This is a genomic window from Heyndrickxia ginsengihumi (genome assembly GCF_011008565.1).
Lineage (GTDB): Bacteria > Bacillota > Bacilli > Bacillales > Bacillaceae_C > Weizmannia > Weizmannia ginsengihumi.
This window is the reverse complement of record NZ_JAAIWK010000027.1, coordinates 1-49,863: the sequence shown is the minus strand read 5'-3', so window position 1 is coordinate 49,863 and position 49,863 is coordinate 1. Positions and strand designations below refer to the sequence as shown.

The 49,863-nt window shown below is 35.6% G+C and carries 51 protein-coding genes, 1 tRNA gene and 1 rRNA gene; 51 read left to right on the top strand and 2 right to left on the bottom strand.

What is annotated here, in order from left to right:
- The first annotated feature begins 30 nt into the window (after window positions 1-30).
- From rrf to rsmI, 12 genes are all read left to right on the top strand, one after another.
- Window positions 31-146, top strand: a 5S ribosomal RNA gene (gene rrf / locus G4D61_RS14680).
- Between the two features lie 215 nt (window positions 147-361).
- Entirely contained in the window at window positions 362-559 is a 198-nt protein-coding gene (locus G4D61_RS14675) for a sigma factor G inhibitor Gin (protein ID WP_025730374.1), read from the top strand.
- Window positions 560-898: 339 nt separating this feature from the next.
- Window positions 899-2,323, top strand: coding sequence for an aminotransferase class I/II-fold pyridoxal phosphate-dependent enzyme (locus G4D61_RS14670; protein ID WP_163174211.1), 1,425 nt, complete (start codon window positions 899-901; stop codon window positions 2,321-2,323).
- Between the two features lie 21 nt (window positions 2,324-2,344).
- Window positions 2,345-2,986 (top strand): dTMP kinase, encoded by a 642-nt coding sequence (gene tmk, locus G4D61_RS14665; protein WP_025730371.1) that lies wholly within the window; start codon window positions 2,345-2,347, stop codon window positions 2,984-2,986.
- Between the two features lie 134 nt (window positions 2,987-3,120).
- Window positions 3,121-3,450 carry a cyclic di-AMP receptor DarA gene (gene darA, locus G4D61_RS14660; protein WP_025730369.1) on the top strand — a complete coding sequence of 110 codons (330 nt, stop codon included), beginning with the start codon at window positions 3,121-3,123 and terminating at the stop codon, window positions 3,448-3,450.
- Between the two features lie 14 nt (window positions 3,451-3,464).
- A complete protein-coding gene (locus tag G4D61_RS14655; protein WP_025730367.1) occupies window positions 3,465-3,905 on the top strand; it encodes a YaaR family protein in 441 nt (146 codons plus the stop codon).
- A 12-nt stretch (window positions 3,906-3,917) separates the two neighbouring features.
- Complete coding sequence (gene holB / locus G4D61_RS14650) at window positions 3,918-4,925, top strand: DNA polymerase III subunit delta' (RefSeq protein ID WP_025730365.1); 1,008 nt, start codon at window positions 3,918-3,920, stop codon at window positions 4,923-4,925.
- The gene (locus G4D61_RS14645; RefSeq protein WP_025730363.1) at window positions 4,918-5,745 is read left to right on the top strand and encodes a PSP1 domain-containing protein; all 828 of its coding nucleotides are present in this window, start codon (window positions 4,918-4,920) and stop codon (window positions 5,743-5,745) included. The genes holB and G4D61_RS14645 overlap by 8 nt, the downstream gene beginning before the upstream one ends.
- A gap of 15 nt (window positions 5,746-5,760) precedes the next feature.
- On the top strand, window positions 5,761-6,135 hold the full coding sequence (gene yabA / locus G4D61_RS14640; RefSeq protein WP_025730361.1) for a DNA replication initiation control protein YabA: 375 nt from the start codon (window positions 5,761-5,763) through the stop codon (window positions 6,133-6,135).
- A gap of 109 nt (window positions 6,136-6,244) precedes the next feature.
- The gene (locus G4D61_RS14635; protein WP_025730360.1) at window positions 6,245-6,997 is read left to right on the top strand and encodes a tRNA1(Val) (adenine(37)-N6)-methyltransferase; all 753 of its coding nucleotides are present in this window, start codon (window positions 6,245-6,247) and stop codon (window positions 6,995-6,997) included.
- A complete protein-coding gene (locus G4D61_RS14630) occupies window positions 6,975-7,274 on the top strand; it encodes a GIY-YIG nuclease family protein (RefSeq protein WP_025730358.1) in 300 nt (99 codons plus the stop codon). Before G4D61_RS14635 ends, G4D61_RS14630 begins: the two co-directional genes overlap by 23 nt.
- Window positions 7,246-8,124, top strand: a complete 879-nt coding sequence (gene rsmI / locus G4D61_RS14625) for a 16S rRNA (cytidine(1402)-2'-O)-methyltransferase (RefSeq protein ID WP_163174209.1) — start codon at window positions 7,246-7,248, stop codon at window positions 8,122-8,124. The genes G4D61_RS14630 and rsmI overlap by 29 nt, the downstream gene beginning before the upstream one ends.
- A 64-nt stretch (window positions 8,125-8,188) precedes the next feature.
- Here rsmI and abrB read toward each other — a convergent pair whose 3' ends face one another.
- Complete coding sequence (gene abrB, locus G4D61_RS14620) at window positions 8,189-8,476, bottom strand: transition state genes transcriptional regulator AbrB (protein ID WP_025730355.1); 288 nt, start codon at window positions 8,474-8,476, stop codon at window positions 8,189-8,191.
- 556 nt (window positions 8,477-9,032) lie between these two features.
- On the opposite strand from abrB, the gene metG reads away from it, so the two are divergent.
- The 25 genes from metG to G4D61_RS14495 all read left to right on the top strand — a co-directional run bounded on the left by metG (window position 9,033) and on the right by G4D61_RS14495 (window position 33,716).
- Complete coding sequence (gene metG, locus G4D61_RS14615; protein ID WP_025730353.1) at window positions 9,033-10,991, top strand: methionine--tRNA ligase; 1,959 nt, start codon at window positions 9,033-9,035, stop codon at window positions 10,989-10,991.
- A 168-nt stretch (window positions 10,992-11,159) separates the two neighbouring features.
- On the top strand, window positions 11,160-11,930 hold the full coding sequence (locus tag G4D61_RS14610; protein ID WP_025730351.1) for a TatD family hydrolase: 771 nt from the start codon (window positions 11,160-11,162) through the stop codon (window positions 11,928-11,930).
- Window positions 11,931-11,985: 55 nt separating this feature from the next.
- Window positions 11,986-12,537, top strand: coding sequence for a ribonuclease M5 (gene rnmV, locus G4D61_RS14605; RefSeq protein WP_035354988.1), 552 nt, complete (start codon window positions 11,986-11,988; stop codon window positions 12,535-12,537).
- A 2-nt stretch (window positions 12,538-12,539) separates the two neighbouring features.
- Entirely contained in the window at window positions 12,540-13,418 is an 879-nt protein-coding gene (gene rsmA, locus G4D61_RS14600; RefSeq protein WP_035354990.1) for a 16S rRNA (adenine(1518)-N(6)/adenine(1519)-N(6))-dimethyltransferase RsmA, read from the top strand.
- Window positions 13,419-13,739: 321 nt separating this feature from the next.
- Window positions 13,740-14,618: a sporulation peptidase YabG gene (gene yabG / locus G4D61_RS14595; protein ID WP_025730346.1), complete on the top strand. Its 879-nt coding sequence runs from the start codon at window positions 13,740-13,742 to the stop codon at window positions 14,616-14,618.
- A gap of 223 nt (window positions 14,619-14,841) precedes the next feature.
- Window positions 14,842-15,090: a biofilm formation stimulator Veg gene (gene veg, locus G4D61_RS14590; RefSeq protein WP_025730343.1), complete on the top strand. Its 249-nt coding sequence runs from the start codon at window positions 14,842-14,844 to the stop codon at window positions 15,088-15,090.
- Between the two features lie 154 nt (window positions 15,091-15,244).
- Complete coding sequence (locus G4D61_RS14585) at window positions 15,245-15,424, top strand: small, acid-soluble spore protein, alpha/beta type (RefSeq protein WP_025730342.1); 180 nt, start codon at window positions 15,245-15,247, stop codon at window positions 15,422-15,424.
- A gap of 207 nt (window positions 15,425-15,631) precedes the next feature.
- Window positions 15,632-16,504, top strand: a complete 873-nt coding sequence (gene ispE, locus G4D61_RS14580; protein ID WP_025730340.1) for a 4-(cytidine 5'-diphospho)-2-C-methyl-D-erythritol kinase — start codon at window positions 15,632-15,634, stop codon at window positions 16,502-16,504.
- 88 nt (window positions 16,505-16,592) lie between these two features.
- Window positions 16,593-17,441, top strand: coding sequence for a pur operon repressor (gene purR, locus G4D61_RS14575; RefSeq protein WP_025730338.1), 849 nt, complete (start codon window positions 16,593-16,595; stop codon window positions 17,439-17,441).
- Window positions 17,438-17,812, top strand: coding sequence for a RidA family protein (locus G4D61_RS14570; protein ID WP_025730336.1), 375 nt, complete (start codon window positions 17,438-17,440; stop codon window positions 17,810-17,812). Before purR ends, G4D61_RS14570 begins: the two co-directional genes overlap by 4 nt.
- A 464-nt stretch (window positions 17,813-18,276) precedes the next feature.
- Complete coding sequence (gene spoVG / locus G4D61_RS14565) at window positions 18,277-18,579, top strand: septation regulator SpoVG (RefSeq protein ID WP_025730333.1); 303 nt, start codon at window positions 18,277-18,279, stop codon at window positions 18,577-18,579.
- Between the two features lie 231 nt (window positions 18,580-18,810).
- Window positions 18,811-20,184 carry a bifunctional UDP-N-acetylglucosamine diphosphorylase/glucosamine-1-phosphate N-acetyltransferase GlmU gene (gene glmU, locus G4D61_RS14560; protein WP_025730331.1) on the top strand — a complete coding sequence of 458 codons (1,374 nt, stop codon included), beginning with the start codon at window positions 18,811-18,813 and terminating at the stop codon, window positions 20,182-20,184.
- Window positions 20,185-20,197: 13 nt separating this feature from the next.
- A complete protein-coding gene (locus G4D61_RS14555; RefSeq protein ID WP_025730330.1) occupies window positions 20,198-21,157 on the top strand; it encodes a ribose-phosphate diphosphokinase in 960 nt (319 codons plus the stop codon).
- 220 nt (window positions 21,158-21,377) lie between these two features.
- A complete protein-coding gene (locus tag G4D61_RS14550) occupies window positions 21,378-22,022 on the top strand; it encodes a 50S ribosomal protein L25/general stress protein Ctc (RefSeq protein ID WP_163174207.1) in 645 nt (214 codons plus the stop codon).
- 391 nt (window positions 22,023-22,413) lie between these two features.
- Window positions 22,414-22,971, top strand: coding sequence for an aminoacyl-tRNA hydrolase (pth, locus tag G4D61_RS14545; protein WP_025730329.1), 558 nt, complete (start codon window positions 22,414-22,416; stop codon window positions 22,969-22,971).
- 84 nt (window positions 22,972-23,055) lie between these two features.
- A complete protein-coding gene (fin, locus tag G4D61_RS14540) occupies window positions 23,056-23,283 on the top strand; it encodes an anti-sigma-F factor Fin (RefSeq protein WP_025730327.1) in 228 nt (75 codons plus the stop codon).
- A gap of 235 nt (window positions 23,284-23,518) precedes the next feature.
- Window positions 23,519-27,070, top strand: a complete 3,552-nt coding sequence (gene mfd, locus G4D61_RS14535; protein ID WP_025730325.1) for a transcription-repair coupling factor — start codon at window positions 23,519-23,521, stop codon at window positions 27,068-27,070.
- 386 nt (window positions 27,071-27,456) lie between these two features.
- On the top strand, window positions 27,457-27,993 hold the full coding sequence (gene spoVT, locus G4D61_RS14530) for a stage V sporulation protein T (protein WP_025730323.1): 537 nt from the start codon (window positions 27,457-27,459) through the stop codon (window positions 27,991-27,993).
- Window positions 27,994-28,172: 179 nt separating this feature from the next.
- The gene (locus tag G4D61_RS14525; protein WP_367613780.1) at window positions 28,173-29,774 is read left to right on the top strand and encodes a putative polysaccharide biosynthesis protein; all 1,602 of its coding nucleotides are present in this window, start codon (window positions 28,173-28,175) and stop codon (window positions 29,772-29,774) included.
- Entirely contained in the window at window positions 29,764-31,218 is a 1,455-nt protein-coding gene (gene yabN, locus G4D61_RS14520) for a bifunctional methyltransferase/pyrophosphohydrolase YabN (RefSeq protein ID WP_163174205.1), read from the top strand. The genes G4D61_RS14525 and yabN overlap by 11 nt, the downstream gene beginning before the upstream one ends.
- A 29-nt stretch (window positions 31,219-31,247) precedes the next feature.
- Complete coding sequence (locus tag G4D61_RS14515; RefSeq protein WP_025730317.1) at window positions 31,248-31,511, top strand: RNA-binding S4 domain-containing protein; 264 nt, start codon at window positions 31,248-31,250, stop codon at window positions 31,509-31,511.
- Between the two features lie 189 nt (window positions 31,512-31,700).
- Window positions 31,701-32,006, top strand: a complete 306-nt coding sequence (yabP, locus tag G4D61_RS14510) for a sporulation protein YabP (protein ID WP_025730316.1) — start codon at window positions 31,701-31,703, stop codon at window positions 32,004-32,006.
- Window positions 32,003-32,638: a spore cortex biosynthesis protein YabQ gene (gene yabQ, locus G4D61_RS14505; protein ID WP_025730314.1), complete on the top strand. Its 636-nt coding sequence runs from the start codon at window positions 32,003-32,005 to the stop codon at window positions 32,636-32,638. Before yabP ends, yabQ begins: the two co-directional genes overlap by 4 nt.
- Before the next feature lie 178 nt (window positions 32,639-32,816).
- Window positions 32,817-33,215 carry an FtsB family cell division protein gene (locus tag G4D61_RS14500; protein WP_231473090.1) on the top strand — a complete coding sequence of 133 codons (399 nt, stop codon included), beginning with the start codon at window positions 32,817-32,819 and terminating at the stop codon, window positions 33,213-33,215.
- 72 nt (window positions 33,216-33,287) lie between these two features.
- Complete coding sequence (locus tag G4D61_RS14495) at window positions 33,288-33,716, top strand: S1 domain-containing RNA-binding protein (protein WP_025730310.1); 429 nt, start codon at window positions 33,288-33,290, stop codon at window positions 33,714-33,716.
- Window positions 33,717-33,868: 152 nt separating this feature from the next.
- Here G4D61_RS14495 and G4D61_RS14490 read toward each other — a convergent pair.
- Window positions 33,869-33,942: transfer RNA gene (locus G4D61_RS14490), tRNA-Met, on the bottom strand.
- A 205-nt stretch (window positions 33,943-34,147) separates the two neighbouring features.
- Here G4D61_RS14490 and spoIIE point away from each other — a divergent pair.
- From spoIIE to lysS, 14 genes are all read left to right on the top strand, one after another.
- Window positions 34,148-36,628 carry a stage II sporulation protein E gene (gene spoIIE / locus G4D61_RS14485; protein ID WP_025730308.1) on the top strand — a complete coding sequence of 827 codons (2,481 nt, stop codon included), beginning with the start codon at window positions 34,148-34,150 and terminating at the stop codon, window positions 36,626-36,628.
- Window positions 36,629-36,727: 99 nt separating this feature from the next.
- Window positions 36,728-37,465 (top strand): vWA domain-containing protein, encoded by a 738-nt coding sequence (locus G4D61_RS14480; RefSeq protein ID WP_025730305.1) that lies wholly within the window; start codon window positions 36,728-36,730, stop codon window positions 37,463-37,465.
- Window positions 37,434-38,423 carry a serine/threonine protein kinase PrkT gene (prkT, locus tag G4D61_RS14475; RefSeq protein ID WP_025730303.1) on the top strand — a complete coding sequence of 330 codons (990 nt, stop codon included), beginning with the start codon at window positions 37,434-37,436 and terminating at the stop codon, window positions 38,421-38,423. Before G4D61_RS14480 ends, prkT begins: the two co-directional genes overlap by 32 nt.
- 86 nt (window positions 38,424-38,509) lie before the next feature.
- On the top strand, window positions 38,510-39,946 hold the full coding sequence (gene tilS / locus G4D61_RS14470; protein ID WP_035355001.1) for a tRNA lysidine(34) synthetase TilS: 1,437 nt from the start codon (window positions 38,510-38,512) through the stop codon (window positions 39,944-39,946).
- Window positions 39,930-40,475, top strand: a complete 546-nt coding sequence (gene hpt / locus G4D61_RS14465) for a hypoxanthine phosphoribosyltransferase (protein WP_163174203.1) — start codon at window positions 39,930-39,932, stop codon at window positions 40,473-40,475. Before tilS ends, hpt begins: the two co-directional genes overlap by 17 nt.
- Before the next feature lie 154 nt (window positions 40,476-40,629).
- Window positions 40,630-42,633 (top strand): ATP-dependent zinc metalloprotease FtsH, encoded by a 2,004-nt coding sequence (ftsH, locus tag G4D61_RS14460; protein ID WP_025730297.1) that lies wholly within the window; start codon window positions 40,630-40,632, stop codon window positions 42,631-42,633.
- Between the two features lie 189 nt (window positions 42,634-42,822).
- Window positions 42,823-43,587 (top strand): type III pantothenate kinase, encoded by a 765-nt coding sequence (locus G4D61_RS14455; protein ID WP_025730295.1) that lies wholly within the window; start codon window positions 42,823-42,825, stop codon window positions 43,585-43,587.
- A gap of 19 nt (window positions 43,588-43,606) precedes the next feature.
- Complete coding sequence (hslO, locus tag G4D61_RS14450; RefSeq protein ID WP_025730293.1) at window positions 43,607-44,488, top strand: Hsp33 family molecular chaperone HslO; 882 nt, start codon at window positions 43,607-43,609, stop codon at window positions 44,486-44,488.
- Window positions 44,489-44,615: 127 nt separating this feature from the next.
- Entirely contained in the window at window positions 44,616-45,539 is a 924-nt protein-coding gene (cysK, locus tag G4D61_RS14445; protein ID WP_163174201.1) for a cysteine synthase A, read from the top strand.
- A 233-nt stretch (window positions 45,540-45,772) separates the two neighbouring features.
- On the top strand, window positions 45,773-46,552 hold the full coding sequence (gene folP, locus G4D61_RS14440; protein ID WP_051476300.1) for a dihydropteroate synthase: 780 nt from the start codon (window positions 45,773-45,775) through the stop codon (window positions 46,550-46,552).
- Entirely contained in the window at window positions 46,545-46,913 is a 369-nt protein-coding gene (gene folB / locus G4D61_RS14435; protein ID WP_025730287.1) for a dihydroneopterin aldolase, read from the top strand. Before folP ends, folB begins: the two co-directional genes overlap by 8 nt.
- Window positions 46,906-47,433, top strand: a complete 528-nt coding sequence (folK, locus tag G4D61_RS14430; protein WP_025730286.1) for a 2-amino-4-hydroxy-6-hydroxymethyldihydropteridine diphosphokinase — start codon at window positions 46,906-46,908, stop codon at window positions 47,431-47,433. Before folB ends, folK begins: the two co-directional genes overlap by 8 nt.
- On the top strand, window positions 47,385-47,594 hold the full coding sequence (locus tag G4D61_RS14425) for a helix-turn-helix domain-containing protein (protein WP_025730285.1): 210 nt from the start codon (window positions 47,385-47,387) through the stop codon (window positions 47,592-47,594). Before folK ends, G4D61_RS14425 begins: the two co-directional genes overlap by 49 nt.
- Before the next feature lie 270 nt (window positions 47,595-47,864).
- On the top strand, window positions 47,865-49,355 hold the full coding sequence (gene lysS, locus G4D61_RS14420) for a lysine--tRNA ligase (protein ID WP_163174199.1): 1,491 nt from the start codon (window positions 47,865-47,867) through the stop codon (window positions 49,353-49,355).
- Window positions 49,356-49,863: the final 508 nt, after the last annotated feature.

Sequence of the window (49,863 nt, the reverse complement as noted above, 5' to 3'; positions counted from 1 at the left end):
GAGAGAACATTTTCTCAATAATTTAATAGGTCCGGTAATTATAGCGAGAAGGTCACACCCGTTCCCATCCCGAACACGGAAGTTAAGCTTCTCAGCGCCGATGGTAGTTGGGGGTTTCCCCCTGTGAGAGTAGGACGTTGCCGGGCAAAATAAAAAACCACAGAGAAATCTCTGTGGTTTCTTTGTCGTTAACATAAACGATGATTTGTCGGCTAGTGTTTATTTCTAATATTAGGAGTACAAACACTTTGAGTTAGGCGCATACATATGATGTGTTAAACTTTAAATCTTTTATAACTTGTTTATTTTAGTATATAAAAAGATTAAAATGGGAAATCTGAATATAAGGGGGTGGATTTAGATGGGTATGTATGTTGGTAAAAAAACTGAAATATGTTCGATTTGTAATCAGGAAAAATCGAGAGGAATACACCTATATACCACATTTATTTGCGAGGAGTGTGAACATGAGATGGTTCACACTGAAACAAATGATCCAAGATACTCTTTTTTTATTAATCAATTAAAAACAGCAATTAAGTCTAAAATGTATCGATGAGGCTGGGACAAAGCTTAAAAGTGGTTAGCTAAAGACGAACATTGCACAAATCAGTTCTGGAAATATACGTAGACTCCTGTAGGAGGATAGGCATCGGTGAAACTCTGAGTGCATGAGCACGAGGAAGCTCACCAACCGCCAACGGCAGGCAAAGTATATTTCCGGAGCAGGAGTGGAGCGCAATATTCGGTTTTTCTTTAGTTAATATACTTTTGTCCTAGCCTCTTTTCTATGTTTGATAGTATATAAAAGGAGATTCTAATTACCAAATATAATAGATTTCTTTTTGCTATGATTATAGTAAAATGAAGAAAGTAATAATAGCGAGGTTCGATTTAAATGAATCAGATAAATATGCCTTTATATACAGCATTAGAGGAATTTAAGCAGAAAAATCCAATTTCCTTTCATGTTCCTGGTCATAAAAATGGTCTCCTGATGGAAGCTTTTAATCAAAATATTGTATCATCTTTACAGTATGATGTGACTGAGCTATCAGGTTTAGATGATTTACATCACGCAGAGGGTGTTATTTCTGAAGCTCAGCAACTGCTTTCTCATTATTATCACAGTGTAAAGAGTTATTTTCTTGTGAATGGGACTACAGTTGGAAACTTGGCAATGATTCTTTCTGTATGTAAAGCAGGGGACTATGTTTTAGTGGATCGAAATTGCCATAAATCTGTATTAAATGCTTTAAGAATTGCAAATGTAAAACCAATTTTTGTATTTCCAACCATCGATTCAGATATAAAAGTGGGCAACGGATTCCAACGGTCTCTAGTTGAACAAGCATTTCAACAATACAAACATATAAAAGCATGTATTTTTACATATCCTAATTATTATGGAATGACATATGATTTGCAGTCTATTATCGATTGTGCTCATAAGCATGGAAGTATTGTATTAGTAGATGAAGCACATGGTCCGCATTTTGCGCTAGGTTTCCCATTTCCATCTCCGGCTGCTGAATGTGGGGCAGATATGGTCGTTCACTCTGCCCATAAAATGCTACCAGCAATGACAATGGGTTCATATTTGCATGTCTATAACGAATCTATTCCAATTGAAAAAGTAGAGTACTATTTATCTGTATTACAATCAAGCAGTCCATCATATCCAATTATGATGTCGCTTGATTATGCAAGGTGGTATGTGGCAAATTTTACAAAGGAAGATATATCTTATACGCTTAAACAAAGAGAATCTTTTATAAAGGCATTGAGAAACATAGGCATTCGTGTTGTAGAAACACCGGGGCAAGATCCATTAAAGTTATTAATTTCTAAAGATGAGGTTTCTGGTTTTGATCTTCAGAAGGGATTAGAGCATGTCGGCCTATTTTCGGAAATGGCGGATTTTTATCGTGTCGTGTTCGTATTACCATTACTAAAAAAAGACGTGGAATATCCATATCAAGAAGCTATTGATCGGATGAATTCGGCAGAATTAGAAACATTACCGACTATAAAAGGGGAGCTTAAAACGATTAAATTCCCTGAGGTTATAACTGAGCCTGTTCTTTCGTATGATGAAATGGAAAGATGCACAATAGAATGGGTCTCTATCAAGCAAGCAAAAAATTGTATAGCTGCTAAAATGATTATTCCATATCCACCGGGAATTCCATTACTATTCCCTGGAGAAGTTATTACAGATGTCCATATTCAAGCGATACAGCAATTGCGTATGTATCGTGCGTCATTACAAGGTGAACACAAGTTGGATGAGGACAAATTAGCAGTTTTTAAATTGAATTAAGAAGATTGGCGGGTTTTATAAATGAACGGGATTTTTATTACAGTAGAAGGACCAGAAGGTGCCGGAAAAACATCAGTTTTGCAAAAAATTGGTCAAGAACTAATACGTCAAGGATTAAATATTGTATTAACTCGTGAACCTGGGGGGATTCGAATTGCCGAGCAAATTCGCGAAGTTATATTAAATAAAGAAAATACTGAAATGGATGAGCGTACAGAAGCACTGTTATATGCAGCGAGCCGCAGACAGCATTTAGTGGAAAAGGTTATTCCCGCTCTTGAAAAAGGAGATATTGTTCTTTGTGATCGCTTTGTTGATAGCTCATTAGCTTACCAAGGCTATGGCAGAAACATTGGCATGGATGAAGTATGGTCTATCAATCAATTTGCAACGAATGGAATTATGCCTGATATGACGATTTATTTTGACGTTGATATAGAACGGGGATTAAATAGAATTGCTAAAAATGATCAGAGGGAAGTAAACCGTCTTGATTTAGAGACATTAGATTTTCATAAAAGGGTTCAAGAGGGTTTTGACCTTTTATTGAAAAAATTCCCTGATCGCTTTGTTAAAATTGATGCAAATGAAGATTTTGAGAAAGTATATGAGCATGCATTGGAACTTATAAAAAAATTGTTATTGGAACGTGGAGCAATATAAATTGCTTTTTATAGTTTTTTAGATCATTTTCCAAGGGATTTTATAAGTTCAGCAAGAATTACGTATATAACAAAAAATATTCAATGATATAATGTAAATAGATTAGTACGGAAAAGTATTGGGAGGGATAGAAGATGAAACTGATTGTAGCAGTTGTTCAAGATCAAGATAGCAACAGGTTAATGAAAGCAATGGTTGAACATAATTTCCGAGTAACGAAACTTGCTTCGACTGGTGGATTTTTGAAATCTGGTAATACGACATTTTTAATTGGGACGGAAGAATATAGAGTGAATAAAGCTCTACAAGTTATTAAGGATAACTGCCAATCTAGAGATCAACTTATTACTCCTGTATCCCCAATGGGGGGAAATGCAGATTCATATATTCCTTATCCTGTGGAAATTGAAGTGGGTGGTGCGACAGTGTTTGTCCTACCAGTAGACGAATTCCATCAGTTCTGATAGGAGGCATGTAGGTGAAAATCAATCAAGATTTAAGAATTGGTATGGATAAGACATCAGTAGAGCAAAAAACATCAATGACTAATAGCTCCAATTTTGGATCAATCGTTCAAAAGAGCGGAGAAAAACTACATGTTGATGAACTAAATAAATTGCTCTCACAAATCGAGGATGCTGGAAATCGCCTGGAACGGTCCCGTACATTTAAAGATTTAGCTAAATATAAAACACTTGTAAAGCAGTTTGTTCAACAAGCGGTTTCTTATAGTATGAAGATGAAGCAATCACAAACATGGAATCAATATGGAGAAAATCGAAAATTGAATCTTGTTGAGACAATTGATAAAAAACTTGCTGACATGACAGAGGAATATATTCAAAAAGAGCAACCTTCAATTGATATTTTAGGGAAAATTGGTGAAATTAAAGGATTATTAATTAATTTATATACGTAAGAGAGTGATAGAATGGCCGTTATATGGGATGAACTGGAAAAAGTTCAACCAATTGCAGCAACATTGTTAAGAAATAGTATAAAAAGAGATAGAATTGCTCATGCTTATTTATTTGAAGGAAGTCGTGGCACTGGGAAAAGAGATGCTGGTTTGTTATTTGCAAAGACATTATTTTGTTTAAATATTTCTACTGAAGGAATACCATGTGAGCAATGTTCCAATTGTATAAGAATTAATCATGGAACACATCCGGATGTTCATATAGTAGAACCAGATGGTCTTTCAATTAAAAAAGAGCAAATTAAGCAATTGCAGCAAGAATTTACGAAAACAGCTGTTGAGTCGAAAAGAAAGTTGTACATGATTGTCCATGCAGATAAAATGTCTGTTAGTGCTGCTAATAGTTTACTGAAATTTTTGGAAGAACCAAATGCTGAAACAACAGCCATTTTGTTAACCGAACAAATACAGCAAATTTTACCAACAATTCTTTCACGTTGCCAAGTTGTGTCATTTAAACCATATCCAGTTACATTATTGCAAGAAAAGTTATTAGAAAATGGCGTTTCAGCGCATGTTTCCTTATTATTAGCGCATTTGACACAAAATGTGGAGGAGGCACTTTCTTTATACCAAGATGAGTGGTTTGCACAAGCGAGAAAATTAGTGTTAAAATTATATGAGTCCCTAAAGAAATCTTCTTCTTATGCAATGGTCATGTTGCAGGAGGATTGGTTTCAACATTTTAAAGAGAAACAACAGATGGATCTAGGGCTAGATCTATTGTTATTTATTTATAAAGATCTTCTTTCTGTTCAATTAGGAAAAGAAGATACATTGTTTTATCCTGATCAGCAATCCCATTTTTATACTGACACTCTTTCATTATCTCCACGTTCTCTAGCTGAAAAGATAACCATTATTTTAGAAGCAAAAAGAAAGTTAAGTGCAAATATGAATCCACAGTTATTAATGGAGCAGCTAGTGTTAAATTTGCAGGGGGGATCGGCCTTTGTTTAATGTTGTAGGAGTTAGATTTAAAAAAGCGGGAAAAGTCTATTACTTTGATCCAGGTGAGCTTACAGTTCAAAAAAACGATTCAGTTATTGTTGAGACTATACGGGGAATTGAATATGGTCTCGTAGTAACAAATCCAAAGGTTGTGGGTGAACATGATGTCGTATTGCCATTAAAAAAGGTGATCCGTATTGCTGATCAAAAAGATCATATGACCGTTGATGAGAATAAAATTGCAGCTAAAGAAGCCTATGAAGTTTGTACAAGCAAAATTATTGAACATCAACTTGATATGAAACTCGTGGATGTTGAATATACATTTGATCGAAATAAAATTATTTTTTATTTTACAGCAGATGGGCGTGTTGATTTTAGAGAGCTTGTCAAAGATTTGGCAGCCATTTTTCGCACAAGAATCGAATTGCGCCAAATTGGTGTACGGGATGAGGCAAAAATGCTTGGAGGAATTGGACCTTGTGGAAGAATGCTCTGCTGTTCAACTTTCTTAGGTGATTTCGAGCCTGTTTCAATCAAGATGGCAAAGGATCAAAATCTTTCTTTAAATCCTACTAAGATTTCCGGTTTATGTGGCCGACTAATGTGTTGCTTAAAATATGAAAATGATGAGTATGAAACGGTAAAAGAGGCTCTTCCTGACATAGGTGAAAAAGTTCATACACCTCATGGCTTAGGGAAAGTTACAGGGCTGAATATCTTGGAGAGAGTTCTACAGGTAGAGCTCCAAGACCAAGGACGGATTATTGAATATACAATGGACGAAATTCTAAATGAAGAAATCGTTTCAATTCAATCCACAGACTAATGAGGTGGAGAGTTTATGGATAGGAAGGAACTTTTTGAGTCAGTAAATAATATGGAAGAGCAGATCGGGAATCTTCATCATAAATTAGGTGAATTGAAGCAATATTTAACAGAGGTAATTGAGGAAAATAATGCGTTGAGAATTGAAAACGACTATTTACGTCGCAGACTTAGGTTAGAAGAAACTGATAAACATGATTCTCATCAAGAAGCCTCTCTTAATACAAAAGATTCACCTCATTCAATTCAAAAGGAAATTGATATTGGTGAGGGATATGACAATCTTGCGCGATTATATCAAGAGGGATTTCATATTTGCAATGTGCATTTTGGTAGTCCGCGTAAAGACGAGGATTGCCTCTTCTGCTTATCTTTTCTGAATAAAAAATAATTGTTTTATACAATTGACCTAAATTGGGTTGTCTTTCGAGGCAGCCCCATTTTTATGATATCATGATAGAATTGAACTGGTTTAAAAGGTACTAACGGAGGATTTATCAATGGTAAAATTAGTAGAAGATGAACGTTTAGATTATTTGCTTGCAGAAAATTTGCGGATTATTCAGAGCCCGTCTGTTTTTTCTTTTTCTATTGATGCTGTTCTGTTGGCTAAGTTTGCGTATATGCCGATTCAAAAGGGAAATGTAATTGATTTATGTACTGGAAATGGTGTAATTCCGCTTTTATTAAGTACGCGTTCTAAGGCACAAATCGTAGGTGTCGAGATTCAAAAAAGACTTTATGATATGGCGGTCCGTAGTGTAGAGTACAATCAATTAGAAGAACAAATTAAAATGATCCATGGCGATATTAAAGAAATGCCTCAGCAATTAGGTTACGGGAAATATGATGTCGTAACTTGTAATCCTCCTTATTTTATTACGCCAAAACAGGAAATGATAAACGAAAATGAACATTTAGCTATTGCCCGCCATGAAATTTATTGTACGCTGGAAGATGCAATTAAAGTGAGTAGCCAATTACTCCGTCAAGGTGGAAAGGCAGCATTTGTCCATAGACCGGGCAGGCTTATGGATATATTAACTTTAATGAAACAATATAATCTTGAACCAAAACGATTGAGATTTGTCTATCCTAAACCTGGCAAGGAAGCAAATACTATTTTAATTGAGGGAATTAAATATGGTAAGCCTGATTTAAAAATTTTACCGCCATTAGTTGTATATGATCATGCAAATGAGTATACAAAAGAAGTGGAAGAGATATTATATGGAAAAAAGGATAAAGACTAGTCAATATTTTTATGTGTTACTTTGCTGTGACGGAAGCTTTTATGGGGGATATACGGTTGATATTGACAGGCGATTAAATGAGCATAATAGGGGGATTGGAGCTAAGTATACCCGTACGCGTACGCCAGTTAAACTATTATATTATTGTGAATATGAAACAAAAAAGGAAGCAATGCAGGCAGAATATTCATTTAAACAACTAACAAGAAAAAAGAAAGAGGCTTTTTTAAGAGAGGTGGGTGTTGATTATGAAGCAGCAAGCAAGTTTTCAGAATGAGAATCAAAAAGGTATATTGTATTTAGTACCTACCCCAATTGGTAATTTAGAAGATATGACTTTCCGGGCAATACGTATTTTGAAGACAGCTGATTTGATTGCAGCAGAGGATACGAGGAACAGTAAGAAACTATGTAATTATTTTGAGATACATACCCCTATTGTAAGTCATCATGAACATAATAAAGAATCAAGTGCACGTGAATTAATTCAAAAGTTAAAAGCTGGGGAAAAAATAGCCTTAATTAGTGATGCTGGTATGCCCTGTATCTCTGATCCTGGACATGAACTTGTTTTAAAAGCGATAGATGAGGATATCGCGGTTGTTCCACTCCCTGGTGCAAATGCTGCTCTTACAGCGCTGATCGCATCAGGGATTACGCCGCAGCCGTTTTACTTTTATGGCTTTCTCCCAAGAGGCAAGAAGGAAAAAAAAGAGGAACTTGAAAAATTACATAAACTTACCTCAACATTTATTTTATACGAGGCTCCACATCGTTTAAAAGAAACATTAAAAGCTATGGCAGATGTATTAGGTGAAAGGAATATTGTCATTAGCCGTGAGCTCACAAAAAAATTTGAGGAATTTATTCGAGGTACAATTAGTGAAGTCATTAATTGGTGTGAATCGAGTGAAATCAGAGGAGAGTTTTGTTTAATTGTTCAAGGGAATGACGATGGAGACAATCAATATGATGAAGAGGTATGGTGGTCATCATTATCTGTAGTGAATCATGTCAATGCCTATATGGAAAAAGAAGGAATATCTTCAAAGGAAGCGATTAAACAAGTCGCAAAGGACAGAAACTTGCCAAAACGTGATATTTATAGTGAATATCATGATTTATAGTAAATAAAAGAGCCAGACATCACAGTTAGTAATCTTTAGAATGCGATGTCTGGCCTATTAAGATTTATTTATCGTTAATATGAAACTTATTTGTAATTTCTTGTATTAATTGTTCCGCACCTTCACGGCTCAAAATAATTTTCCCGCCCGCTAGTTGAATATTATCATCAGAAACTTCTCCAGTAATTTGGCAAGTCATACTAGGTTTATATTTTTTTAATATGATTTTGTCATCGTCCACATAAATTTCTAGTGCATCTTTTTCAGCTATACCAAGGTTACGTCTTAATTCAATAGGAATGACTACTCTTCCTAATTCATCAACTTTGCGAACAATACCTGTAGATTTCATAACTTTTCCTCCCTGAAATTAGTCGACTTGTCCCATAACCCTGTTTTACCAACTATCGTACTTCTGTCTATTTATGTTAAATCATGAAATCCCCTTTTATTGTTAAACACTATTAAAATATTAAACAGTGATGATTATATTATAGGAGATAAATTGGAATTTACAAACATATTTGTTTAAAATTTTTTTTGGCAGTAGAAAAATATAAAGATTATGTTAGAAGATCTTACAATATCTTACAATATTTTCATCTTGTTGAAGTCATAATAAAATTGCCAAGATCTTACACATAAAGTTGAAAATTAGGGGAATTTTATGTATATTTTGAAGTTGTAATAGGGAAAGATTATGCTGAAGTATAATAGAAACATTTAATTAGTATTATATTGTATTTTAAATCGGACCACTAATGATTATTTACGCGGAAAACCTAACGTATAAAGGATTTTTTGCTAATTTGGCCGAAAAGTTTTATACTTATCATTTAAGAGACCATTGAATTCATAAAGTTAACTTCACTACATAATAATAGTTCAATTGAAAGGTGGGGACCGGAATGGAAGAAAAATTAAAAACTTTTTATCTTACTACTCCTATATATTATCCTAGCGGCAATTTACATATTGGACACGCTTATACGACAGTTGCAGGGGATGCAATGGCTCGTTATAAAAGAATGCGTGGATATGATGTCATGTTTTTGACAGGTACGGATGAACATGGGCAAAAAATTCAACGAAAAGCAGCCGAAAAAGGAGTAACACCGCAACAATATGTTGATGAGATTGTTGATGGCATTCAACAGTTATGGAAAAAACTAGATATATCAAATGATGATTTTATTCGGACAACTCAGGATCGCCATAAAATTGCAGTTGAAAAGATTTTTAAAACATTACTTGATAAAGGTGATATATATTTAGATCAGTATGAAGGTTGGTATTGTACACCATGTGAATCCTTTTTTACGGAACGCCAATTGGTAGATGGGAAATGCCCTGACTGTGGACGTCCAGTAGAAAAAGTTAAAGAAGAGTCCTATTTCTTTAGAATGGGAAAATATGTTGATCGTTTATTACAGTTTTACGAAGATAATCCAGATTTCATCCAACCGGAAAGTCGGAAAAATGAGATGATCAATAACTTTATTAAACCTGGGCTTGAAGATTTAGCGGTCTCAAGAACAACATTTGATTGGGGCATTAAAGTACCTGGCGACCCTAAACATGTGATTTATGTATGGATTGATGCACTAAGCAATTATATTACAGCACTTGGATACGGTAGTGAGGATGATTCAAAATATCTAAAATACTGGCCTGCTGATGTACATTTAGTAGGTAAAGAAATTGTTCGTTTCCATACGATTTATTGGCCAATTATGTTAATGGCATTAGATTTGCCGCTGCCAAAGAAAGTTTTTGCACATGGTTGGTTATTAATGAAAGACGGAAAAATGTCCAAATCAAAAGGAAACGTTATAGATCCAGTGACATTAATTGATCGCTATGGTTTAGATGCACTCCGTTATTATTTATTGCGCGAGGTTCCATTTGGCTCAGACGGTATATTTACACCAGAAGGATTTGTGGAAAGAATTAATTTTGATCTTGCGAATGATTTAGGAAATTTATTGAACCGTACTGTTGCAATGATTAATCAATATTTTGATGGAGTCATTCCAAGTTTTAAAGGATCAAATAATGTTTATTCTGGACAGTTAGCAGAAGTTGCAAAAGAAACTATAAAGAAATATGAAGATGCTATGGAAAATATGCAATTTTCAGTAGCATTAGCAAGTATATGGGAATTTGTTAGCAGAACGAATAAATATATTGATGAAACAACACCTTGGGCATTAGCAAAAGATGATTCAAAACGCGAGGAATTAGCAGAAGTAATGGCCCATTTAGCGGAGTCGCTTCGTCAAGTTTCCATTTTATTAAAGCCGTTTTTAACAAGTACACCGAAAAAAATCTTTGAACAATTAAATCTTCAAGATGAGTTGCTCCAAACTTGGGAAAGCTTAGAAGAGTTTGGAAAGATTCCTGAAGGTACAAAAGTTGTTGAAAAGGGAGAACCAATTTTCCCGAGACTTGATCACGATAAAGAAGTTGATTTTATTAAAAATCAAATGCAAGGATCTGCACCAAAAGAAGCTGAATCTAAAAAAGAAGTAGAAGAATCAACTAAGGAAATTACTATTGATGATTTTATGAAAGTAGAGCTTCGAGTGGCAGAAGTTATAAATGCGGAACCAGTCAAAAAAGCAGACAAGCTGTTAAAATTACAATTAGATTTAGGGTATGAAAAACGTCAAGTCGTTTCTGGCATTGCGCAATTTTATAAGCCAGAGGATCTCGTTGGCAGAAAAGTGATTGTTGTTGCAAATTTAAAACCAGTGAAGTTACGCGGTGAATTGTCACAAGGAATGATTTTAGCTGGTGAAAAGGATGGAGTACTGTCATTGGCGGCAGTTGATCAAAGCCTTGCTAATGGTGCTCTAGTTAAATAAAGAGTATAAGCATGATAAACATATAAAGTTTCTTTTTTAGAAGCTCGAAAGATAACATAGAGATGTTTCACGTGGAACAAATTTCGACGTAGACCTCTATGTTTTTCTATGTATAGGGAATTCTTTTAGTTTAATAAATCGATATGTGGAGAAAGGTGGACGCGAAATATGTTGTTTGATACACATGTTCATTTAAATGATGAGGCTTTTAAAGAAGATTTAGAAGAAGTGATTAAACGTGCTCAATCTGTAGGTGTAAAAAATATGGTTGTCGTTGGTTTTGACAGACCTACAATTAAGAGAGCGATGGAACTAATTGATCAGTATGAATTCCTTTATGCAAGTATTGGGTGGCACCCCGTTGATGCAGTGGATATGGAGGACGAGGATTTAGTATGGATAGAGCAGCTAACGGAGCATCCAAAAGTTGTTGCAATTGGTGAAATAGGATTAGATTATCATTGGGATAAGTCACCAAAAGATATTCAACAAACGGTTTTTAGAAAGCAAATTCAATTAGCAAAAAAACTTTCATTGCCTATTATTATTCATAATCGTGAAGCAACAGAAGATTGTATACAAATATTAAAAGAAGAAGGTGCGGAGAAAGTAGGAGGGATCATGCATTGTTTTAGTGGAAGTCCTGAAACAGCTAAAGAATGTTTAGATATGAATTTTTATATCTCTTTAGGTGGTCCAGTTACTTTTAAAAATGCAAAAAAACCAAAAGAGGTTGCGGCAGAAGTTCCTCTTGAACGATTGTTAATTGAAACAGATTGCCCTTACCTAGCACCACATCCGCATCGTGGAAAGAGAAATGAACCATCATATGTTAAACTTGTAGCAGAGCAAATTGCAGAGATTAAAGGAATTTCGTATGATGAAGTAGCAAAACAGACTTTATTAAATGCGAAACATTTATTCCATATTAGTGATTAAACATGGAAAAATAGATACAATATGAACAAAGGATATTTTATATCGTGGAGGCAATATGAGAATAAAAGAAATTATTGTAGTCGAGGGTAAGGATGATACGACTGCTATAAAGAGAGCACTTGACGCGGATACTATTGAGACAAATGGATCGGCTGTATCCAGTGAGACAATCGAAAAGATTCGGCTTGCTCAGGAGAAAAGAGGAGTTATCATTTTCACCGACCCTGATTTCCCCGGGGAAAAAATTCGTAAAAAAGTATCAGAAGAAGTACCAGGATGTAAACATGCCTTTATTACAAAGAAAGATGCTCGTCCAGTTTCTGGAAAAGGAATTGGCGTTGAACATGCGAGTCCAGAATCTATTCGTGAAGCTCTCCGGGAGGCTCATACGATGGAGAATGAGATCGAAGAAGTTATTACACAGGAAGATCTATTGACAGCGGGGCTTATTGCTGGACCGCGTGCAAAAGCGAGAAGAGAGCGATTAGGGGAGATATTAAAAATTGGATACACCAATGGAAAGCAGCTCCATAAAAGATTGCGGATGTTTCAAATTGATAAAGAATCGTTCGCAAAAGCATTAGCACAAGTAGTACAGGAGGAATGACTTTGCATAAAGATATTGCGACACCAATTCGCACAAAAGATATTTTGAACAAATATGGATTTTCCTTTAAAAAGAGTTTAGGGCAAAATTTCCTAATCGATCCAAACATTTTACGTAACATCACAGAGTATGCCAATCTCACAAAGGAATCTGGGGTAATTGAAATTGGCCCAGGGATTGGGGCTTTAACGGAGCATTTAGCCAGATCTAGCGGTAAGGTTGTCGCATTTGAAATTGACCAAAGATTGATGCCCATTTTAAAAGATACACTATCTCCGTATGATAATGTGAAAATTGTCAATGAAGACATTTTAAAAGCGGATGTAAAAAAAATCATAAATGAGGAATTTTCACATATAGATAAATTAATGGTTGTTGCAAATTTACCTTATTATGTTACAACACCAATTATATTGAAATTAATTACTGAAGCACTGCCTATCCAGGGCATTGTTGTCATGCTTCAAAAGGAAGTAGCTGAAAGGATTTCAGCGAAGCCAGGTACGAAGCATTATGGTTCACTTTCTATCGCAATTCAATATTATATGACAGCAGAAGTGGTTATGATTGTACCAAAAACAGTATTCATGCCGCAACCAAATGTAGATTCCGCTGTCATTAGATTAATGAAAAGACCGAAGCCAAAAGTAGATGTTGTTGATGAAAAATTTTTCTTCGAAGTAACACGTGCTTCTTTTGCCCAAAGAAGGAAAACACTTATCAATAACTTAACAAGCCAACTACTAGAGGGTAAGGCTAAAAAGGCTGAGATTATTGAAGTATTGCATTCTTTAAATATCGATCCAACACGCCGCGGAGAAACATTGAGCCTAGAGGAATTTGCAAGCTTATGCAATGCGCTCTATCCCATTATAAAATAAGTGTTGTTTTTGTGTATATATAGCAATTAAGCGGCTTGATGCGTATGATACAGAATCCTGTAGGAACTTGCGACGAGGAGGCCCGCTGACTGTTCTTGGAAAGTGATCCCTGTAGCGGAAGTTAACCCTCCTATTAAAGAAAATCAACAAAGTTTATGAAGATAAGACTGGTCATTTTAGGATTACATTAAATGTTTAAGCCTATTGATCAGTTTTTTTATTTTGGATACATAATATTTTTCATCACCAATCATTTATCGACCGCATAGCCTATTTTAGACGTATCACTTAAATGGTATAAAACTATTGGAGTTGAATGGGATGGACGTACAAGTCAATTCAATTGTCGGTCGAAGGTCATATCGCTGTGACGTTTTATTTAGAGTAATTGATATTCAGGAAAAAGATAATGAACAAATCGCAATTCTTTACGGTGAAGACTATCGCTTAATAGCAGATGCTCCATTTCAGGATCTCGTGCAAATTAATCAAGAGGAACGATCTAAAATTACAAAAGAAGTGGAGTCGCTTGAAGAGCAATCTTATGAATTATTCCAGCAAGACATTCATTTGCTGAGGGAACAATTAGATTATGAGGCAACAAATGGCTATAGCGAAGATGTTAGCTATTTTCAAGTGCCAGGTCGAGTATTGCATTTAGACGGTGACCCAGTTTATTTAAAAAAATGTTTAGATCTATATGAAAAGATTGGTATAAGCGTATACGGTGTACACTGTCAGGAAAAAGAAATGCCTTATCGAATTGGATCGTTAATAGAGAAGTATCAGCCGGATATTTTAGTTGTCACAGGCCATGATGCATACTCAAAAATGAAAGGGAAGAAGGCAGATTTAAATGCTTATCGGCATTCTAAATCATTTGTTAAAACAGTGAGAGAAGCACGAAAAAAAGTGCCTAATTTAGATCAATTAGTTATTTTCGCGGGAGCTTGTCAATCCCATTTTGAATCACTTATTCAGGCGGGGGCAAATTTTGCAAGTTCACCATTAAGAGTGAATATCCATGCTCTTGATCCAGTTTATATTGTCGCAAAAATTTGTTATACATCGTTTATGAATCAAGTAAATGTATGGGATGTATTGAAAAATACTTTAACAGGCGAAAAAGGGTTAGGCGGAGTTGAAACAAAAGGAGTTTTGCGAATAGGAATGCCATATAAGCCAATAAATGATCAGTAAAGGGCTGATTTTATCAGTCCTCCGTCCCTATTCGATAAAAAACGAGTAATTACGATATTTATACATATCATTTTTTAGCTTGGGCAATATATAAATGTAAAATAAAAGGATAAATTAGGGAGGAAAAATAATTGACAGAGAGGCTATTCATTGATAAAATAAATGTTTTGTTTGACAATTTATACATACTGTGTTAAACTAATGCATAGTGAGGTGGAGCGAAATGCCAAAAACATTAATTGACATTAAGAAATCTCTAGACTCAAATTTAGGAAAGAGATTAATGTTAAAAGCTAATGGTGGACGAAAGAAAACAATTGAACGTTCTGGTGTTTTGGCAGAAACTTATCCATCAGTTTTTGTCGTCGAATTAGATCAAGAGGAAAATTCCTTTGAAAGAGTTTCCTACAGCTATGCAGATGTACTAACAGAAACAGTCGAATTAGTATTCATGGAAGGCCTAGAAGGTTAAACCATGAAATGAGTTGCAGCAGACTTTATGTCTGCTGTTTTATTTTTAAATATATTCTATACCTGATAAATATTTAATCTGGATGATATTCCCGAATATGAAAATGAGTATTTTTACATAAGATAAGTTTGGACATGAAAAAGGGGGAAATAGAGTGAGCAGAAGAAGAAGTATTATGTCTGAACAATTTAAAGAAGAGTTAGCCAAGGATTTAGGCTTTTACGATGTCGTTCAAAAAGAAGGATGGGGCGGCATTAAGGCCCGTGATGCAGGGAACATGGTAAAACGTGCAATTGAACTTGCGGAACAACATTTAGCTAACCAAAAACAATAACAAAATAGACACATACTCATCGCTCATATAAAAATGACATGTCCTGAAAATAAAGTATATAATCCGGTAAGAATTTATTTTCTTGCCGGATTTTTTGTATATCTTGGGAGTCTTTGAACAAAATTATGTAAATATTTGTCGAGCATTATGATAGAATAAGAAAAATGAGAGAACTGCGGTTAATTGGATTAGAAGTAGGTGAACAGGTTGAAAATATTAGTAAAAGCTCCGGCGAAGATTAATTTATCACTGGATGTTTTACATAAAAGAAATGATGGTTATCATGAAGTAGAAATGGTTATGACGACGATTGATTTGGCAGATCATATAGAGCTTTCTGATATCCGAGATAATGAAATACAAATTGTTTCGCAAAACCGTTTTGTACCTGATGATGGGAGAAATTTAGCCTATCAAGCAGCGCAACTTTTAAAAGATCGTTACCATATTCAAAAAGGTGTATCCATCGCAATCGATAAAGTTATTCCAGTTGCTGCTGGATTAGCCGGAGGTAGCAGTGATGCAGCGGCTACATTACGCGGATTGAATCAATTATGGGGGTTAGGCTTATCTGTAGATGAGTTAGCGGATCTTGGTGCAGAGATTGGATCTGATGTATCTTTCTGTGTGTATGGAGGAACAGCCATTGCTAGGGGAAGAGGAGAGAAGATTACGCATCTTCAAGCGCCGCCAAATTGCTGGGTAATTTTAGCAAAACCATCTATTGGAGTTTCAACTGCGGAGGTATATCGGAATTTAGATTTAAATCATGTTGATCATCCAGATATTCAGGCAATGATCGCAGCAATTGAGCGGCAAAACTTTCAGCAAATTTGTAATGTTGCTGGTAATGTTCTAGAAAATGTTACGTTGAAATCGTACCCCCAAGTAAAACATATTAAGGATCAAATGAAGCGATTTGGAGCAGATCTTGTTTTAATGAGCGGAAGTGGCCCGACTGTTTTTGGATTAGTACAACACGATTCGAGATTGCAACGGATTTATAATGGTTTACGAGGTTTTTGTGACCAAGTGTTTGCTGTAAGAATGTTAGGAGAACGCGAACGATTTTTGTATTAATTTTTTGATTGTACGGATTTTTCTTGCAAAAAAATAAATATGTTGTATATTTAATTTAAAGCATTCGGTTTTAACGGAGGTTTTTTATGTGAAGTTTAGACGGAGTGAACGGCTAGTTGATATGACCCATTATTTGTTAGAGCGCCCTCGTGTTCTTGTGCCGCTTAGTTTTTTTGCTGAACGTTATAATTCTGCAAAATCATCTATAAGTGAAGATTTAACTATTGTAAAGCAAACTTTTGAAAATCGAGGGATCGGTACACTACAAACAATTCCAGGGGCTGCCGGCGGAGTAAAATTTATTTCTATGGTTAATAAGAACGAGGCAAAAAGCATTATACAGAATCTTTGCAGCTTAATGGAGAATCCCGAACGCTTATTGCCTGGTGGGTACTTATATATGACCGATTTCATTGGAAATCCCCAAATTGTCAATGAAGTAGGCAGGCTATTAGCGGCAGCCTTTGCAGATCGGGAAATTGATACGATTATGACTGTTGCAACAAAAGGGATTCCGATTGCTTTAGCAACAGCGACGTATTTAAATGTACCAGTCGTTATTGTTAGAAACGATAGTAAAGTAACGGAAGGCCCTACTGTAAGTATTAATTATGTATCTGGCTCACAAAAGCGGATACAGACAATGGTATTGTCAAAGAAAAGTTTGCGAGAAGGGGCAAAAGTCCTGATTGTAGACGATTTTATGAAAGCTGGCGGCACAATTAATGGAATGGTCAATCTTCTAAAAGAGTTTAATGCAATTGTTGCAGGAATTGGCGTATTAGTTGAATCAGAACATAGTCAGGAACGTCTAGTAGATGATTATGTGTCATTGGTGAAATTAATTGATGTTGATGTTAAAGAACAACAAATTAAAGTCATTGAAGGAAATTATTTTTCTAAAGTAACTCAATTTTTGGAGGAGGAAACGGTATGAGAATGATTTCTACAAATAATGCACCACAGGCAATTGGTCCATATTCCCAAGCAGTAGTCATCGGAGATTTATTATTTACATCAGGGCAAATTCCATTGAAAGCAGATGGCACTCTTGTTCAAGGTGATATTACTGCACAAACTCATCAAGTATTTCAAAATTTAAAGGCTGTTTTACAGGAAGCTGGGGCATCTCTTGATACAGTAGTAAAAACCACTGTATTTATTAAGAATATGGATGACTTTGCAGCAGTAAATGATGTATATGGTTCTTATTTTTCCACACATAAACCTGCGCGGTCTTGTGTGGAAGTAGCTCGTTTACCGAAAGATGTCTTAATTGAGATTGAATTGATTGCACAAATAAAATAGGCACTACGTGAGAAATGAAGCTCACCGTTTAAATACGTTCAACATAGTTGACGAAATCGTATACTCTCCCTTAAATAACAAAAATCTGTTTATTTAAGAGGGAGTTTTTTGTTTACTTAGAAGTTGATTAGATTTCTGATGCAGAGGTCTACTTCAATCAAAATAGAATGAGGTTGTTCTGAGCTCTTTCTTTTGAAAACTTGAATCAAGCATTTTACAGTCATTTCTATTTTTTATCCAAAAATTTTGAAGATGTTTTCTTTTTCATAATGAATTTGATTGGTGTGAAAATCATTTCTGCTAGAAACTTCTGTCTAAAAAACAGAGTAAGAAAAGTTCGATAGAGTTAGTAATATAATTCTATTAAATAAAAACTTTTATAATTTTTTTATTTAAAAGAAGGAATATTTTAAAATCCGTTGAATATTTAAACTAGATTTAACTATTTAAAAGGTGGTGAAGAAATGGAGGTCACAGACGTAAGATTACGCCGTGTTCATACTGATGGTAGGATGAGAGCGATTGCATCTATTACGATAGATAACGAATTCGTTATTCATGACATTCGTGTGATTGATGGCAATAACGGTTTATTTGTAGCAATGCCAAGTAAGCGTACGCCTGATGGCGAATTTAGAGATATTGCACATCCAATTAACTCAAATACTCGTAGTAAGATCCATGATGCTGTTTTAACAGAATATCATCGCCTAGGCGATGTAGAAGAAGTTCAAGAAGTTGAGTTTGAAGAAGCTGGCGCGTCATAATAGAATACTTGCAACAGGAGCCTACCTCAAAAGTAAGGCTCTTTTTTTCGCTTCGTTAACATGGCTGATCAATTTTTTTATAAAATCCCCATTTCTCCTCAGTATCTCTCCGAGCATTAAATTCTATGAAAATGTTTTGTTAATAAATGTAATTTTCATCGTGTCCTTGAAATAAATGTATATTTAGGATATATTTTTTTATGGATAAAAAGGTTTATTGGAGGATCGTAAATGACAAATAGATTCGCTGTTATCTTAGCTGCTGGTCAAGGAACACGAATGAAATCTAACCTATATAAAGTGCTTCATCCTGTATGTGGGAAGCCAATGGTAGAGCATGTTGTAGATCAAGTTACACAGTTAAACATGAATAAATTAGTTACTGTCGTGGGGCATGGGGCAGATCAAGTACAATCTTCCCTAGCAGGTAAAACAGATTTTGTTTTACAAGAAAAACAACTAGGTACTGGACATGCTGTATTACAAGCTGAAGGTGTATTAGGTCAAGAACAGGGTATTACACTTGTTGTATGTGGAGATACACCACTTATCCAGTCAAGAACGTTAGAAGCTCTAATTCAAGAACATGAACAAAAACAAGCAAAGGTTACTATTTTAACTGCACGGGCAACTGATCCAACTGGTTATGGCCGAATTGTTCGGAACTCCTCGGGATTTGTTGAAAAAATTGTCGAACATAAAGATGCAACCGAAGAAGAACGTGAAATAAAAGAAATTAATACTGGCGTATATTGCTTTGATAATCAAGCACTATTTCATGCCTTAAAACAAGTTTCAAATAATAATGCGCAAGGTGAATATTATTTGCCAGATGTAATTGGCATATTAAAATCACAAAATGAAGTAGTGGTTGCTTATCAAACGGATAACTTTGAAGAAACACTAGGTGTCAATGATCGTGTGCAGCTTTCAGAGGCAGAGCGGATCATGAGAAGAAGAATTAATGAGTTACATATGCGCAATGGTGTAACAATTATAAATCCAGAGCAAACTTATATAGATACGGATGCTATTATTGGTCGTGATACAATTATTGAGCCGGGAACAAAAATTTCTGGAAAAACAGTTATTGCTGAGAACTGTGTTATCGGGCCTCATAGTGAAATAACAAATTGCCAAATTGGAAATGGCACTGTTATTCGTCAGTCAGTCGCGGAGAAAAGTGAAATCGGTTCAGATGTTCAAGTTGGTCCATTTGCACACATTCGCCCAGATTCTTCAATTTCTGACGAGGTAAAAATCGGGAATTTTGTTGAAGTAAAAAAATCAACTGTCGGTAAGGGAAGTAAAGCTTCACATTTAACATATATCGGTGATGCTGAAGTAGGTTCAGGAGTTAATATAGGTTGTGGAACAATTACTGTCAACTACGATGGTAAAAATAAATTTTTAACAAAAATTGAAGATGGTGTTTTTGTTGGCTGTAATTCTAACTTAATTGCTCCAGTAACAATAGGGAAAAACGCTTATATTGCTGCTGGTTCAACGATAACAGAGGATGTCCCAGGAGAAGCTTTATCGATAGCAAGGGCTCGTCAAGTTAATAAAGAAAACTACGTTCAAAAATTAAAACATAACAAATAATTGGAGGTCCATCATGTCTAACCAGTATTTAGATCCGAACTTGAAAATTTTTACTTTGAATTCGAACAAAAAATTAGCAGAAGAGATTGCAAAGGTAGTTGGAGTAGAGCTTGGGAAATGTTCTGTAACTCAATTTAGTGATGGTGAGATTCAAATCAATATTGAAGAAAGTATACGTGGATGCGATGTCTATGTCATTCAATCCACTAGTTTCCCAGTAAATGAACGTTTGATGGAACTCCTAATTATGGTTGATGCTTTAAAAAGAGCTTCAGCACGGACAATTAACATCGTAATTCCATACTATGGCTACGCTAGACAAGATCGGAAAGCCCGTGCGCGTGAGCCGATTACAGCTAAACTTGTAGCGAATTTATTAGAGACTGCTGGTGCAACTAGAATTATTACTTTAGACTTGCATGCACCGCAAATTCAAGGCTTCTTCGATATTCCAATTGACCACTTAATGGGTGTACCTATTTTGGCAAGCTATTTCCAAGGAAAGAATTTCACAGATGATATCGTAATTGTTTCACCTGACCATGGTGGTGTGACGAGAGCTCGTAAGTTAGCTGAACGTTTGAAAGCTCCGATTGCGATTATTGATAAACGTCGTCCACGTCCTAATGTAGCAGAAGTAATGAATATTGTTGGGAATGTTGAAGGCAAGATTGCGATTTTGATCGATGATATTATTGATACTGCTGGTACCATTACGCTTGCAGCAAATGCTTTAGTGGAAAATGGGGCGAGAGAAGTATATGCTAGCTGTACTCACCCAGTTCTATCTGGACCGGCAATTGATCGTATTAACCATTCGGTTATTAAGGAGCTAGTTGTTACAAATTCTATCTGTCTTCCAGAGGAAAAGAGAATCGACAAACTTGTAGAACTTTCTGTTGCTCCTTTATTAGGAGAAGCAATTATCCGTGTCCATGAAGACCAATCAGTAAGCCCGCTTTTTGATATTTAAACATATAGTGCATTTCGTCGTCCTTCTTTCATTAAACCGGAAGAAGGATTTTTTTGTCTATAAAGAACTACGCAATGAGTGTTGTTTTTACTGATACAATAAAAAATGTAGAAAAGAAACAATCTAATAATTTTTAAAAAATCATTTATAATGTTTTAAATGATGGTCGTTCGGGTATATATATATTTGATGCTTTCCTAATTTTAAGGAGGTCAAAATTATGTCAAAAGTACTCGAAGCAAAAACAAGAAATGTCAAAAGTCATTCTGAAGTAAACAGGCTTAGAAGAAGTGGTTACATACCTGGTGTCATTTATGGGTATAAGGTTGATAATATCCCTGTATATGTAAACGATGCTGAACTGCTGAAAATGATTCGTGAATCAGGAAGAAATGGAGTACTCATGCTTGACATTGATGGTAAAAAACAAAATGTAGTATTACATGATATTCAAACAGATCGCTTAAAGAATCAAGTCATTCATATCGATTTCTTTGCGGTAGATATGTCACAGGATATTGAATCAAGTGTGCGGGTAAACTTACCGGAAGATTGTGCAGGTGTAAAAGACGGTGGAGTATTACAACAGTCTTTACATGAACTATCTGTCACAGCAAAACCAGACCAAATTCCTGATTCTATTACGATTGATATCACTAATCTACAAGTTGGAGAAACGGTAACAGTCGGGGATATTCGTAATCAATATCCATTCACGATTAACCATGAGGATTCTGAAACAATCGCTTCCGTCTTACCACCTCGTCAAGAAGAAGAAATTAGCACAGGTGAGCAACAAGAATCAGGTATACCTGATAATCTTGAAGGAAGAGAGATATCTGAAGCAAACAATGAAGAGGAATAGGGTGAATAGGCTTATCTTTAACATAAAGGATCTGACATTACTGTCAGATCCTTTTATTTGCACAGGACAACAATTTTTATAGAGATAACACAATCAACCGACTTGCCCTTTTATGATCAATTGTGGATAATCTATATATAATGAAATTCTCTCCCTCTAATAAATAATTGCATCTGTTACACTTATTTGTTTTGGCTTTTCCATGTTTCCGTTTAATCATTAAAGGACGGGTAAAGCAGTATGATATTCGAAGTTTTTCCGATAATATTGTTTAACGGAGCTAAACAAATAGAAAAAATTAATATAGATATGTAATGGTAAATATGAATTTTTCTAGTTGTTCTGTAAAGAAATGATGGATCATATGATATATTTAAATTGAGGTGTCAAAATGAAGTTAATTGTTGGACTGGGTAATCCAGGTTCTCAATATAATCGAACAAGGCATAATATAGGTTTTGAAGTGATAGATCTGCTTTCAGATAGATTTCAATCACCATTAAATCAAACAAAATTTAAAGGTTTATACACAATTGCACATGTAGACGGAGAAAAGGTGTTATTATTAAAGCCGCTCACTTATATGAATTTATCGGGTGAAAGTATCCGACCTATAATGGATTATTATGATATTGCGGTTGAAGATTTACTTATTGTGTATGATGATCTTGATTTACCTGTTGGGAAAATACGCTTGCGTCAAAAGGGAAGTGCAGGCGGACACAATGGCATTAAATCAACAATTGCTCATGTGGGCACACAACAATTTAATCGAATAAGAATCGGAATTGGACGTCCAGTAAATGGGATGTCTGTGCCAGATTATGTCCTAGGTAAGTTTTCTAAGGAAGAATGGGGCTCTTTACAACCAGCGCTAGAGGCTAGTGTAAATGCCTGTGAAGAATGGATGAAGAAACCGTTCCTAGAAGTGATGAATGAATTTAATTAAAAAGATTGTAAAAATGAATACCTTCTTATCATTTCGTTCATAATAATAAAAAGAGATCTTTTTTATGATAAGGAGGCCCGCAATATGGCAATCCATTACTATTGTCGACATTGTGGAACAAAAATTGGTCGTATTGATGGAGGCATTCATGCTGAAAAGATGGGAATCAATCTTTTATCAAATGAAGAGCGGCAAGAGATGATTTCTTATTTACCTAATGGGGATATTCATATAAAAGCTATTTGTGACGATTGTCATGAGGCATTAGAGCGTTTCCCTCATTTTCATGAATGTGATTATTTAATCCAATAAATCGCTTTGGAAGTAAACTCCAAAGCATTTTTCTGTTTCGCTTTGTTATGTGGGCTTGTCGTTTTAGTCGATGAATTGTGCCTTTCAGTTATTTAATACAATGGCATTAACAAAGCGAGCAGCTAAATATTTGAACTTAACCATTATTATAAAAAAATATTTTCCCAATTTTCAATTTTTTAAAATAATGTAATAATAGAAAGATCTTGTTTCGACGCAGAGAGGAGTGGCATGGTTGAACAAACTACAGGATATCATTATAAAACAAGATGAAATTGAATCGGTTGTTACAGGACTGCGTGAAGGATTTAAGGAGCAGCTTGTAGCAGGATTATCAGGTTCAGCTAGAGCCTTGTTTATATCGTCTATTTATGACCAACTGAATCATTCTACTATCGTATTAACTTATAATTTATTGCAAGCTCAAAAAATGTATGATGATTTATCACAATTAATGGAGGAAGATTCTCTTTACCTTTTTCCAGCAAATGAACTGATAGCCGCTGAGTTAGGGGTAGCCAGTCCGGAACTTAAAGCACAAAGAATTGAAGCATTAAACGCTTTAACAAGGAATGAAAAATGTGTCATTATTGTACCAATGGCCGGACTCAGAAAAATGCTGCCACCAAAATCAGTTTGGAGCAAGTATCAACTTCACTTTAAAGTAGGGAAAGATATTTCCTTAGATGATGTTTTACAAAAATTAATTATAATGGGATACAATCGAGTAGATATGGTTGCAACTCCAGGCGATTTTAGCATGCGTGGAGGTATTTTGGATGTATATCCGATTACCGAGGCAGACCCTATTCGGATAGAACTATTTGATACGGAAGTAGATTCAATACGTACGTTTTCAGCTGATGATCAGCGTTCACGGGAGAAATTAAACGAAGTAAATATTGGCCCTGCAACTGAAATATTAGTTGATCGCTCATCTTTGCAAAAAGCAGTGAAAACTGTTGAAAGCCAATTATCACAGACAATTGCCAAGGTAAAAAATCAGAAAACAAAAGAACGATTGGCCCAAAATATTGGATTTGATTTAGAAAAGTTACGTAATGGACAAAGGCCGGAACAATTATATAAATATTTATCTGTCATTTATGAGCAGCCAAGTAGTTTACTAGATTACATTGATACAAGAGGTATCTTCCTATTAGATGAATATAGCCGTGTTCTTGAAATTCATGAACGATTAGAGAAAGAAGAAGCTGAGTGGTATACTGCGATGGTTGAAGAAGGGCAGATGATTTATGATCTAGAAGTCTCACATTCATTACCAGACTTGCTTGCGAGCACTACTCTTAGGAAAATTTATTTATCCTTATTTTTACGCCATCTGCCAAATACAAATCCACAAAATATTTTAAATATATCATGTAAACCAATGCAGAATTTCCATGGACAAATGCATGTACTAAAAACCGAGATGGAACGGTGGAAAAAAGGGCAATTTACGGTTGTCTTTATTGGCACGGATCAAGAAAGAGTGAAAAAGCTCCAAAATGTTTTAGAAGATTATGATATACAAGTGGATATTATGAGTGATAGTTCGTCGCTTATTTTACATCATCCACAAATTGTTGAGGGGAATTTAAACACTGGCTTTGAGCTGCCTATGTTTAAATTAGCCGTTATTACAGAAGAGGAGCTCTTTAATAAAAAAGTAAAGAAATCTTCTCACCGTATGAAACTCTCTAATGCTGAAAGAATTAAAAACTATTCAGAGCTCAATGTTGGAGATTATGTTGTTCACGTTAACCATGGGATTGGTAAATATTTAGGGATAGAAACGCTTGTTATTAACGGAGTGCATAAAGATTATCTCCACTTAAAATATCAGGGTTCAGATAAGCTATACGTGCCTGTAGAGCAAATTGACCTTGTACAAAAATATGTTGCTTCAGAAGGTAAAGAGCCGAAAATTTATAAATTAGGCGGCAGTGAATGGAAGCGCGTTAAAAGGAAAGTACAGTCTTCAGTTCAAGATATTGCAGATGATTTAGTGAAACTTTATGCAGAGAGAGAGTCCTCTGTTGGCTTTGCCTTTTCGCCGGATGGTGATATGCAACGGGAGTTTGAGGCAGCTTTCCCATATAAAGAAACAGATGATCAATTACGTTCAATTCAAGAAATTAAACGGGATATGGAAAAATCGCGACCAATGGATCGCTTATTATGCGGTGATGTTGGATATGGGAAAACAGAGGTAGCCATTCGTGCTGCTTTTAAAGCAATTATGGATGGAAAACAAGTAGCTATTCTTGTACCAACAACGATTTTGGCACAACAACATTATGAAACGATTAAGGAGAGATTCCAAGACTATCCAATTAAAATTGGATTACTTAGTAGATTTAGATCTAGAAAAGAACAGAATGAAGTAATCAAAGGATTAAAAAATGGAACCGTTGATCTCGTGATTGGTACGCATCGTCTTCTTTCAAAGGATATCATATATCATGATTTAGGACTTTTAGTCATTGATGAGGAACAGCGCTTTGGTGTAAGCCATAAAGAAAAGATCAAGAGAATCAAAACGAATGTAGATGTATTAACATTGACAGCAACACCAATCCCTCGTACTTTGCATATGTCTATGTTAGGGGTTAGGGATTTGTCTATTCTTGAGACGCCACCTGAAAATCGTTTCCCTGTTCAAACTTATGTGATGGAGTATAATCCAAGTTTGATTAGTGAAGCGGTTGAGCGGGAACTTGCACGAGACGGACAAGTATATTATCTATACAATCGGATTGAAGATATCGAGCGGAGAGCTGAGGAAATTGCCATGCTCGTCCCAGATGCCCGAGTTACGTATGCTCATGGGCAAATGACAGAGGCACAATTAGAGTCTGTTATTTTGAGTTTCTTAGAAGGCGAATATGATGTTCTTGTTACAACAACGATCATTGAAACGGGTGTTGATATCCCAAATGTAAATACTTTAATTGTTACTGATGCTGATCGGATGGGTCTTTCGCAGTTATATCAATTGCGTGGACGTGTAGGCCGTTCTAACCGTGTTGCGTATGCTTATTTTACGTATCGAAAAGATAAGGTACTGGCAGAAGCAGCAGAAAAGAGACTTCAGGCGATAAAGGAATTTACAGAGCTTGGATCTGGATTCAAAATTGCCATGCGAGATCTGTCTATTCGTGGTGCCGGGAATTTATTAGGTGCCCAGCAGCATGGATTTATTGACTCAGTTGGTTTTGATTTATATTCGCAAATGTTAAAAGAAGCAATAGAAGAAAGAAAGGGAACCGATCCAAATCAAGTTAAAAAGCCTAATTTTGAGGTTGAATTAGAAATTGATGCTTACATTCCTGATAGTTATATTGCTGATGGTTATCAGAAGATCGAAATGTACAAACGTTTTAGAGGAATCGATTCGATAGAAGATATTCATGAGCTGAAAGATGAAATGATAGACCGTTTTGGTGATTATCCAAAACAAGTGGATTATTTATTTACAATTGCAACAATGAAAGTTCATGCACAAGAAGCATTGCTAGAATCTATTAAGCAAACAAAACAATTAATCACCATTCTAGTTTCTGAAGAGGGAACTTCACAAATAGATGGAGCAAAAGTAATCGACATCGTTAATAAATTTGGCCGATCTGTTGGTTTTGGAATGGAAGGAAGTCAGTTTAAAATCACATTAAAAATTAATGGTATGGAAGAGGAACAATGGTTAGAGACTTGTTCTGAAATGATTAAGGCATTAAAGAATATTAAAAAGCAAAGAACTGATACTTCGTTAGTTAGCGGAAAATAAGTAAAAATATATGAAAGAGCTAAGCGCAGCATTTTTCGTGCTATTGTATGCAATAGCAGTGCTGTAGCTGGCTCTTTCTTTATTTATGCAATGATGTCCGTCTCCTGCGTTGTAATGGCTGATTCATTTTTCCTGATCGTTCGCTATTAGTGCAAGTTAGCTCAACGGATTTGATTAAATGACGTTTGTTTAGATAGAAAATCGGGAAACGGATAGTACAGTTAACAATTGGTAATAAATACATTTGCTAGTAATAACAGAAAAATAAAACTTAATGTATAGAACTTTCTAGATGAAAGATACTAATGTCAACGAAGGTAAAAGATTGATGTTTTTTATGTGGATGAATGATTAAAAATCATTTAATGAAAGTGAGGCAACATAAGATGAAAGCAACTGGTATTGTTCGCCGTATTGATGACTTAGGAAGAGTAGTTATTCCAAAGGAGATCCGAAGAACTCTTCGAATTAGAGAAGGAGATCCATTAGAAATATTTGTTGATCGTGATGGGGAAGTCATTCTTAAGAAATATTCACCAATTAGTGAGTTAAGTGATTTTGCAAAAGAATATGCAGAGGCATTATATGACAGTTTATCAAGCCCAGTGTTGATTTGTGACCGGGACTCCGTCATTGCCATTAGCGGCGGATCTAAAAAAGATTATTTAAATAAAAATAATAGCGAAGTAGTTGAAAAGGTAATGGAGGAAAGAACATCTGTTCTTGTTACCGAAAAAGGGCAACTTGCATTAGTCGACGGCTATGAGGATGAATTAGCCTCATATACAATAGCGCCTATTGTTGCAAGTGGAGATCCGATTGGGGCTGTTGTGATTTTTTCAAAAGATCGAGTGCTTGGTGAAGTTGAACACAAAGCAGCGGAAACAGCTTCTGGGTTTTTAGCAAGGCAGATGGAACAGTAACAGATCTTATATATTGATAATGATTAACGAGTATTCCATAGTGAATACTCGTTTTATATTTTCAAATGAAGAAATGATTCAATTTATGCTATAATACAAAAGATTTTAGTATAGGGAACGTTTAGTTAAAAAGATTAATCGAGTGATTCAATGTACCATGAAAGGGTAGAAAAAATATTGTGAAACAAGAAGATTCGGCAATCTTTATGAAAGGCATAGTGATTCTAACTATTTCCTCAATCATTACAAAAATTTTAAGCGCGATCTATCGAGTGCCTTTCCAAAATATTGTTGGGGATATTGGTTTTTATATTTATCAGCAAGTATATCCTTTATATGGAATTGTTATTGCACTTGCGACCTCGGGGTTTCCTGTTGTGATTTCAAGACTTGTCGCTGAAAGAAGAGCATCCGGTGAAAAAGACTATAGAAGCTTAATGAAGATGATATTTATAGTGTTATTGAGTATTGCACTCTTTTTATTTTTTTTAATTTATATCGGGGCGCATGAAATCGCCCAATCAATGGGTGACAAAAGATTGAGTCCATTAATCCAGACGGTTGCTTTCTCTTTTTTGTTTCTCCCTATCATTTCAACTGTCAGAGGATTTTTTCAAGGTCACGGAGAAATGATTCCTACAGCATTTTCGCAAGTTTTAGAACAAACGGTACGTGTAGCAGGGATCTTACTATTTTCTTTCTTTATGGTAAAGGGAGGTTTTTCCTTATATACAACCGGTAAAGCAGCCATCATTGGTTCTGTATGCGGCGGGTTGGTATCATGCATTGTTCTAATCACTTTTTTTTATAAAACAAATAAGTATAATCATTTAAGCAATGCGATCGAGTGGAGAGAACTGCTTCGAATTAGCAGAATTCTTTTGTTCGAAGGAACTGCCATTTGCATAAGCGCGATTTTATTAGTGCTATTTCAACTTATTGATTCTCTTAACTTACTTTCTTTGTTAAGGGAATCTGGAATAAGTTCTAATGATGCTAAAACAATTAAAGGAATTTATGATAGAGGACAACCATTTCTGCAATTGGGAACCGTCGTTGCCACATCATTTGCTTTAACATTAGTCCCGATTATTACAGATGAATATAAGCGTGGGCAACGGATCTTATTGGAGGAAAAAGTGCAATTAGCACTAAAGGTAAGCACAATAGTGGGGGCTGGTGCTACAATAGGTTTAATTAATCTAATTGAACCGGCAAATACGATGTTATTTGAAAATAAAAGCGGATCATCAGTTTTAGCTGTTTTTTCTCTTTCCATTTTGTTTAGTACAGCCATTTTAACAATGACAGGTATTTTCCAAGGATTTGGGTATGTCTATTTTCCGGCCATTTATGTCGGCATTGGGGGAATATTGAAGTATTTTACAAATGAATGGTTTGTTCCGCATTTTGGAACAATGGGGGCATCGATATCCACAGTCCTGTCATTATTTGTTATAACCGTTCTTTTCCTTATGAAGTTAAGAAAACTTAAATTTCATGCAATCTCATTTCCATTTTACGGAAAAGTGATTGTTGGGCTTGGACTCATGACGCTTGTTTTAAGAGGATGGCTATACATATTTACTAGCTGCGGTGTTGTTTCTAGAAAACTCAGCATTATAGAGGCGCTTGGCGGTGTCCTTTTCGGCGGGATTGTGTACTTGCTGACCATTTTATATTTAAACGTATTAACAGAAAACGAGTGGAATCTAATACCATTTGGAAGGAAACTATTCGCTATTAGAAAGAAAATATGGAGGGATAAATATGGGACATAGCATAACTGTGCTCGGTTTAGGAGCAGGAGATATTAATCAATTGCCTCTGGGCATTTATAAGCAGTTAATATCGAATAAACGTGTGTTTTTACGGACGAAGGAGCATCCAGTTGTTGATGCTTTACAGCTGGAGGGTATGGAATTTAAATCATTTGATTATATTTATGAGCAACATGATCAGTTTGAAGAAGTGTATGAAGAAATCACAAGTATATTATTTCAAGAAAGTAAACTTGGTGATCTTATCTATGCTGTGCCCGGTCATCCGCTAGTAGCAGAAAAAACGGTTCAATTATTACTGCAACATGCAGCAGATCAGAATGTGAATGTGAAAATTGGTGGGGGACAAAGTTTCATCGATGCCTTGTTTACAGCCGTCGAAGTAGATCCAATTGAAGGATTTCAGCTTTTAGATGGTACGGATTTAGAGAAAGATGATATTCGAACAAATCAACATGTTATTATTGGCCAAGTGTACGATGCTTTTATCGCTTCTGATGTAAAACTTACATTAATGGAGAAATATCCTGATGAGCATAAAGTAGCAATTGTTGTAGCGGCTGGCAGTAGTGAGGAGACAGTTACATATGTTCCGCTTTATGAATTAGACAGGCAATTTTCTTTAAATAATTTAACAAGTTTATATGTCCCTCCTTTGGCTGAAGAAGATTTACGGGAATTTTCAACGCTGCGAAAAATTATTAAAGATTTACGAGGACCAAATGGATGTCCATGGGATAAAGAGCAAACTGCTGTGTCTTTAAAAAAATATGTTATAGAAGAATGCTATGAACTATTGGCGGCAATTGATGAAGATGATATTGATCACATGATTGAGGAGCTTGGTGATGTTCTTTTACAAGTGATGCTTCAAGCGCAAATTGGCGAGGATGATGGAATGTTTGCTATAGAGGATGTAATCCAGACAATTTCTGAAAAGATGATTCGGAGACATCCACACGTTTTTGGTGATGCTCAAGTTTCAAATGCCGATGAAGTAATGGTTAATTGGCAAAAGATTAAAGCGACTGAACGAACGAATGAGCAACATGTTTCATTATTGGAGGGAGTTGGAAAAGGCTACCCTGCATTAATACGGGCATATGAACTGCAAAAGAAGGCGGCTAAAGTTGGTTTTGATTGGGCAGATGCCAAGGATGCATGGTCGAAAGTCCAAGAGGAAATACGGGAGTTTGAAATTGAGATGGAAAATCACCATCGTGAAAAACAATTGGATGAATTTGGAGATATGATGTTCGCCCTAATTAATGTAGGGCGGTTACTTAAAATTTATCCCGAAGAAGCTTTAACGAGGACAAATGAAAAGTTTATTCGACGGTTTCAATATATAGAAAAACGAGTAAACGAAAGTGGACAGCCGTTTGAACATTTTACTTTAGAAGAGCTTGATCAATTCTGGACTGAAGCAAAAGATCGAGAATAAATATGAGGTGATAAATTATGACAGTTGCAATGCGTTTAGATAAATTTTTGAAAGTCTCTAGGCTAATTAAACGGAGAACATTGGCGAAAGAAGTTGCTGACCAAGGGAGAATTCAAATTAATGGTATTCAGGCAAAGGCCAGCTCGAATGTAAAAGTTGGCGATGAGCTTACAATTCGTTTTGGACAAAAAGTAGTTACCGCTAAAGTTGTCCATCTAAAGGAAACGACACGGAAAGATGAAGCTGCTGATATGTATACAATTATCAGTGAAAAACGTGTGAATGAGGATTAATGTATTAGTTTATAACAGATTGGCCTTTAAAAGAGGTCAATCTATTTTTTTCTCCGCAAAATAGGGTTGATTGATTATATGAATTGGGTTCATCATTCAAATTCGGCTTTTCTATTTTGGGCTTGTTCTTTTTTGCTGTTGGTGGGCATACATATATAACAAGTTTGGACAAGGAAAGCGGGGATCAGAATGAGTGATTTTTATAATGTTCCGTCCAATAGCAAATCGGACTTTCAAGAGCATGATGTCATTATGCGGGGGAGAAAGCTTTTAGACATTACAGGAGTTAAACAAGTTGAAAGCTTTGATAATGAGGAATTTTTATTAGAAACAGTAATGGGATTTTTAGCGATTCGCGGACAAAATCTGCAAATGAAGAACTTAGATGTTGATAAAGGTGTGGTGTCCATCAAAGGGAAAATATTTGATCTTATTTACTTAGACGAACATCACGGGGAGAAAGCTAAAGGGCTCTTTAGCAAATTGTTTCGATGAGCCTTACAACGCAATTTTATACAATGCTTGCCATGATTGCTATGGGAAGCTTTTTTGGTGGAACACTCGATACGTATAATCGTTTTTTAAAAAGAAAAAAAAGAAAGAGATGGATCGTTTTTATACATGATTTATTCTTTTGGATTTTCCAAGGACTCGTTCTCTTTTATGTCTTGTTTATGATAAATTTTGGTGAAGTCCGTTTTTATATTTTTGTTGCGATTTTGTGCGGTTTTGCTGCATATCAGGCATTGATGCGAGAAATCTATTTAAAGTTATTAGAGTCCTTTATATTTATTATTAAAACAATGATCCATTTTCTTGCAAATCTTGTTCGCACCCTTATATATCAACCAATTAAAGGATTGATACTACTTTTTATTTCGTTGCTGACAGGGTCAGTTAAGCTCCTTTATACTATTGTAAAAACTGTGATGAAAATGCTAATATGGGTAATAAAGATAATCTTTAAACCGTTGCTTTGGCTTTTTGCTGCACTAAGTTATTTAATGCCTAAAGGGATGAAGCGATGGATTGAAAATGTTTTTGTTAGTTTTGCAGGAAAACTGCGCTGGTTAAAGAATATTAATGTATATATAAAAGAATGGATACAGCGCATATTTCATAAATAAACTTTGTTAAATATAAAGATAAAATTGATGAACAAATTACGTGATTTGTGGAGATCTCGATGTCACAAATCACGTAACATTAACAGAGTTATTTAACGGCGCCAATAAAATCTATCAATATCTATTTAATATTTACACTATGCATTTGTTTGTTATCAATAAGGAAGGAGGTTTTATATTGAAACGTAACATTGCCTCGATGGAAAATGCATATATCCAAAACCAAAAAGTAAAAGAAAAAGTTATTGCAAAAAGACGCAAACTGCTTTTTCGTCGCTTGGCATTGTTTACTGTCATAGCGGGTGTGATTACATACATCATGATTTCAACTTACATTACCCGAAATCATCAATTAGAGGCAAAAAAGGCTGAAAAGGAAAAACTTGATCATACTGTTGCAGCAATCAATAAACAACAAGCGCTTTTAAAAAACCAAATTGTGAAATTAAATGATAATGATTATATTGCAAAGCTCGCTAGAAGTGAGTATTTCCTTTCAGAAAAAGGGGAAATAATATTTAATATTCCGGATTCAAATTCCAAAAAGAAAAATAAGCAAGAAGACGTGTCTTATTGACACTCTTTTTTGATGTTCGTTATAATATATAAAAGGTCGATTTTTTATCTTTTAAGGAGGAAAAATTTTTTTATGTCAATCGAAGTAGGCAGCAAGTTACAAGGGAAAGTAACAGGCATCACTCATTTTGGGGCGTTTGTCGAATTGCCAGATGGCTCAACAGGACTTGTGCATATTAGTGAGGTTGCTGATAATTATGTAAAGGACATCAACGAGCATTTAAAAGTTGGTGATGCTGTAGAGGTTAAAGTCCTTAATGTTGAGAAAGATGGAAAAATTGGTTTATCCATTCGTAAGGCGAAGGAACAAACTCAGCAACAAAGTAATCAAAATCACCAAAATCACCGTCCACAAAGAAATAATCGTACAAATAATCACCGTGTAAAAGAAGATTTCGAACAAAAAATGGCGCGTTTCTTGAAAGATAGTGAAGATCGCTTATCTTCATTAAAACGCAATACAGAATCTAAACGCGGTGGCCGTGGTGCTAGAAGAGGTTAACTTGCTGTCTATTCATATATATAGCAGGTTGCGACATTAAAAGAGTCAATCCGATAGACATTGATTGTTATCGGATTGACTCTTTTTTTATTACAGGATGTATTTTTTCGGTATAAAAATAAAAAAACTGGTATAAACCAGTTTTTGAATGATAGCGGCGGAGGGGATCGAACCCACGACCTCACGGGTATGAACCGTACGCTCTAGCCAGCTGAGCTACGCCGCCATAATATTAAAAGCACATGTTCTATATTACACATTTTATTATTTATTGTCAACATAATCTTTTGAAGAAATTTGTAAAATCACCTTTTTATTGCGAAAAAAGAAGTCGAACTTTTCTTTTAATTTTATCTGCTATTTTGACAAACTTCTAAACTTGTCCAGTTTATAATACGGTTTAACAAACAAAGTGAGGGAGTGTATTGATAATGGAGAAAGTAGAAAATAGTTTGATTGAACCAGGTAGTAGTGTGGATTTAAGAGAGACAAAGATGGAAGTAAGTAAAGGATTCAGACAACTTCAAGCACAACTTGAGCATATCTTTCTCCACAAGGGCATCAGCTTATTAATTGTTGGATTTCTACTCGGTAGAGCGCTCATCCTATCTCATTTAACACCATTTTCTTTACCATTTTTTGCTTCCGTTTATGTTATGAAAAGAAATCATTCCCCGATGGCATTATTAGGCTTAGTAGTTGGAGCATTAACCATTTCTATCAGTAACGGGGTTTATACTTTTGCATCTATTTTTATCTTTTTAATCGTATTCCGGCTATTTTCAAGATTCCATAAAGATGAGTTAAAAGTTTTACCACATTACGTGTTAGCTGTATCGTTCTTGTCGAAGTGTACCTATACCTATATTGAACAATCCTTCCATTTTACATTATATGATGGTTTAATGACTGCTGTTGAGGCAGGTTTAACATTTGTTCTTGCTCTTATATTTATGCAAAGCATTCCGATTTTAGCACAAACAAAACGAAAAAGAACATTTAAAACCGAGGAAGTTATTAGTCTTATCATTATGCTTGCGTCTGTACTTACTGGTACAATCGGTTGGTCGCTATACGATCTTTCTGTGGAACATATTTTATCAAGATACTTAGTGTTAATTTTTGCGTTTGTTGGTGGGGCGACTGTAGGATCGACCGTAGGCGTTGTGACAGGGCTGATATTTAGCTTGGCGAATGTAACAAGTTTTTATCAAATGAGCTTACTTGCTTTTGCGGGCTTATTAAGTGGACTCTTAAAAGAAGGGAAGCGGTTTGGAGCCGCCATCGGTCTGTTTATTGCGACAGTATTAATTGGAATGTATGGGGAAACAAATACCCCGCTATCTACTAATATTTATGAAACATGTATTAGTATTTTGCTGTTATTTTTAACACCAAATCGCATTGTAACGAAATTAGCGAAACATATTCCAGGGACAGCTGAGTATACTCAAGAACAACAACAATATATGAAGAAAATTCGTGATGCTACAGTGCAAAGGGTAGAGCAATTCTCCTCTGTTTTTCATGCACTTTCAACTAGTTTCCAACAGTATGATCAATTAAACGTTGAAGAAGATGAAGATCGTGAATTGGACTACTTTTTCAGCAATATTACAGAAAAAACTTGTCAGACTTGTTTCAAAAAAGAACAATGTTGGGCTAAAAACTTCAATCAAACATATGACTTAATGAAAGAGACTATGCATGATTTAGAGGAAGGAAATGGTACTGTCTCACATCGAGTTCATATGAATTTAGAGAAACATTGCGTAAGGGCGAAGAAAGTAGAGGACGCAATTTTGCATGAACTTACTTTGTTTCAAGCAAATCAGAAACTAAAAAAACAAATTAAGGAAAGCAGAAAGCTTGTAGCTGAGCAACTTCAAGGTGTGTCAGAAGTAATGGGGGATTTTGCAAAAGAAATTCAACGAGAAAGAGAAAATCATCAAAAACAGGAGGAAATGATTTTAGAGGCTTTACAAGATTTTGGATTGGAAATTGATCAGGTCGAAATATACAATCTTGAGGATGGGAATGTTGATATAGATATTGCCTTATCCCAGTATAGTGGATATGGAGAATGTGAAAAAATCATCGCACCAATGTTATCAGATATATTAGAAGAAACAATTGTCGTTCAAAAACAAGACTTCAGTTCTTATCCGGAAGGACTTGGTTATGTAAACTTTAGGTCTGCAAAAGCTTTTGTGGTAGAAACGGGAGTGGCTCATGCCGCTAAAGGAGGAGGATTTATTTCGGGAGATAGCTATTCGATGATTGAATTAGGGTCACGTAAGTATGCGGTTGCGATTAGTGATGGTATGGGGAATGGTGAACGTGCCCATTACGAAAGCAATGAAACACTCCGCTTATTACAGCAAATTTTACAATCAGGAATTGAGGAAGAAGTGGCCATTAAATCAGTGAATTCTGTTTTAGCATTACGTACACAGGAAGAAGTATTTTCTACATTAGATCTTGCTATCATTGATTTACAAGATGCAAGCAGCAAGTTTTTGAAAATAGGTTCAACGCCGAGCTTTATTAAAAGAGGGGATAAAGTGTTGAAAATTGAATCTGGTAATTTACCAATGGGTGTGTTGCAGGAATTAGATGTTGATGTTGTGTCTCAACAGTTAAAAGCAGGGGATATATTAATTATGATGAGTGATGGTATATTCGAAGGGCCAAAATTTGTTGAAAATAATGAAGTATGGATAAAAAGGAAAATTCGCGAATTGGAAACCGAAGATCCTCAAGAAATTGCCGATTTAATTATGGAAGAAGTTATTCGAACAAGATCTGGTTTAATTGAAGATGATATGACAGTCGTTGTTACTAAAATACAGCATAATACACCAAAATGGGCGGCCATACCCGTGAGCAAAGGAAAAAAACTGATTTCTTAGGATGCTAATGTAAAGTAAGGAATAGATAAGTATAAATTCTCCTTCTTTTGTCGATGATGGTAACAATATCATTATGGATGAAACGAGGAGGAAATCCGAATGAAAACAGGTACTTTGAAGCAAATATTGTTAATTACCGATGGTTGTTCGAATCAAGGGGAAGATCCCATTGCTATGGCAGCGTTAGCACAAGAAGAGGGTATTACGGTTAATGTTATAGGTGTAATGGAAAATGACGTGATTGATGAGAAAGGCATGAAAGAAATTGAAGGTATTGCAATGTCAGGTGGTGGAGTTAGCCAAATTGTATATGCCCAAAGTTTATCGCAAACTGTGCAAATGGTAACTAAAAAAGCAATGACTCAGACGCTTCAAGGTGTTGTCAATCGTGAATTAAAGCAAATATTAGGTGATTCGGCAGCAATAGAAGAATTACCTCCAGAAAAACGCGGGGAAGTGTTGGAAGTTGTCGATGAATTAGGAGAAACCGTCGATTTGGACGTGCTTATTTTAGTAGATACTAGTGCAAGCATGAAGCAAAAACTACCGACTGTTAAGGAGGCATTACTGGATCTATCATTGAGCTTAAATGCAAGGATGGGGAATAATCAGTTTTCCTTATTTGTATTTCCCGGGAAAAAGAAGGAAGTTGAAAAACTGTTAGATTGGACGCCAAAATTAGAATCATTAACTTCTGTCTTTTCTAAGCTCCAAGTAGGGGGGATTACACCAACGGGTCCGGCAATTAGTGAAGCAATCCAATATTTCCATAAAAAAAGATCTTTAAGGGGATTATTGTCACGAGATGATGAACAATACTTTGAAGAATCATTATAATTTCCAACCAGGTACAAACGTTACTGGAAAATGGCACCAAAACCGCTATACTCTAATTAAAAAACTAGGGACTGGAGCAAACGGCATTGTTTACTTAGCAGAACACAATGGCGGTCATGTTGCTTTGAAAATGAGTGATAGTACCGTTTCAGTAACATCAGAAGTTAATGTACTCAAAGCATTTGCTAAGGTCCAAGGGTCTTCCCTCGGGCCTTCTTTACTTGACATTGATGATTGGGTTACACTGCAGGAAAAAATTCCTTTTTATGTGATGGAATATATTAATGGTCCTGATTTGCTATCTTTTATTAAACATAAAGGATTTTCGTGGACGGGCGTGTTAATGGTGCAGCTGCTAAGTGATTTGCATAGACTTCATCAGGCAGGATGGGTCTTTGGAGATCTTAAGCCTGAAAATTTAATTGTTTCTGGTCCACCTACAAAAATTCGCTGTATTGACGTTGGTGGTACAACAATACAAGGGAGGGCCATTAAAGAGTTTACAGAGTTTTTCGATAGAGGATATTGGGGATTAGGTTCAAGAAAGGCAGAACCGACGTATGACTTATTCGCAACGGCCATGATCATGATTAATCTGGCTTATCCGCAAAGATTTTCAAAAAATGGTGAAAGTGGATTGGTACAATTGCAATCAGCAATTAAAAAGAAACCTGAACTTGCAAAATTTGAACATATTTTATTAAAGGCATTGAATGGAAATTATGTAACGGCTATTGAGATGCGGGATGATTTAGTGGTGATATTAACAAAGCAGCAAAAAAGCTTTCGTCAGCGCAAAGTAAATCGAGCGACTCATACTTCCACAAAGAATGTTCAAGTAAGGTCCAGCAGACATAAGCAGAGGAAATTGAAAAGGACGTTTATATTTTTAGAAACATTGATGATTATTGCGATCGTTTCAACGCTCTACTTTATTTATGTGTATACACAGTTATAATAAATTATTACGTAATAATTTTAGAAATTTATTTGCTGTCATGATAAAATATTTAAAGTATATATTATTAGAAGGAAAGAGTGATCATGTTACCATTCGAGGTAAAAGTAAAACGTTTTATTCGCAAGCATGATTTAATCAAGCGAAATGATCGACTTCTAGTAGCAGTTTCAGGTGGGCCTGATTCACTTGCTTTACTTCATTATCTCGTCAAAAAAAGAGAGGATTATGGAATTGAAGTCATAGCTGCCCATTTGGATCATATGATAAGAGGCGAAGAATCTTATCAGGATCTATTATTTGTTGAAACATTTTGCAAGCAGTTACAAGTTAACTGTATTTCTAAACGTATCCCAATATTGGAAAAACTGAAGGACTCTAGCCTAGGCATTGAAGGAACAGCAAGGGATTATCGATACTCCTTTTTAAAAGAAGTGATGGAAGAAACAAATGCAAATAGAGTTGCTTTTGGTCATCATGGTGATGATCAAATTGAGACAGTTTTAATGAGATTGACAAGGGGTACAAGTGAAAAGGGGAGAGCAGGGATCCCGCTTCGACGTCCTTTTTTTCAAGGGGAGATTATTCGCCCTCTTCTTTGTTTAGAAAAGAGGGAAATTGAAGAATATTGTCATTTCTACCGTCTACAACCAAGAATTGACGAAAGCAATTTTTCTTTAGAATACACAAGAAATCGTTTCCGCTCTATAGTAGTCCCTTTTTTAAAAGAAGAGAATCCCCATGCGCACGATCATTTCCAAAGGTTTAGTGAAGAATTGTTAGAGGATGAAGCATTTTTACAAGGTCTTACAGAAACAGCTGTTAAGGAAGTAATAAAAAAAGAGACAGATAAAGTCATAATGGAACTTTCTAAATTTGAAAATATGCCTTTACCTTTACAAAGAAGAGGGATTCATCTAATATTAAATTATCTATACAATGAAAGTTCCTCCTATATAAATTCAGAACATACGGATGCTATTTTCCGCTTAATCTCCAGCAGCCATCCTTCTGGAGAAATTGATTTACCATTAGGACTAAAGGTATATAAAACATACAATAAATGTGTGTTTACTTTTAAACCTAAAAAGATTGTTGATACATATGAGTTTGAATTGCGTGAAAACATGGAAGTGAATCTACCGAATGGTTATAGGATGAAGCTAGAAAAAAAGGAATTTTCATATTCATTCACTAAACAGAATATGCTATTATTACACGTAAAAGATGTACACATGCCCCTCATTATTCGGAATCGAAAACCAGGGGATCGCATGAAGGTTAAAGGACTAAATGGTTCAAAAAAGGTAAAAGATATATTTATTGATGAAAAAATCCCGAAGCATGAAAGGGATACTTGGCCGATCGTAGTGGATCAAACAGGTAACATTTTATGGCTTCCAAATTTGAAAAGATCAATTTATGAACCTGCAGAAGCAATACCGAGTGAAACCTACTATATTTTAGAATATTGTAAGCAAACATCTTCTAGGGGGCAATTACGTAATGAATCAAGATATTGAAAGAGTATTAATAACGGAAGAAGAACTTCAAGAAAAGATCAAAAATTTGGGAGTTCAGTTAACAAAAGAGTATGATGGTAGGTTCCCATTAGCAATTGGTGTTTTAAAAGGGGCTATGCTTTTTATGGCCGATTTAGTAAAACATATAGATACATATTTGGAAATGGATTTCATGGATGTATCTAGTTATGGAAACTCTACAGTGTCTTCAGGTGAAGTGAAAATTTTAAAAGACCTTGACACATCAGTGGAAGGTAGGGATATTCTCATTATAGAAGATATTATTGATAGTGGGAAAACATTGAGTTATCTTGTAGAACTTTTCCGTTATCGCAAGGCAAAATCAATTAAAATTGTCACTTTATTAGACAAACCTACTGGACGTAAAGCTGATATTGAAGCAGACTACGTCGGGTTTATTGTTCCAGATGCTTTTGTTGTCGGTTATGGTCTAGATTACGCTGAGAAATATCGCAATTTACCATACATTGGTGTGTTAAAGCCAGCCGTGTACAGCAAAGGTGAGTAAGCAATCGCTTTTCCACCACTTAAATTAGCTGCTAAATGAAATGAAAACGGTCATATGAAAAAATCATGAACAATGAATGCAAATCGTTGTAAAATTTGAAATTACTATAGTACTATTTACTATAGCTTTTTAAGACCGTGGGAGGAGGTAAGGAATGAATCGAGTTTTTAGAAATACAATCTTTTATGTACTGTTATTTCTCGTCCTTATTGGAATCGTAAGTTATTTCAATAATAGTAGTGAAGGGACGAAGAGTATATCATACGATCAATTTGTTTCTTATTTAGATAAAGGTGAAGTACAAAGTATTACGAGTCAGCCCTCTAGAGGCGTTTACGAAATAAGAGGGCAATTGAAAAATAGTAGCCAAAAATTTGTGACCTATGTGATGGATGATCAAACGATGTTAAATCGTATTGATAAGGCTGCGAAAGATACAAAGGTTGATATCTTGCCTGCGAAGGAAACGAATGGATGGGTATCATTTCTTACATCGATTATTCCATTTGTGATAATCTTTATTTTGTTCTTCTTCTTAATGAATCAAGCTCAAGGCGGCGGAGGCCGTGTTATGAATTTTGGCAAGAGCAAAGCAAAGCTTTACAACGATGATAAGAAAAAAGTTCGTTTTAGAGATGTTGCTGGGGCAGATGAAGAAAAACAAGAACTTGTAGAAGTTGTAGAATTTTTAAAAGATCCACGCAAGTTTTCTGAACTTGGTGCCCGTATTCCAAAAGGGGTTTTATTAGTAGGACCTCCGGGAACAGGTAAAACATTATTAGCAAGAGCAGTTGCTGGTGAAGCAGGGGTTCCTTTCTTCTCCATTAGTGGTTCTGACTTCGTTGAAATGTTCGTTGGGGTCGGTGCTAGCCGTGTCCGCGACTTATTTGAAAATGCTAAAAAGAATGCTCCATGTATCATTTTTATCGATGAAATTGATGCGGTAGGTCGTCAGCGTGGTGCAGGTCTTGGCGGCGGTCATGACGAACGTGAGCAAACATTGAACCAATTGCTTGTTGAAATGGATGGTTTTGGAGCAAATGAAGGAATTATTATCATTGCTGCAACAAACAGACCAGATATTCTTGACCCAGCGTTATTACGACCAGGTCGTTTTGATAGACAAATTACAGTTGACCGTCCAGATGTAAATGGACGTGAAGCAGTTCTACGTGTTCATGCGCGAAATAAACCATTAGATAGTACAGTTGATTTAAAAGCAATTGCACAAAGAACACCAGGATTTTCCGGTGCAGATTTGGAGAATTTGCTAAATGAGGCTGCATTGGTAGCTGCTAGGGCAGATAAGAAGAAAATTGGTATGGTCGAAATTGATGAAGCAACTGACCGTGTTATTGCTGGTCCTGCCAAGAAAAGCCGTGTTATATCTGAAAAAGAACGTAATATTGTGGCTTACCATGAAAGCGGACATACCGTTATTGGCCTTGTATTAGATGAGGCTGAAATGGTTCATAAAGTAACAATCGTACCGCGTGGTCAAGCGGGTGGATATGCCGTAATGCTTCCTAAAGAGGATCGCTACTTTATGACTAAACCTGAACTACTTGATAAAATTACAGGATTATTAGGGGGCCGAGTTGCTGAAGATATCATCTTTGGTGAAGTTTCAACAGGTGCTTCAAATGACTTTGAACGTGCGACGAGTATCGCAAGAAGAATGGTAACAGAGTTCGGGATGAGTGATAAACTCGGTCCATTACAATTTGGTCAATCTCAAGGAGGTCAGGTTTTCCTTGGTAGAGATATTAATAATGAACAGAATTACTCTGATAAGATTGCTTTTGAAATCGATACGGAAATTCAATCCATTATTAAGAAATGTTACGAACGTGCGAAAAAAATCTTGTTGGAAAACAAGGATAAGCTAGAATTAATTGCAAAAACCTTGCTTGAAATCGAAACATTGGATGCAAAGCAAATTAGACATTTATTTGATTACGGTACTTTACCAGATGGACCTGTTGCTTCTAAGGATGACAAAAATGATGCAACGGAACCGCGTGTTACTTTACAGCCGAAACAAGATGGCATTCATGAAGTAACAGATGATTTACATCCAACAAATCCAGTGGAAAAACGTCCAGAAAAATTTGGCCCAACTAAAACACCGGATGACAATGAAAATAAAGATCTTTAGTATTTAGGAGACACCGTATGTTCAGCGGTGTCTCCTTTGTTTTAGGGTGAACTGACTACATTATTGGTGAAGCGTTTCCTTAATAAAAAATTTCTTTGGAAAGGCAGGTTCTCATTGTTTTTCTTGTCTATGAAAATTATGGTATGATGTTTTCGTGTCACAATAATGATGGAATAAAGTGGTGATGATATGTTACTTGTTATAGACGTTGGTAATACAAATATCGTATTAGGTGTATACAATAAAGATCATTTAGAGCATCATTGGCGTATTCAAACAAACCGTGATAAAACAGATGACGAGTACGCAATGATTATGAAAGATTTATTTCGACACGAAGATATAGATTTTAAAGATATTAATGGGATTATTATCTCTTCTGTTGTACCTCCTATTATGTATGCATTGGAGAGAATGTGCAGTAAGTACTTTCATGTAACCCCGATGATTGTTGGTCCCGGGATTAAAACAGGATTAGATATTAAATACGATAATCCACGTGAAGTTGGTGCGGATCGAATTGTTAATGCGGTCGCAGGAATTCATGAATATGGCAGCCCGCTAATCATTGTTGATTTTGGCACTGCTACAACTTATTGCTATATTAATGAGGCAAGGCAATATATGGGTGGAGCCATTGCCCCAGGTATCGGTATTTCGGCAGAGGCTTTGTATTCTAAAGCGGCAAAGCTTCCTAGAATTGAAATCACAAGTACTGATGATGTTATAGGGAAAAATACGGTTGCTGCCATGCAAGCAGGGATTGTTTTTGGTTATGTTGGACAAGTAGAAGGTATTGTAAAGCGCATGCAAGCAAAAAGTAAGGAGAGACCGACTGTTATTGCAACTGGTGGACATGCCCCATTAATTGCAAAGGAATCAAAAGTAATTGATGTTGTTGATCAATTTTTAACTTTAAAAGGTTTGCACCTTATTTATAACAGAAATATATAATTTAGGAAGGAGAATATCATTGACAAAAGATTATTTAATAAAGGCTTTGGCATATGACGGCCAAGTACGTGCCTATGCAACAGATACAACGGAGACGGTAGGCGAGGCACAACGGAGACACTATACTTGGCCAACAGCATCTGCCGCACTTGGGAGAACGATGACAGCTGGCGTCATGATGGGGGCCATGTTAAAGGGTGAAGAAAAGATCACAGTTAAGGTAGAAGGCGGCGGTCCAATTGGTGCGATTATCGTGGACAGTAACGCAAAAGGGAAAGTTAGAGGGTATGTCACTAATCCTCAGACCCACTTTGATTTAAATGAAAAAGGGAAATTGGATGTCCGTCGTGCAGTTGGAACAAATGGTACACTAACAGTTGTAAAAGATTTAGGACTCCGTGAGCATTTTTCTGGACAAGTACCTATTGTTTCAGGTGAGCTTGGGGAAGACTTTACTTATTATTTTGCTTCTTCAGAACAGGTTCCTTCATCTGTAGGTGTAGGAGTACTTGTAAATCCTGATAACAGTATTTTAGCAGCTGGTGGGTTTATTATTCAGCTGATGCCAGGGACGAGTGAAGAAGTCGTTGCAAAGCTTGAAAAGCAGATTGAACAAACACCACCTATTTCGAAATTAATTCAACAAGGACTTACACCGGAAGAGATACTAGAAAGTTTATTAGGGAAAGAAAACCTTCGAATTTTAGATAAAATGCCCGTAGAGTTTGAATGTAATTGTTCAAAGGAAAGATTTAGTGCAGCAATTATTAGTTTAGGTAAACAGGAAATAAAGGAAATGATCGAGGAAGATGGGAAAGCAGAAGCTGTTTGCCATTTTTGCCGAGAAGCATATCATTTTTCTCGTGAAGAATTAGAGCAATTATTAGCTGAATCCAACTAAATATTTTTAGTCTAAAGGATATAGGGACCTATATCCTTTTTTCTTGACAATTCTAAATATAAGTGATAGTTTTAAATTATTAGATTATTAAACCAATATAAATACTCGGAAATATGAGGTGGAGACGATGGCACAATTGGTAAACTCAGTTGCAGAATTAGTAGGAAATACTCCTGTTGTAAAATTAAATCGTTTAGTTGACGAAAATGCTGCAGAAGTTTATTTGAAATTAGAATATTTTAACCCGGGAAGCAGTGTGAAAGATCGGATTGCACTCGCCATGGTTGAAAAGGCAGAACAGGAAGGAAAGATTAAGCCAGGTGATACACTTGTTGAACCAACAAGTGGAAATACAGGAATTGGATTAGCTATGATTGCTGCTGCTAAAGGTTATAAAGCTGTAATCGTAATGCCCGAAACTATGAGTTTAGAACGTCGAAGCTTACTTCGTGCATATGGTGCACAGCTTGTTCTAACTCCAGGCTCTGAAGGGATTAAAGGGTCTGTAAAAAAAGCAGAAGAGCTTGTAAATGAAAATGGTTATTTCATGCCTCAACAATTCCAAAATCCGGCAAATCCTGAAATACATCGTTTAACCACAGGTAAGGAAATTATTGAACAAGTAGGCGAATTAGACGCCTTTGTAGCTGGTGTAGGTACTGGTGGTACAATTACTGGTGTTGGTCAAGCCTTAAAAGAGGCATATCCAAATGTTAAAATTTATGCTGTAGAGCCAGATGATTCCCCTCTTTTATCAGAAGGAAAACCAGGTCCGCATAAAATCCAAGGTATCGGCACAAACTTTGTTCCAGATACATTAGATAAGGAAATTTATGATGAAATTATTCGTGTAAAAACAGATGAAGCGTTTGGTGCGGCAAGACAGGCTGCTAGAGAAGAGGGTATTTTAGGTGGAATTTCTGGCGGTGCTGCAATTTGTGCTGCTTTAGAAGTTGCGAAAAAATTAGGAGAAGGTAAAAAAGTAGTTGCAATTGTTCCAGATAATGGAGAACGTTATTTGAGTACCCCATTATACCAATTCGAAGATTAAACAAACATGTGGCATATTACGGGTCCCCTAAATGGGGGCTTTTTTCTGTTGGTTAGTTCTTTATTAACTATGTTTAATGTATGTTGTTTTTGTTTTATGATAAAGATGTTTTTAAAGTGTTAGTGCATTAAATTTTAAATAAATTATGTTAGACTATAGATAATTGTGTTCGGGAAAGGAGAAGTTGAACGTTGGAATTTGGGTCATTTAAATTAGACTTTAGTAAGAAAACAATGATTATGGGAATTTTAAATGTGACACCAGATTCTTTTTCGGATGGCGGTAATTTTTTTGATCCTGATAAAGCTGTTGATCACGCACATCAAATGGTAGCTGATGGTGCAGATATCTTGGATATTGGTGGAGAATCAACGAGACCAGGACATACCCCCGTTTCTGCTGAAGAAGAGCTAAAGAGAATTTTGCCAGTGATTGAGGCGGTTTCAAAAGAAATTTCAGTTCCTGTTTCAATTGATACATACAAGGCAAATACGGCCGAAAAGGCAATTCGCGCTGGTGCACATATCATTAACGATATTTGGGGAGCTAAAAAAGACCCTGAAATTGCTGAAGTAGCAGCCCGGTATCAAGTACCTATTATTTTAATGCATAATCGTGATAATCAACACTATCAACATTTTATGAGAGATGCATTGAATGATATTTATGAAAGTATTACCATTGCGAAAAAAGCTGGAGTAGATGATGATAAAATCATACTAGATCCTGGAATTGGTTTTGCAAAAGGATTTGAAGAAGATATAGAGATGATGAGAAATTTAGACAAGCTTGTTGCGCTTGGATACCCTGTGCTGCTTGCAACCTCTAAAAAGCGGATGATTGGGCGTGTGCTAGACTTACCTGTGACAGAGAGAACAGAAGGTACAGCAGCAACTGTATGCTATGGTATTAGCAAAGGATGCCATATGGTGCGTGTTCATGATGTGAAAGAAATTAGCCGAATTGCTAAAATGATGGATGCACTCGTCGGAAAAGGTGATTTAGATGGATAAAATCTATTTAAATGAGCTGGAGTTTTATGGATTTCATGGTGTTTTACCTGAGGAAACAAAATTAGGTCAACGATTTCGTGTCTCTATGACTCTTTATTTAGATTTAAAAGAAGCTGGTGAGACCGATAATTTAGAGTTGACCGTCAGTTATGCTGATGTATATCAAATGGTAAAAGAAATTGTGGAAGGAAAGCCGTACAAATTGATTGAAGCTGTTGCCGAAAAGCTAGCTTCATCGATTTTAGAGGCATTTCCTACGATTACAATGATTAGTGTAAAAGTCATAAAACCTGATCCGCCGATTCAAGGTCATTACCAATCTGTTGCAGTTGAAATTTTAAGGAGTAGAAATGATGACTAATACTGCTTATTTATCTTTAGGTTCAAACATTGAGCCGCGTTTATCTTATTTGCATAAAGCAATCAAGGCTTTACAACAATCTCCTAAAATAGAAGTTGCGGCAATTTCCTCTATATATGAAACAGATCCCGTAGGATTTACAGAACAAGATCAATTTTTAAATCTAGTTGTGCAGATCCGCACGACATTTTCTGCTATTGAATTGTTAGATGTGTGTTTGGCAATTGAGAGAGAGCTAGGAAGAGAGAGGAAAATTCGCTGGGGTCCACGTACGATAGATCTTGACATTTTATTATATAATCACGAAAATATTGAGACAGAGAAATTAATTCTTCCACACCCGCGTATGCATGAGAGGGCATTTGTTTTAGTACCGCTTATTGAATTAGATAAGAAGCTTATTCATCCTATAAAAAAAGCTCCGTTTACACAAATTTTAAATGATCTTTCAGATAAAGAAGGAGTTCGATTATGGAAACAGATCGATGGGGAAGACGTATACGTGCTTTTCGAAAATTAAAAGGATATACTCAAGAAGGTTTTGCGAAGGAGCTAGGAATCTCCGTTTCTGTACTTGGTGAAGTAGAAAGAGGTTCTCGTTTACCAACAGAACAGCTTTTAAAGAAAATCTCTGACCGCTTAGATGTACCTTTAGAAGAATTGACACCTTTTAGTCATTAAGATGAAGAAGAAACAGAAGTAAAAGAAGAGAACGTTGTATCATTTAATGCACTGGCAGTTGTGCTGATGTTTATATTTATGAAAAAATTAACTAAAATGATGTCTGAGTGGACAAGATTGTGTAAAATAATAAAGGAAACTAGCAACGATAAGCTTAATCCCTGTTTGTCTGCAAAAAATATTATATGAAGTATTACTCAGTTACGATTATTGTTCGGCGTGTGAAAATACATCAAGACTGAAAGTGATAGATTGGAGGAAATAGGTAAAATGAGTGGCGAAAATATAAATGAACAATTTTTAGTTCGTAAGGAAAAAATGGAAGCACTCCGTGAAAAGGGAATAGATCCATTTGGTAAACGTTTTGAAAGAAATTTCAATTCACAGGAAATTAAAGAACAATTTGGTGAATGGACTGAAGAGGACCTTGAAGAAAAAGAAGTGTCAGTGTCTATCGCTGGACGAATTATGACAAAACGTAGAAAAGGTAAGGCGGGCTTTGCTCATATACAAGATTTGAAAGGTCAAATACAATTCTATATTCGCCAAGATAATGTTGGAGAAGAACAATATGAGTTATTTAAAACAGCTGACTTAGGTGATATTGTAGGTCTAGAAGGCACAGTTTTCCGTACAAAGGTTGGGGAACTTTCTATAAAAGTAAAACAATTTACTCTACTAACAAAATCCCTCCGTCCATTACCTGATAAATTCCATGGATTAAAAGATGTAGAGCAACGTTATCGTCAACGTTATTTAGATTTGATCACAAGTGAAGAAAGTAAAAACACGTTTATTACGAGAAGTTTGATCATTCAAGAAATCCGTAAATATTTAGATAACCATGGCTACTTAGAGGTTGAAACACCATTATTGCATGCTATTGCAGGTGGTGCTGCGGCGCGTCCGTTCATTACACATCATAATGCGCTAGATATGCCTTTATATTTACGTATTGCTATAGAACTTCACTTAAAACGATTGATCGTTGGTGGATTAGAAAAAGTATACGAAATTGGACGTGTCTTCCGTAATGAGGGAGTTTCTACAAGACATAATCCTGAGTTCACGTTACTTGAACTTTATGAAGCATATGCTGATTTCAAGGATATTATGAGCTTAACAGAAAATCTTATTTCTCATGTTGCAAAGAAAGTGCTTGGAACTACAACTATCCAGTATGATGAATATGAAGTTAATCTTGAACCACAATGGCGTCGTCTCCACATGGTAGATGCCATTAAAGAATATACGGGTGTAGATTTCTGGAAGCAAATGAGCGTGGAGGAAGCGCGGCAATTAGCTAAAGAAAATGGCATCGAAATTACTGAACATATGGAATTTGGTCATATTGTAAATGAATTCTTTGAGCAAAGAGTAGAAGATAAACTTATTCAACCAACATTTATTTATGGACATCCAGTTGAAATTTCACCTCTTGCTAAGAAAAATGAAGAAGATCCACGGTTTACAGATCGTTTTGAATTATTTATAGTAGGACGCGAGCATGCCAATGCCTTCACTGAATTAAATGATCCAATCGATCAACGTGAACGCTTCTTGAATCAATTAAAAGAGCGGGAACAAGGAAATGATGAGGCACATATGATGGATGAAGACTTTGTGGAGGCGTTAGAATATGGAATGCCACCAACAGGCGGGTTAGGAATTGGTATTGACCGTCTTATTATGCTATTAACTAATTCACCTTCAATTCGTGATGTGTTATTATTCCCGCTTATGAAGCATAAAGAGCAATAATCCTGTTTCGTTTAAATAGATTTTTAAAGTTGCTCAAGTTCCATATTCAATATGAAACTTGAGCAACTTTTTTTATTCATTATTAGACTACATATAATTTCCAAAATTATTATGCCAGTATACTTGTTTGACTGGATATGCAAATGTAGTTATGTCATCATACAGTTTGTTTGTAGAAAAAAATATAGAGATGATAAATGAAATAAAGAATTTTAGAGAATAGAAATAGGATCTTAAAGCTATATACTAGAAAAAATCCAAAAAAACTATTGCATTATATTTTTAAAAATGATATATTTATATGCGTTGACCGATTAAATGATGACAACAAAAAAAGAAATTATAAAAGTTGTTGACATCAAAAGTGGTTGCTGATATAATATAAAAGTCGTCGTTAAGATGACTGGGTATTGATCTTTGAAAACTGAACGAAACGAAACGTCAATTTTTTATGAGCTTATATCAAACATCTTTTTGGAGAGTTTGATCCTGGCTCAGGACGAACGCT

Coding starts and splice junctions, on each gene's coding strand:
- yabN (WP_163174205.1), top strand. CDS start 29,764: ATGGGACATAGCATAACTGTGCTCGGTTTAGGAGCAGGAGATATTAAT.
- G4D61_RS14550 (WP_163174207.1), top strand. CDS start 21,378: ATGTCAAAAGTACTCGAAGCAAAAACAAGAAATGTCAAAAGTCATTCT.
- G4D61_RS14670 (WP_163174211.1), top strand. CDS start 899: ATGAATCAGATAAATATGCCTTTATATACAGCATTAGAGGAATTTAAG.
- prkT (WP_025730303.1), top strand. CDS start 37,434: ATGATGAACAATACTTTGAAGAATCATTATAATTTCCAACCAGGTACA.
- tilS (WP_035355001.1), top strand. CDS start 38,510: ATGTTACCATTCGAGGTAAAAGTAAAACGTTTTATTCGCAAGCATGAT.
- G4D61_RS14675 (WP_025730374.1), top strand. CDS start 362: ATGGGTATGTATGTTGGTAAAAAAACTGAAATATGTTCGATTTGTAAT.
- lysS (WP_163174199.1), top strand. CDS start 47,865: ATGAGTGGCGAAAATATAAATGAACAATTTTTAGTTCGTAAGGAAAAA.
- G4D61_RS14480 (WP_025730305.1), top strand. CDS start 36,728: ATGAAAACAGGTACTTTGAAGCAAATATTGTTAATTACCGATGGTTGT.
- yabP (WP_025730316.1), top strand. CDS start 31,701: ATGAGTGATTTTTATAATGTTCCGTCCAATAGCAAATCGGACTTTCAA.
- darA (WP_025730369.1), top strand. CDS start 3,121: ATGAAACTGATTGTAGCAGTTGTTCAAGATCAAGATAGCAACAGGTTA.
- hpt (WP_163174203.1), top strand. CDS start 39,930: ATGAATCAAGATATTGAAAGAGTATTAATAACGGAAGAAGAACTTCAA.
- G4D61_RS14515 (WP_025730317.1), top strand. CDS start 31,248: ATGCGTTTAGATAAATTTTTGAAAGTCTCTAGGCTAATTAAACGGAGA.
- G4D61_RS14610 (WP_025730351.1), top strand. CDS start 11,160: ATGTTGTTTGATACACATGTTCATTTAAATGATGAGGCTTTTAAAGAA.
- abrB (WP_025730355.1), bottom strand. CDS start 8,476: ATGAAATCTACAGGTATTGTTCGCAAAGTTGATGAATTAGGAAGAGTA.
- rsmI (WP_163174209.1), top strand. CDS start 7,246: ATGAAGCAGCAAGCAAGTTTTCAGAATGAGAATCAAAAAGGTATATTG.
- fin (WP_025730327.1), top strand. CDS start 23,056: ATGGCAATCCATTACTATTGTCGACATTGTGGAACAAAAATTGGTCGT.
- metG (WP_025730353.1), top strand. CDS start 9,033: ATGGAAGAAAAATTAAAAACTTTTTATCTTACTACTCCTATATATTAT.
- tmk (WP_025730371.1), top strand. CDS start 2,345: ATGAACGGGATTTTTATTACAGTAGAAGGACCAGAAGGTGCCGGAAAA.
- folP (WP_051476300.1), top strand. CDS start 45,773: ATGATTATGGGAATTTTAAATGTGACACCAGATTCTTTTTCGGATGGC.
- holB (WP_025730365.1), top strand. CDS start 3,918: ATGGCCGTTATATGGGATGAACTGGAAAAAGTTCAACCAATTGCAGCA.
- spoIIE (WP_025730308.1), top strand. CDS start 34,148: ATGGAGAAAGTAGAAAATAGTTTGATTGAACCAGGTAGTAGTGTGGAT.
- folK (WP_025730286.1), top strand. CDS start 46,906: ATGACTAATACTGCTTATTTATCTTTAGGTTCAAACATTGAGCCGCGT.
- G4D61_RS14455 (WP_025730295.1), top strand. CDS start 42,823: ATGTTACTTGTTATAGACGTTGGTAATACAAATATCGTATTAGGTGTA.
- spoVT (WP_025730323.1), top strand. CDS start 27,457: ATGAAAGCAACTGGTATTGTTCGCCGTATTGATGACTTAGGAAGAGTA.
- G4D61_RS14570 (WP_025730336.1), top strand. CDS start 17,438: ATGAGAATGATTTCTACAAATAATGCACCACAGGCAATTGGTCCATAT.
- folB (WP_025730287.1), top strand. CDS start 46,545: ATGGATAAAATCTATTTAAATGAGCTGGAGTTTTATGGATTTCATGGT.
- yabG (WP_025730346.1), top strand. CDS start 13,740: ATGGACGTACAAGTCAATTCAATTGTCGGTCGAAGGTCATATCGCTGT.
- G4D61_RS14630 (WP_025730358.1), top strand. CDS start 6,975: ATGGAAAAAAGGATAAAGACTAGTCAATATTTTTATGTGTTACTTTGC.
- cysK (WP_163174201.1), top strand. CDS start 44,616: ATGGCACAATTGGTAAACTCAGTTGCAGAATTAGTAGGAAATACTCCT.
- spoVG (WP_025730333.1), top strand. CDS start 18,277: ATGGAGGTCACAGACGTAAGATTACGCCGTGTTCATACTGATGGTAGG.
- glmU (WP_025730331.1), top strand. CDS start 18,811: ATGACAAATAGATTCGCTGTTATCTTAGCTGCTGGTCAAGGAACACGA.
- veg (WP_025730343.1), top strand. CDS start 14,842: ATGCCAAAAACATTAATTGACATTAAGAAATCTCTAGACTCAAATTTA.
- rnmV (WP_035354988.1), top strand. CDS start 11,986: ATGAGAATAAAAGAAATTATTGTAGTCGAGGGTAAGGATGATACGACT.
- yabA (WP_025730361.1), top strand. CDS start 5,761: ATGGATAGGAAGGAACTTTTTGAGTCAGTAAATAATATGGAAGAGCAG.
- yabQ (WP_025730314.1), top strand. CDS start 32,003: ATGAGCCTTACAACGCAATTTTATACAATGCTTGCCATGATTGCTATG.
- G4D61_RS14425 (WP_025730285.1), top strand. CDS start 47,385: ATGGAAACAGATCGATGGGGAAGACGTATACGTGCTTTTCGAAAATTA.
- ftsH (WP_025730297.1), top strand. CDS start 40,630: ATGAATCGAGTTTTTAGAAATACAATCTTTTATGTACTGTTATTTCTC.
- G4D61_RS14495 (WP_025730310.1), top strand. CDS start 33,288: ATGTCAATCGAAGTAGGCAGCAAGTTACAAGGGAAAGTAACAGGCATC.
- pth (WP_025730329.1), top strand. CDS start 22,414: ATGAAGTTAATTGTTGGACTGGGTAATCCAGGTTCTCAATATAATCGA.
- G4D61_RS14635 (WP_025730360.1), top strand. CDS start 6,245: ATGGTAAAATTAGTAGAAGATGAACGTTTAGATTATTTGCTTGCAGAA.
- G4D61_RS14555 (WP_025730330.1), top strand. CDS start 20,198: ATGTCTAACCAGTATTTAGATCCGAACTTGAAAATTTTTACTTTGAAT.